The organism is Nostoc sp. UIC 10630, from assembly GCF_010747425.1.
Taxonomy (GTDB): domain Bacteria; phylum Cyanobacteriota; class Cyanobacteriia; order Cyanobacteriales; family Nostocaceae; genus Nostoc.
In genome coordinates, this window is the sequence record NZ_JAAGOG010000050.1 from 1 (window position 1) to 43,719 (window position 43,719).

Here is a 43,719-nt window from a genome sequence, read left to right on the forward strand (position 1 = left end):
CCCCCTGCTCTTCACACTTCCCCACACCCCACCTGTGTCACAATAGAGAACTGTAATAAGAAAAATATTGTTAAGGTAATTTAGTGAGTCCAACTGCTCAATCCACGGCAAGTGCGCGTCGCGTGGTATTTCCTTTTACGGCAATTGTGGGCCAGGAAGAAATGAAACTGGCGCTCCTATTGAACGTGATTGACCCCAAAATTGGTGGTGTAATGATCATGGGCGATCGCGGTACCGGTAAATCCACAACTATCCGGGCGCTGGCGGATCTGCTGCCAGAAATTTCTGTGGTTGCCAATGACCCCTTCAGTAGCGATCCTAGCGACCCCGACTTGATGAGCGATGAAGTTCGCCAACTCTTAGAACAAGGGGCGGAAATTCCTGTAGCTCATAAAAAAGTCCAAATGGTAGACCTGCCGCTAGGAGCTACAGAAGACCGAGTTTGTGGCACAATCGACATTGAGAAAGCTTTATCTGAAGGTGTCAAAGCCTTTGAACCAGGACTACTGGCAAAGGCTAATCGGGGTATTCTCTATGTAGATGAAGTCAACTTACTAGATGACCACCTCGTAGACGTGCTGCTCGACTCGGCGGCGAGTGGATGGAACACTGTAGAACGCGAAGGTATTTCTATCCGTCACCCAGCGCGTTTTGTTCTTGTGGGTTCTGGAAACCCTGAAGAAGGCGAACTACGCCCGCAACTGCTCGATCGCTTTGGGATGCACGCAGAAATTCACACCGTAAAAGAACCAGCCTTGCGGGTGCAAATCGTAGAACAACGGGCAGATTTTGACCAAAATCCTCTAGTATTTCTCGAAAGCTACAAACCCCAGCAAGAAGCATTGCAAGAGCAAATTGTCAATGCTCAACAGCTTTTGCCAGAAGTGAAACTTGACTATGAACTGCGGGTAAAAATTTCTGAAGTCTGTTCTGAATTGGATGTAGATGGTTTGCGGGGTGACATTGTTAGTAACCGCGCCGCGAAAGCCTTAACAGCTTATGAAGGACGCACTGAAGTTACAGTTGATGATATCTGCCGTGTGATTACCCTATGTTTGCGTCACAGACTGCGGAAAGACCCCTTAGAATCGATTGATTCTGGCTACAAAGTCGCCAAAGTTTTTAGCCGCGTCTTTGGCGTAGAATTACCAGAAAGTGATGCTGCACAAAAAAACGGCACAGGTCAAAAGTTAGGGGCTAGAAGTTAAAAATTAGAAGTGAGGAGTTAGGAGTTAAAAGTTTTGAATGGAAAGCTGCTTCATAACTAACAACTCTTAACTCAGCACGGGCTAAAGTCCCCGCTACCGCTAACAATATTCAACACTGACTATGAGATTTTGGTCTTTTTGGTTCAACAGCTTTGTTTTATCTAGCCAATACAACCCACCCAGGTTTGTAGAATTATTGATGCTTTTATTAGCGATCGCTATGCTGGCAATAGCCACAATTTTACCGGACATACCCTATTTAATCTTAGGCTTGAGCCTAGTAGTTGGGGCATCTATTTCTATTTTAGTACGGGAAGCGATCGCGCCCTCACCCCAGGCGCGAATTACCCAACTAACAGCATCGTTATTGCTGATCATCAGCCTCTATGGGTTTGCTGATTTAATGTACAGTATTTAATGGTGAATAGGGAATAGGGAATGGGGAAGAAACTAATTAACAATGCCTCATGCCCCATACCCAATCCCCAATGCGCCCAATCACCAATTCTGCATTTCTACCAATTCCATACACAACTTATTAATTTCCTCTAAATCAGGTTTGTGAGGGAGGGTAGATTGTTCGTAAACAACCTCCATTTCAGCGACTAAATCTTCTGCTATTTTCATCACTTGCTCATAAGAATACTCACCCTTCAAAATAGCTCTTAAATCTTCAACATCACCAGCTATTCTTCTATCTACAATCACTTCACCTTGACGCAATATTTCTACTCCACTGCGTAATAATCTAATGCAGTGCATACCATGTTTGAGGTCAAAACCTGACTTTCTTTCCATTTCTGCTCTAGCCGGATTTCTATTTTCTTGCCAAGATAAGTAAGCTTTCCATTCTCTTAAAGCTATTTGATAATTTTGGCTTTTTTGAAGCAGGCGGATAAAATCTTTACGGCTATTGGTTAAATTTTGAGTATATTCTAAAGTTTCATCGGGTAAAGTATATTGTTTTAACACTCCTTTAAAATCAATATCTGCCGTCAGCAATTTGTATAACTGTTCCGCTTCTTCCAAAAACTCAATCCGTCCTCTGATTAAATTATAAAGATACTCCAGAAAAGCATTTAGCTCATCTTTGCTGAGGGGGGCTTCGTTTTCTATGGCGAAGTCAGATGGTATTGGCTTTTTTTGTGGTGGCTTTAACAACCATTTACGATGAGTTTCCATCTTTTTGATTTGAGCAAAGGCATAACCAGTGTAAGTATGTTTTACCTTCTTGCTCAAAAATAGCTGCTTATGATTAATTAAATGCTGTCCAACTGCGTTTACAAAAGGATAGTTATTTAACCAGAGCAATTCTAAAACATTGGGATTCGCGCCCGCTAATAACAGGAGGATTTTTCTTAATTCATATATAACTGTGTCTTTGTTGCCATCCAGGAATGAAAATATTCCTGGTTCATCCCAACCAGTATCTTTTTGTTCTATACGATCAAATCCCAAGTAGTACCTTTTGGGCGCTATAAATACTCCCCGATAATCAAAGTCTGAATCAGGACGATTTAAACCATAGCCGTGGCTACCTGCCAAACCAATTAAAATAGTTCTTTGCTCAACTTCTATTCTTTCCATATCACCTGATTAAAATATAGCCATCCTAACTCACGAGTTAGGCAGGTGGGCAATACTTGTCGGTTAAGGGGAAAAGGGGAAGGGGAAAGCGGAAAGAAAAAACCTTTAACCTTTACCCTTTAACCTTTTCCCAAAACCCAATTCCGAGTTAAAAATGCAAAACCCGAGCAGTATTGGGCAGGTGGGGAGATGGGAAGCAGAGTTGCTTAGTTTAACAGAAATGCCCCTAAAGGAGATGATGCAACTGTATCCCCTTTAGGAACAAAACTTGTCAATTCAGTTTTTCCTATACTTTCAGTTTTCTAGAATAGGAATTATCTAGGGAGAATGTGCCGTCTAGTTCCCCATCCTGGATTGACAATGGCGGCTAAATCTTCTTCTGATAACTTGTTGATTTCATTTTCCAGTTCATCAGTTGTGAAGTCATAACCACGCTCTTTAGCAATCTTGATGAAAGCTTCTGGATCAGCTGTTGCTTTAAGCTTTTGCTGCAATGCTTGATCTTTTTTTACGGCTTGAAAAAGTCGGGTAGCGTTTTGCTGTGTCATGACAAATCCATCTCCTGTTTTAAATATCAGGTTTGAATGTAGTAATTTGATTTTTTTGGTTCACTAAATTCTGTAAAGAACTATTAGATTAAGCGTGTAATTTTGATTTTAAAACAAATAAGATAAATGTGTGGATTTTGACAAGAAACTATATGTTTGGGTCTAAAATATTTCCACTAGTTTATAAAAATCATTCCTCAGATAGAAGCAGTTTTTAAATAAAAAGCACCAATTCTGATTTTTGAGTAAGCGATCGCCATCACGAATTTTGGCAAATGAAAGCTTGACTTAGCACCTGTAGATAAAATAGTATGTTAGATTGTCTGTCTAATTCCTGCTCGGATCAGGTAGACATATTACAAAAGCTGGCAAAAACCTCTCTACAGGAGATAAAAACCAGCTACCTGTACGGCAACCTCAAGGACAATTCCATGACCTACGCGATTATTGAAACTGGCGGCAAACAAATACGAGTAGAGCCAGGGCGGTTTTATGACATTGAACTGCTTCCTACCGAACCAGATGAAAAAGTTACAATAGACTCTGTATTACTCGTGCAGCACGATGGCGCAGTCAGCATTGGACAGCCACTAGTGACAGGTGCAACTGTAGAAGGGACTGTAATGCGACATTACAGAGGTCGTAAAGTCTTGGTATACAAGATGAAGCCGAAAAAGAAAACCCGCAAAAAACGGGGGCATCGTCAGGAAATTACCAGACTTATGATTGACTCCATCACCCTTAACGGTGAAGTATTTGTTGCCCAAGGAGAAGCGGAGAAGGAAACCCCCATTTTAGATGAGACTTCTGCTGAAGAAGTTGAAACCGCTGCTGAATAATAAAAAGAAGTAGATACAGATACATTAAGAGGAAATCATGGCTCATAAGAAAGGAACGGGTAGTACACGCAACGGTCGTGATTCTAACGCCCAACGTCTGGGTGTCAAGCGTTATGGCGGTCAAGTTGTGCGTGCAGGAAACATTCTCGTGCGTCAGCGCGGTACCAAATTTCATCCTGGTAACAACGTCGGTATTGGTAGCGATGACACTCTGTTCGCCTTAATCGACGGTGTTGTAATGTTTGAGAGAAAGGGCAAAACCCGTAAAAAAGTCAGTGTTTATTTACCTATAACTGCTGTTGAGACAGCCCCTGCTGAAGCAGTAGCAAGTTAAAGTCTTAGGGTGGGCAGTATTACCCACCCTAATCGCTAGTTAGCGCTGGTATGATAGTCAGATTTGCAATAAATATTTTAAAAGTCGCTTTTTTCCTCTGTTGTCCATAGATTAGTATCAGGATCATCAAAGCGCAGATATTCTTCAATAACAAAATATTACTCTAGAAAATTGGGTTGCGTAGCTTGCTGCTGTAGGCATCGCATATCAAGGCTTAAGCATCAATTATCTTTGTATGTTCCAAAGTTCAGGATAGCCAGCCAGAGATAGGTTTGTTCTGAAACTCTTAGGTAGGACTTACGCAATAACTCTCTCAAACTCTTATCTAGTTTATACTGCTATCATTCCAGTGCTACTGTTGGCAATCTTGAGTGGTCTGGCGATGTACAAACCTGCCCAACTGCATTGGATTTCGGGGCTGTTTGGTAGTTGGCAAACTCTAAGCACTGTTCACTTTATAACTGTTCCCACAGTCATACTGTTTACAATTGCTCATTCCTTACTTGCCCTGAAGGTAGGAAGCATCCGTCTAGTTAAGTCTATGTTCCTGTAGAGGTAATATGAGTCTGATTCTTCCCAAACGCACCTTATCCCGTCGCCAATTACTGCAACTATCTGGACTTTCAGGGGTAGGCTTTCTTTTAGGTGGCTGTGGGACAAATTTGTTCTCAGATAATCTGCGGCAAATATCTGAGCCACTAAACCAACGTCTAGAAGCACTCCTTTTAAGTCAGAAACCAGTTCCAGAATTTCCTGTTAGTGCCATAGAAGCAGACAAATTGCTAATCAATTCCTTTGACTTCACACCGCAAATTGATCCGGCGCAGTTTCGCCTGAAGATTGATGGCGAGGTTAGTAACCCGATGCAATTGAGTATGGGGGATATTGAAAAACTTCCCTTAACTTCAATGGTAATTCGTCATGTCTGTGTTGAAGGCTGGGCTGCGATCGTTCAATGGGGAGGCGTGCGATTGCGAGACTTAGTAGCGCTGGTACAGCCGAAGTCAAATGTCCGTTATGTCTATTTTAAATCTGCTGATGGCTACTATGAAAGCTGGGATCTTGCCTCTGCTATACATCCCCAAACCCTGATGGCTTATCAAAAGAATGGACAACCATTATCAGTTGATAATGGTGCGCCTATGCGCCTAGCATCTCCAATTAAACTGGGCTATAAGCAAAGCAAGTGGGTGACTCAAATTACATTCGTCAGCAATTTGTTGCCTCTTAAAGGCTATTGGGAAGATCAGGGCTATGAGTGGTTTGCAGGACTATAGTCAGCAAAACAGTACCGAGTAAAGAAGTGGGAATTTGAGATTGCCACGGTGCGATAACCGCTTTCATACCCACTTTCCGAATTTGATAGTGAGTTTTTCCCGTAGGAACTAGCATCATTGATTATGTGCTTTCAAAATAGCACCAAGACAAATCGGCTCAATCCCAATAAGAAACCCCCTCTGCTTGCGTCATAGTAAAGTGATTACAAGCAAGAGGGGTTTCATTTTTTATTTTTGTATAGGCAGATTTTAAAGATAATGCTGGCCAAAAACCAGTTTCTCTGATGTTGTGTTTATTTTCACCTGCCTAATCAGTTCAGCCTATTTCCAATCGGGAATTTCGGCATCTTCTCCACCAATCCCGATTCCAGTGTTAAATATTTCGGCATCAGTTAGATTTAGATCGTTCATTGATGCTTTATACACATTAGAATCGTGAATCGTAGCGCGGGTAAAATTTACTCCGTTAAGATTGGTTTGCTTCAAATTAACATTGCTTACATAAGCTGATGTTAGGTTAGCACCTGCCAAATTAGCACCTGTTAAGTCAGCACCTTCGAGGTTAGCTCCTACAAGGTTTGCTCCTTCGAGCTTCGAGCCTCTCAAGTCAGCACCAATTAAATGAGCGCCACTGAGGTTAGCTCCCGACAAATTACACTGGATACATTCCCCAGTTGAAAGCAGCTTTTGTAAATCCTGCGGATTTTCGGCTCTAACCGAGCTAGCGAAAAATAGGGGAGTTGCTAAGGCCATGGCCGCTAATAGCTGGAGTTTCATATATTTTCCCCCTTAATAATCAAGTTGCGTCCGTTCTGTCCCTCACAACTCTATTATCTCACTAAACTTTGTGAGGTCAATGTATACTATGCGTTAATAAGTTGATTAAGATATGAACTTGCTATAATAGCGAGATAAAAAATTCTATATATCCTGTTTTCTGGTCGATTTTTACCCGATAAACCCTAAAAAGCTGCCAGTATTAAATCTCTGTTAAATATTTTAAAGGCTTGCACTGCTTGGCATAATTTGGCAGTTTTATAGGTATTTATACTTTATCAATTGATTTGATCGTAAATTTGCAAATTAGGTTAAGTCTATTAGAAATTCTCGCATATACTGATTGACCAATTCAGGCTGTTCTTGCTGCACCCAATGGCCACAATTAGGAATATACTTAATTTGAAAGTTTTGGACATAAGCTGCGGTGTCATAGGTTAGTTCCTTGCCGAGTGCAGTGTCATTTTCTCCCCAAATCATCAGTGTTGGCACTTCCAAAACGCCCCAACTTGGATTTAGCATTCTCTGCTGAAAAATATTGCGGTAATAGTTCAACATTGCTGTCAGGGCACCGCGTTTTGCAGCAGCATTTTTATATGCCTCAATATCCGCTTTGGTGAAAGCACTCTTGTTAACTGCTGTACCTTTAAAAGCTGTTTCAATAGCTTGGTAGTCGGAAGATTGTAAAAGTAATTCTGGTATCCACGGTAGTTGAAAGAGGAATATGTAGTTGCTACGTAGCAACTGTTGGGGAGTGCGTAACCCTTGGGCAAATTTGGCAGGATGAGGCAGGTTAAGAATAATTAATTGTTCTAACATTTCGGGGTGAGTGTATGCAAAATTCCAAGCGATCGCACCTCCCCAATCATGTCCAACTAAAACACACTTTTGGTATCCTAATCCTTTGATTACTCCCTCAACATCTTTGATAAACTCATCCATGACATAAGCTGATTGCTCATTTGGTTTATCACTATCGTTGTAACCACGCAAGTCAAGGGCGACTACTTTGAAATTTTGGGCAAATTCTGGTATTTGATGCCGCCAAGAGTACCAAAACTCTGGAAACCCGTGCAACATCAACATTAATGGCCCTTCACCTTGGGTAACATAGTGTAGTTTTACTCCATTGGTAGTTATATATTCGTGTTTCCAAGAACTTTCTATTAGAGACATAATTAATCAAAATTCAGGATTAAAAAGTACTAAATAATAATACTGCACTTAATAACTGTAATAGTATTTTGAGGAGTCTTACATCTATTAAAAGACAGTATTACGATAGTGATTTTTTGCAAAAACATTAGATAATTTGCCCTGGGGTAGATGTGAATTGTGGGTAAATTTTGGTAAAGGATAGATATAATAATTCTTCCCAAATACTATGACACAACAGTTGACAAACCATGCTTCATTGTGGGTTGAGCGACTGGGACGATTTGGCTATGTTTCCAAGGGAGTAGTTTACGGTATAGTTGGACTACTGGCAGCACAGGCGGCTTTTGGCAACGGTGGTAAAACAACTGATACCCAAGGCGCTCTCCAAACAATCGTTAACCAGCCATTTGGTAAATTTTTGCTGGCTTTAGTTGCAATTGGCTTGATTGGATACGTAATCTGGCGTTTTGTACAGGCAATTAAAGACCCAGAAAATAAAGGTAATGATGCCAAAGGTTTGGCAGTACGAATTGGTTACGCAGTTAATGGCTTGATTTATGCAAGTTTAGCCTTAAGTGCTGTGAAAATTGTTATGGGTACAGGCGGCGGTAAAAATAGTAGTGATTCTACTGAAGATTGGACAGCACGTTTGCTTTCTCAACCTTTTGGTCAATGGTTAGTTGGAACTGCGGGGGTGTTTGTAATTGCTCTAGGTTTCTATCAGTTTTATCAAGCTTTTAGTGGGAAATTTCGTAAAGAACTCAATTTAACTCAGTTAAGCAACAAAGAAGCTCAATGGGTAATGAGGATTTCCAGATTTGGTTTGGCGGCACGGGGTATAGTATTTTGTATTATCGGTTGGTTTTTAATTGAAGCAGCAAGGCAATCTAACGCCGCTACCGCCGAAGGTTTGGATGAAGTATTACAGACGCTAGCGCAACAGCCTAACGGGGTATGGCTTTTGGGTATTGTGGCGTTAGGTTTGGTTGCCTATGGAATTTACACAATAATACAGGCTCGGTATCGTCGGCTAGTCAATGTTTAGATGGTGCGGTGCTGAGAATTTCAATCAAACAGAATTCAGGAGTCAGGAGTCAGAATTCAGTATGGGTATTGTGTATGATTGGCGGACGAATAATCGGGTTTAAAACCCCCACAAAACAAGAAAGTTTGGTCCACTAATTGCTTCTGACTCCTGAATTCTTCTTCAAAGAAATGGCAATAATAGAAACCCGTGGTATTTGGCTGACCACCACTGATAGTAAAGTTCTCAGGTCAAAGCAACGCATTGCTGAGGCGATGGATTTTCTAGCAGAGACGGGATTTAATGTGGTGTTTCCCGTTGTTTGGAATAAGGCGGTAACTTTGTATCCCAGTCAAACAATGCAGGAGACATTTGGAGTCGAAATTGACCATCTGTCTGTAGGCCGTGACCCTTTAGAAGAGGTGGTAGTTGAGGCGCGGCGAGTTGGATTGAAAGTCATTCCTTGGTTTGAATACGGTTTTGCCAGTTCCTACAATTTGAATGGTGGTGTACTTTTACAGAAAAAACCGGAATGGGCTGCGCGTGATTTTAACGGCAACTTACTAAATAAAAATGGCTTTGAGTGGTTGAATGCCCTCGACTCACAGGTGCAGGAATTCTTCTTGAACTTGGTGCTGGAAGTTGTAAAGAATTATGATGTGGATGGTGTTCAAGGAGACGATCGCTTGCCAGCATTCCCCTGTGAAGGTGGCTATGATGAGGGAACTGTCAGCCGCTATCGCCAGGAATTCGATCGCAATCCACCAGAGAATCCCAAGGATAGGCAATGGTTACAGTGGCGTGCAGATATTCTGACTGAGTTTTTGGCGCGTCTCTACGGGGAGGTGAAAGCGGTGAATCCTAATTTATTAGTAGCGATCGCACCTAATATCCATGATTGGGCATTCCAGGAATATCTGCAAGACTCACCCGCATGGCTAAAACGGGGAATAGTTGATATGATTCAGCCGCAGATTTACCGCCGTGACTTTGGGAGTTACGCTGCGATCGCTGATAAACTAGTAAACCAGCAGTTCACAGATGCGACGTTGCCCAAGTTAGCACCGGGAATACTGATGAAGCTTGACAGTTATTGTATTAGTCCAGAATATCTGGTGCAGGCAATTGAATACAATCGTCAACTTGGGATTCAAGGAGAAGTATTATTTTTTTACGAAGGTTTGCGCGAAAATAACAATACCCTAGCTAAAGTTTTACGAAATGGCCCTTATGCTAAATCTGCATCATTTCCCACTCTGTCAGATTTGAGTGTGGGTGGTGCGATCAACAAGAGGACATCTTCTATTTGGCAACGCTTGTTAAAAAAGATTTTTTAAGGAAAAATGCGTGTGAAATCTCAATTATCGGTGGAACAGGTAATTAAAACTTTAAAAGAGGATTTACCAACACTTTTTGAAAAAGATATTTCTTATGACATTTATACAGACGATATCTACTTTAAAGACCCAGTAAATACATTCAAATACAAATTTAACTATCGGATTATATTTTGGACTTTGCGATTTCATGCTCGGCTATTTTTTACCCAAATTTACTTTGATGTACATGAAGTATCTCAGTCAGCCGAAGATACGATTTTAGCAAAGTGGACGGTGCGGGGAGTGTTGCGCGTTTCTTGGAAAGCAGGGTTGCTTTTTAATGGCTATTCAACTTATAAACTCAACCAAGATAATTTGATAGACGAGCATATTGACACTTGGGATCGCAAACCAGGGGAAATTTTAAAGCAGTTTTGGCAAAGGGGAGATATGGCTAATTAGCTGTTTTTACCAAAAAAACCTCGATTGACATTTTCCCAAAATATCTGCCGGTATAGAAGTAGTTAACGAATTGGAAATCGAAGACGATCCTACAGGAGAAAAAACTGTAGATTTCTTAAGAAATTGTAGAAAAGTAGCCCAAAGGATAAACAGTAATCATCCTTCATCTCTTGGTCTACATCCGCTCGTATATTTTTATACTCATGATGGTAGATATAAAGTTGGTTCATTTTATGGTGTGATTACCTTAATCTTGAACTTAGAAAAAACTAAATCATTTCCTAAATTTATAGATGTTAGAAAAGATTTTGAATGGGTAATTTGGCACGACGACATGGTGCCGCAGATAGTAAGTAAGAGCAGTGCAGTCAAGGCAAGAGACAAAGTTAAAGATTTTTATCTAAAAAGCATTGAAAAATTATCACAAGAAATAGATAAGAAAAACATCATAAAAGAGATAGTAGCCGAAAAATATTTTGGATCATTAAAGATGAAAACTAGAGCTAATACCAGTGAAATCCAAGGTAAAAATTTTTCACGGGAGACAAAAGCGGCAGCTTTCATCAGAGATGCTTTACCTAAAGTTCAACGATGTAAAATTTGTGGTGGCTATCTCCACAATCATTCTATATCTATTGACCACAAAACAAGAAAAGCAGATGGTGGCTTAGGTTCTTTAGATAATGCACAGTTAACTCATCCATACTGCAATACAACAGTCAAAAATTAAATATTTTTAAACCAGACATAAAGTCTAGATTGATGGTGCTTTACGGTAAAGCCTAAACTTGGCATTCTCAACAAGCTTTGTCAGATGCTTTATCTTTCACTAAAGCACCGTGCTACTTCTTCATCGCCGGATACTGTTTCAACACCTGCTTTAAATATTGCCCAGTATAAGACCTGGGATTTTTTGCAACTTCCTCTGGTGTCCCTACAGCAATCAATTCTCCGCCTTTGTCGCCACCTTCTGGCCCCAAATCTATCACCCAATCAGAACAACGAATTACATCTAAGTTGTGTTCAATTACTAATATTGAATTACCTTTATCTACCAATCTTTGCAACACATCTAATAATTTGTGAACATCGTAGAAAGATAACCCTGTTGTCGGTTCATCAATTAAATAAAGTGTCTTACCTGTGGCGCGTCGAGATAGTTCTGTTGCCAATTTTACCCGTTGCGCTTCACCACCAGATAAAGTAGTCGCAGGTTGTCCTAGTTGGACATAACCCAACCCGACATCAAATAAAGTTTGCAAACGCGCGATCGCTTTGGGTATATTCTGGAAAAAGTCCAAACTTTCCTCAACTGTCATTCTCAGAACATCAGAAATTGACTTATCTTTGTACTTCACTTGCAAAGTTTCGCGGTTGTATCTTGCACCCTTACAAATTTCGCATTGCACGTAAACATCCGGGAGAAAGTTCATTTCAATCACATTCACACCCTGTCCGCTACAAGCTTCGCAACGTCCACCTTTAACGTTGAAAGAAAATTGTCCAGGTTTGTAACCCCTAGCTTTGGCTTCTACTGTTTGGGAAAATACATCTCGAATCGCATCGAAAATTCCTGTGTAAGTTGCAGGGTTGGAACGTGGTGTGCGTCCAATTGGGGATTGATCGATAACGATCGCTTTGTCAATCGCGTTTAATCCCTGGATTTTATCCAAATGTCTGGGTAAGGGAACTTTCTTAGTTAAATGGTGTTGCAGAGATGGGTAGAGTAATTCGTTAATCAGCGTAGATTTGCCAGAACCAGACACACCAGTGATGGAGACGAGTTTACCTAATGGAATGTCTACATCTATATTTTGTAAATTGTTGCGATGGGCATTTTTAATTCCCAAACTGCGCCCATTTCCTTCTCGGCGTTCTGCTGGTGTGGTAATTACTCGCCTTCCTGATAAATATGCACCCGTCAAAGAATCTTCTGCTGCTAATAACGTCTCAAAATCACCTTGAGCGATAATATTTCCGCCGTGAATTCCTGCACCAGGACCGATATCAACTATATGGTTAGCTGCACGAATTGTTTCTTCATCGTGTTCAACGACAATTAATGTATTGCCCAAATCGCGCAATTTCGTTAAGGTTTTGAGCAATCTGCCATTATCTCGTTGATGCAAACCAATACTCGGTTCATCTAAAACGTAGAGAACTCCTGTTAATCCAGAACCAATTTGCGTTGCTAGACGAATTCGTTGGGCTTCGCCACCGGAAAGAGTCATGGCGGGACGGTCAAGGGTGAGATAATCTAAACCTACATCTAACAAAAATTGCAATCTGGCTTTGATTTCTCGCAGGACTAAATCAGCAATTTGTAACTGGCGATCGCTCAACTTAAATTGCTCAATTCTTTCTCGACAATCTCGAATTGATACGGTAGTCAATTCTAAAATTCCATATTGTCCCAACTTCACCGCCAAGGCTTCCGGTTTTAACCGTTTTCCTTTACAAACTTCGCACGGTTGATCGATTAAATACTGCTCTAATTTTTGCTTAACTAATTCAGAACCACCCTCATACTGCCGTTGCAAAATTGGAATAGCACCTTTAAAACTCTGCTTCCTTTGCGCTTCTGCGGCTCGTTCATCTTTCTCGCCATAGAGAAGAATTTGCTGCTGTTCTTCTGTCAGCTTGCCCCAATTTGTCTGTAACTCAAACCCATAAATCTGTCCGACGCTATAGAGTAATTCCAAGTAATAAGAATTATCTTTTTCTGACCAAGGCGCGATCGCAGCGTAAACTGGCGCTTCCCAGTCGGGTACTATCAAGTCTGGCGCAAATCTCCTTAAAGTCCCAATTCCATGACAGTGCGGACAAGCACCATAAGGTGAGTTAAAGGAGAACAATCGCGGCGATAGTTCCTCCATTACCGCGCCATGTTCTGGACAAGCAAAGTTTTCCGAAAATACTAATTCTTCTTCCTTTTCTTGTCCATCATCACCAAGTAGACTTACCAGAATGGCTGCAATCCCACCCGATTGCTTGAGACACGTAGAGAGGGAATCAACTAAACGCTCTTGAATATCAGCTTTTTTCACCAAGCGGTCAATTACCACTTCGATGGTATGGGTAAAGTTTTTATCCAATTCAATGGAATCTGACAGTTCCCGGATCTCGCCATTGATCCGCACGCGGACAAAACCTTGAGAAGCAAGACTTGACAAAAGCTTACGATGTGTGCCTTTCTTCCCCCGGACAACGGGTGCAAGAATTTGGAAGCGGGTGCGATCTGGTAATTCCATGATGCGATCGCACATCTCATCGATTGTCTGGGGTGCAATACAGCGATCGCATATCGGACAATGGGGTTCGCCAGCCCGACCAAACAACAGCCGCAAATAGTCGTAAATCTCTGTCACCGTACCCACAGTGGAACGCGGGTTATGAGACGTTGACTTTTGGTCAATAGAAATTGCTGGACTTAAGCCTTCAATGGCTTCGACATCCGGCTTATCCAGTTGTCCTAAAAATTGCCGTGCGTAGGCGCTGAGGGATTCCACATAGCGACGTTGCCCTTCAGCGAAAATGGTATCAAAGGCTAGGGAAGACTTACCAGAACCAGAAACGCCAGTGAAAACGATTAGGCGATCGCGTGGCAATTCCAAGTCAATATTTTTCAGATTATGCTGCCTAGCACCCCGAATCCGAATGGTATTCTGGCTGTTGTGGCTGGGGTACGGAAGATGTCCATTCAAGGATGCTGCTAGCTGTTTGTCTGACATATTGGGCGGCGAAGAAGGAGTTTCTTATGAAACAGTCCTTAATAATACTATCTTTAATTAGTTTATAGTAGAACAATCGTACTGTTTTAGTTAGTTATCCTTCCAGATTCATGGCGCAGACATCCTTAAGAGTCTGCTAATTTGGAAGCATCCCGATTAAATATCCTTCTGAGGGCGAAGCTATGGTATCGCAAATCCAACCGCCGACCCAGCCAGAGGTCATCTACCCAGATAGTGACGGACAACCAGTGGCAAATAATACCATACAGTTTGGCTGGATTGTAGAAATTAAGCAGAATCTAGATTGGCTATTTGCTGACGATCCAAATGTATTTGTCGCCGGGGATTTGTTTTGGTATCCAGTAGAGGGACGCAACAAAATTGTTAACGCCCCGGATGTGATGGTGGTATTGGGTAGACCAAAAGGCGATCGCCTGTGCTACCAACAATGGAAAGAGGAGGGAGTTGCACCGCAAGTGGTGTTTGAAGTTCTTTCTCCCAGCAACACCCAAACTGAAATGGACAAGAAATTACTTTTCTACGATCGCTATGGCGTAGAAGAGTACTACATTTACGATCCTGAAAAAAATAATTTGTGTGGATGGTTGCGTAGCGAAGACGGTTTAGATGTCATCCCCCAAATGGAAGATTGGGTGAGTCCCCGTTTAAAAATTCGGTTTGCTTTATCAACAGAGGGCTTACAGTTATATCGCCCTGATGGAGAACGATTTTTAACTTATACAGAAATTTCTCGCAACGCCGAGCAAGAAAGGCAACGAGCCGAGCAAGAACGACAACGGGCTGAACTTGCAGAACAAGCTAGAAGAGATGCCATACCCCGATTATTGCAAATGAATTTGAGCATCGAACAGATTGCCCAAGCTTTGGGATTGTCAGTGGAAGAAGTGCGAACCCTTGCTCAGGAGTAACGCCGTGTACAATTTTTTAATCGGGCTATTAGAAATTGAATTTGTACTTGAGATATTCTGATCATGCTAGCCAATGCAGCCACTCATAATGTCACCTGGGAAAAGTTACCTGATGATTTTGTTTTAGAGAACGAGCCAGTGGATAACATTAATCAGCCACTCTTGGCTGCTGCTTTAACAGAAAGCTTAGAACTTGCTGGCAGATTACCCGCCGATGCTTTAACCATCACTAACTACGGTATCTGCGCCACTTTGAATAATCGATTTGTGGTCAAAGCACCAGATTGGGGATATGTATCATCTATTCGAGTCTCAAGAGAAGAAGTGAAGCGCAGTTATACGCCACGACTTCAAGGTGATATTCCGGTAATTGTGATGGAATTTCTCTCAGATACCGAAGGTGGAGAGTATTCGAGTAAACCGACCTATCCCCCTGGTAAATGGTTTTATTATGAGCAGATTTTACAAGTGCCAAACTATGCCATTTTTGAACCAGATGGCGGAGTCTTAGAAGTTTATCGGCGAGATGATTTAGGAAATTATGAACTGCAAACACCGGATGAAAATAATCGTCACTGGATTGCCGAAATGAACTTGTTTTTAGGCGTATGGCAAGGAAGCCGAGAAAATCGCACAGGTTATTGGTTACGTTGGTGGGATGACAACGGCGAACTATTACTGTGGGGTTTGGAGTTAGCAGCAAAAGAACGCCAACGTGCAGAGAGATTAGCCGCTCAGTTAAAAGCGCTGGGAGTAGAACCGGAAGTTTAACTCGGAACTTCGACCTTTTTACTCGGTCATTCGTGTTCGGAACTCGAAACTTCGACCTTTTTGCTCGGTCATTCGTGTTCGGAACTCGGAACTTCGACCTTTTTGCTCGGACATTGGTGTTCGGAACTTGAAACACCGAGTTCAGAACCTCAGTTTATCTGGTTTTTGGCTTAACTGAACCGTATTGCAACAACTCCGAATTAAAACTCGAAATATAATTTTTTTTTGTGAAGGAAAGCCTCGTGTAACCGCAAGCCGTTAAGTTCGTTTAGCCAAATCGGCAACTATTGCACCCAATTGAACCAGATCACAGGGTTTAGCCATGTGCATTTGAAACCCCGCCTCGATCGCCCGTTGTTGTTCTGCTTTACTGGCATAGCCCGTCAGCGCGATCGCCGGAATTTGTCCTCCGGCTGCCGCACTGAGCGATCGCACCTGTTGAATCAGGAAGTAGCCATCTTCATCAGGCAAGCCGAGATCAGAAATCAGCACATCATAGCGGTTAGGGCTTTCGTTGAGCGCAGAGAGCGCTGCTCTGGCAGTCGTTACGGCCACCACCTCTGCCCCGTAAGTCTCTAGCATAAACTGCAAGGGTAAAAGCACATCGACCTGATCATCAACCACCAGGATCTGCAAGCCTTCTAGAGAGGGGAGATTTTGCGAAGCGTCCAAAGATGTTTCTACCGTCGGTTCGACAATCGGCGGTGAGGTTGGGGGCGGGACGTATAAAGGCAACCGCATGGTCAGTGTGGCACCTTGTCCTTCGCCCAGACTTTCTGCCTGCACAGTGCCACCATGCAGCTCGATGAGATGCCGCACGATCGCCAAGCCTAATCCTAGCCCTTGATTGGTTTTGGTTGTACTGGAATCGGCCTGATAGAACCGCTCAAAAATATGTGGCAATAACTCTGCTGGAATACCAATTCCTGTGTCACTGACTTGAATTTGCGCCTGCTGGTCAACCTGTGACAGCGTGATGTCTACTCGTCCACCCGCAGGCGTAAACTTGATCGCATTCGAGAGCAGGTTCCCCAGCACTTGCTGCAATCGTTCGGCATCCCCCAGCACGGAGATCGAACTCAACGATGACACTAACTGAATATTTTTTGCCACCGCCGAGAAGTTAACGCTATCGAGAGCAGCTTGAACCAATAAGCTCAAGTCGATCGGGTGGCTATTCAATTGCAACTTGCCACTCGCAATCCGAGAGGCATCCAGAATATCTTCAATTAGGTAATTGAGTAGCTTACCGTTCTGCTCAAAGGCTTCTAAGGCGTGATCGACTGTTGCCTTGTCGCAGTCGCGGTTGCGGAGCAGTTGTACCCATGCCAGCAGCGAGTTGAGCGGATTTCGCAGTTCATGGGACAGATTTGAGAGAAATTCATCTTTGGCACGATTGGCCGCTTCAGCCTTCTGGCGCGCCGTGCGCTCGGTAACATCTAAGCTCACTAGCAAAATCATGTTTGTGTTGTCTTCTCGGTACAGTTTGCACCCATTGAACAGCATGTTTTTTTGCCCAATCTGCTCGAAATCATGATTGACTTCAAAATCCTGCACCGCAAGCTCATCCGCCAGAATACCGTTCAACATCGATCGCAGTTCGGGAATATCCCACTGCCCATTGCCTAATTCAAACAGCAACGTGTTGATGGTTTCAGCTTCAGAAACCTGAAATGTCTCGTAAAACGCTCGATTCGCGGTATTCACCCGTAAATCAGCGTCCAGCACAACCAGTGGGATTTGCACCGTCTCAACGATGGCTTCTGTATAGTTGCGAGCGCTCTCTAGGCTGGCAGTGTAGCGTTTGAGGGCATTAATATCCTGTAGCAACAGTGTCACACCGTCAATTTGGTTTTCAGTGGTGCGATAGGGGCGAATGCGGATGCTATACCAGTATCCGGCTTCTGTTTGGATTTCCTGTTCTTTCGTATTGAGGGTCTCCAATACCTCCAAAATCATCGGTTCTAGCTGGGAAACGTCAAAATTGCCATGCAGGTCAGTGAAGGGTCGTCCGATATCGGTGGGGATGAAATTGAACAGTCGCTGGGCAGTTGGTGTAAAGCGGCGAATCCTTAAGTCATTCGTCAGCATCACAATCGGGATATTAATGCTGGCGATAAAGTTGTTGAGATCACTATTGTCTCGATTTTGTTGCAGATTCCGACTCCGCAGTTCTTCATTGGTCGTCGAGAGTTCTTCATTGGTGGCTTGAATTTCTTCCTTCGCCGTTTGCAGTTCTTCATTCGTGCTTTGCAGTTCCTCATTGCTCGATAGGATCTCTTCATTCGCTATACGCAAATTTTGGTTGAGTTGGTTTTGCTCCTGCATCATCGCTTGCAGATGCGCTTGGGCCGAGAGTTCGCGTTGGGTGGCGGCAGACAGCGCCTGACGAAGCGTTACAAGCTCACGCGCTAAGTCCGCTGGCTCCAAGTTTTCTACCGTTGCGGAACTGGTGAACGTGTTAGAGGCAGGGGCAGATGAAGAGATGGGATTAAAAAGCACCAAAAAATAGAGGGCGTTCATCAGGGCTGGGCGAAATAGCAGCACCTCCAGATTCAGCCGCGATCCACCCAGTTCCATTTGAATGTCTTCCTGCCGCACCAGCACGTTCTCTGTCTGAGCCTGATACAGGGCGGTGCGAAGGGGTGTTACCAGCCCTTCGCGTGCCATAGACAGCAGGTTTAGCTCCGTGGTGCTAGGGGTCAACTTCAGGTAAAGATCGAGGTCTCCGCGCATCTGTAATATCTGCATGTGTTCATCGACCATGACCGATAGCGGCATATAGCGATTGGCGATCAGTTGGTCAACTTCTCGGGCTAAATCAAAGGGAATGGAACGCTTTTCTGGGATGCGCTGCGGATTATGGAGACTGGGGACGAACCCAGAAGTGGCTGTAAACGCAAATAAGGGATTAGATAAGCTCAATTGTCGGGCATAGATTTTGCAGGCTTCATCAACGGGCGCAAACAAATTTGAGGCAGCTTTGATGCTTTCTGCCGTACCCAACACCAGGTAGCCCGTTAAGTTGAGGCTGTAATGAAACAACGCCATGATGCGCTCTTGCAGGCGATCGGATAAATAAATCAGCAGGTTGCGACAGCTAATCAGATCGAGATTCGAGAACGGGGGGTCGTCGCCTAAGTTATGATGGGCAAACACACAAAATTCGCGAACGGTACTGCTGATTTGATACCCTCCCCCTGCCTGGGTGACAAAGAACCGACTTTTACGCTCCGGCGAAACGCCTGCCATCTCGCTTTCTAGGTAGAAGCCCGATCGGGCTTTGCTAATGGCTGTTTCGCTAATGTCGGTAGCAAAAATCTGAATCGGCGGGACGGTGGCGCGATCGCTGAAAAACTCTAACAAGCAGATGCCGAGTGAGTAGACTTCTTCCCCGGTTGAACAGCCAGCCACCCAAATCCGAAGCGGCACATCGCTGGCTTTATTTTGGCTGATCATGGGGAAAATCTGGATCTTCAATTTTTCAAAGACGTGCGGATCGCGAAAGAAACTGGTCACATGGATGAGAATTTCTTCGTACAGAGCTTGAATTTCGTCCCCGTGCGTTTGCAAATATTGCGCGTATGCTGCCAGATTGTCCAGCTTATACAGCAGCATCCGCCTCTGGATGCGGCGCTCCAGCGATGCCGGTTTGTATTGGGTAAAGTCAACGCCAGTTGTCGTGCGGAGGAGGGAAAAAATTCGGTTCAGCGGATCACCCAGTTTCGGGGGTAACTCCTGGATGATCTGCAACGGCTCTGATTGCCCCAGAAAGGGGTTGCGACTGAGATTGCTCAGTTCTGTAGCAATGCCTTGCGGCGGCAACACAAAATCCACCTTACCAGTTGCAATCGCCGTATTGGGCATACTGTTAAATTGCGCCGTGGCATCACATTCGGCAAAGGTGACACCCCCAGCGATCTTGACGGCTTTCACCCCCTCAGCACCGTCTCCATCCATCCCCGACAGCACAACGGCGATCGCTTTGTTGCCGCGATCGGTCGCTAACGACTCAAAAAAGATGTCGGCGGGTAAATATTTGCCGTCACTTTTCTGCCGGAGCGCGAGCCGCAGAATGCCATCGACCAGGGTCATTTGGGCATTGGGCGGAATCACATAGACCGCGTTTGGCTCAACTCGCATCTGGTCTTGCACCTGACGTACAGGCATGGTAGTCACTCTGCCTAAAATTTCCGGCAGCAGGCTTTCATGGTCAGGAGACAAATGCTGAATTAGCACAAACGCCATGCCCGTATCCGTTGGCAAATGGCGCATCAGTTCCGTAAATGCCTCTAGCCCGCCAGCAGAAGCGGCAATTCCCACCACTGGAAAAGGGGCATCGGTTTGGGATGGCTGATTTGGCTCCGAGTCTGGGTTGATGGGGAGTGAGTTGGATGGATCGTTGGGGACGGGTGACTCAGCATACATAAATTGTATGGGTGTATGGGGACTCAATGCTCCTTTGAACAACACTAGAACTAAGCAGGAGTTGAGTGAGTGTTTGAGCAGGCTCAACAGCAGACTGCCTCAGTTCAACCAAGAAACTTCGCAGTTGCCAGATTCCAGGAGGAAAAGCACCAGGTCACTTCAATGATACGGCGTAATTACACTTAGGTGACAACCCTCAGTCTACCTGTTTTTGAGCTTAACCGAACCGTATTGGGTCATAAATAATTAAAAATTAAAAATTAAAAATTAAAAATTATGAAATCGAGTTTTGAGGGTTTGTAGTAAGCACTTTAGTGCTTGGAAGATAAGGACTAAAGTCCTTACTACGAACTTGCTTACCCATCAATTTAAACTTGACATGCTACTACGAAACTAAATAAGCTAGACGTTTTAACACTTTTACCACAGTATCTAGGTCATCTCCACGATTGAGCGACAGTGTGTAAGATAATTCATATTTTGGTGTACCCTGTTTCGTTAACTTAATAAATTGAAATTCTCGACCATTGGTTACAAAACCAAATGTAGGTTTATCATTACCAGGATTAGCCAACATATAAGCCAATGCTTGAGAAATTGCTACCTCCAAAGAATATTCTGCTCGTTTCGCCTCAATAACGAGAACCCAAAATGGAGGATGAAACACCAAGATATCAATACGTCCTCTAATAATTGTGCCTTCGTCTTCAGAAGAAATTCTTACCTCTTCTTCCGACGCAATGTAAAAAGGCGGTTGATAAAAACCTGCTAGACGCAATAGTGGAGATAGCACCACCATTTTGACTACAGGTTCTAAAATTTGGTAGCGTGATAAATGCAAATATTCTGCCTTGACTTCGTTGAGAGATTGCTTTTCTAAATCACTCAACTCAGGTAAATCTTGCTGCCACTCTGAAAAAAAGTGTTCGTTGTCTGCACGTTGTAGCCCAAATTGATCAATGAGTTGGGCTAAGGTTATATCTCTTCCTTGAATAAATTGAACCATTGTTAATCCTTTTTGTTAAATGGTAATTGCAGATAAAAGTTTTATTGCACTCCTAATGTACTTTTTTGATTTTTAATTCCCAAGCAATGCCTGCGGCCGGCTACGCCTACGCAAAAACATTGACGATACAATTTACACAGTGGCACTACTTTATTGCCTTGAAACTGAACTAACCCCATACTGCGGAGTTTAAACGCTTCAGTTGTGCCTACATCCACAGCGCGATTTGCCATCATCTGACGAGTATTTGAACTGGATTCATCCACCTTTGAACTCCGTTGACGAGTCTTTAATACTTGTGAAAATGACAGCAATTTTCACAAGGGTGGAATACATATAATTTTAGGGGCACAATATATTGTGCCCCTACTCATGTAGTCTATTCAATTGGAAACGACTGTAATCCTTAGCCAGATGCAACCTAATTAATCTTAATTTCCGCTTTTTTGTTGACAACTTGCTTTGAAATTCAAGCTTTGACATTCTCTTACTTCCAGCAATTGCCTAACCGCACTACCAGGCTGACAACTCATCAAGGTTGCCCCCATCGCAGCTAGTGTAATAACAGTGGCTAATCCCAGAACTGTAGCTCGTTTTCTAAGTTGGATTGTACTGATTAAATTATCTATTCCAGTGGCAGTACCAACAACCTCAATTGGCTCAAGTGCTTTTAAAGCAATAGCCGCATTAGCATAGCGACGGTTTCGGTTAGGTTCTACAATTGTCATTAACCACCATCGAAAACGCGGACTGATTTGAGGAACTAATTGCTGGAAATTAAAGCGGTAGTTATCATCAATTAATTTTCCAATATCAACAGAACGGGTATTAGTAAGTAAGCAAATTAGTGTTGCTCCCAAACTATATAAATCTGATGCCTCAGTCAGGGAATGACCAAACTGTTCTTCTGGTGGCATAAAACCTGGGGTTCCTGCGACAAAGCTGCTAAGAGCTATTTTTGCACCCTGTATCCTAGCTAATCCAAAATCAACTAAATAAGCATTTAGTTGCTCATCAACCAAAATATTCTCTGGTTTGATATCCCGATGAATAATTGGCGGAACTTGCTTTTGTAGATAAACCAAAAGCTCTAAAATTGACAGAGCAATTTGCTTAATTTCTTCTGGATGAAAGCTGTTTTTTAAGCCTAAAGACGGGGCATTTTTATGTTCCTGTACCAGATAAAAAGCCCCTGGTATTTCAAAAGAATCTATATAGCGAGGGATGCGAGAATGATTGAGTTGCTGCAAAATTTCGATTTCGCGCTGATATGCTTTCACACCTGACAAATCAGCATCGGCCCGAGCAAAACAAAACTCTTTAATCACTACCTGTTGCTTAGAGTTGAGGACATTAGCTAAATAAGTAATTCGTCCCCCTTCTCGGTTGCGTCCTAGTTCGCTGATAACTTGATAGCCTTGTTGAGAAAAATCTGGATGGTGATTTGAGGGAATTACCTCTTTATGTCCATTACGCACATCAAGCTCCATTACACACCATACGAGTTTGATTCTGTCAAGATGCAATTAGAAAGATTAAGAGCCACTCACCCAGATTGTTAGCTCCATTTCTACTCTGCATAGGCCAAGACGCATGGACAGAAAATATCTTTGCATTTGCGTCTTGGCATAAAATTACTAATTTTGCGTTAGCCAATCGATAATCTGAGCATTGACAACATCTGGAACCTCATCGTGCGGACAATGACCGGCATTAGGAATGGGGACTATTTTGATTTCTTTGCCATTCTCACGCGCCTGTTCGTAAATCTTTGCCCCAGTAATTGGTGTCCAAGGATCATCAGCACCCCAAATTACTAATAAAGGACGTTCTACTTTGGGCAAAAGTTCCTCTGGGCTTGGGCCAGGAGGGGCTGTGAGAATGGAAGCAAAGACTTGTTGCGCTCCTGGGTCGCAAGAGGGTGTATAAAGTAAATCGACTAATTCATCGGTGACGGCTTGGCGATCGCGGTAAACTTGGTAGAGGGTACGGCGAATTTGGGCTTTTTGGCGGATGCGATTATAGACAAATTTACCTGTAATTGGCGATCGCACAAACCGATTAAAAGCTGCCATCACCATCCGTAGCGGCGGGTTCAATTCGTGGGGACGATGACTTAAACCACCCGCAGAGTTAATCAAAATACCACCAGCAGCAATTTCTGGATGTTCTACCAGTACTATTAAGCTCAAAAGTGCGCCGATGGAGTTGCCAATAAATACAGCAGGTTCGTGTATATGTGCTGTGCAGAAATCTTTCAGCAGTTCCACCCAAACTTCCACACTGTAATCAATGGGCGCTTTATCGGAACCGCCAAAACCTAAAAGGTCTATGGCAAACACCTGGTAGCCAGCATCAGCTAAAACTGGGATATTTTTACGCCAATGTCCAATGGAAGCACCGAAGCCGTGAACCAGTACCAGAGGTCGTCCAGTACCCATGACAGTGTACTGAATTTTGTAGCCCTGCCAAGTCCAAAAGAATTTTTCAAAAGCGTCTTGAGTTGCAAGCTGCTGTGTAGTTACAGTCATTAATAAGATTCATAAAGTGTATCTTCAAATATATTAATGTTCTCTGACCTCATAACTCGCCACTGATTAGATGTTAGTTTCATCCACGCCAAGGGATTAATGAGTCAAGGGATACCAAATACCCCTGTGACTTTTTAGACGAATGGTAGTATGAGATGAAATACATGAATCAAAGTTACTTTGCTCAAATGAGCAAATTTGTTCTGGCTGCAACCTCTGTGGCAATATTATCGCCAATAGCTTCTGCATCTGCAACTTCAGGGTTTGCTACCACCGTCGCCCAAATATCTGATAATTCCACAGGTCAACAACTTTTAGCCGATAAAAAAGTAGAAACCAGGAGTCGTACTACTATTGAGCGGCAAACTATCACCACAGAAAGCCGCAGTAGTAGTGTTTCTGCAAAAGGCAAAAAAACAGGTTTTAGCCTTGCCATTTGGGAACCATCCGGGAACTTGTCAGAGGTGATTGCTCGCATTTCTGTCAAGAGTAAAGGTGGCAAGGGCTATCTAAAAGAGCGCTTTTTGGGTGATTACAAGTACAAGATTAAGCAAAAAGCAAAATTTGCTAAGGGATTAAAAGCTAGCGATCGCATCGTCGTGCGATTGTATGATGTTCAAAACCGCTTTATTGGCTATAGCGAATTTGAATGTTTGTCGGCAAATACCACAGTTAACCTGGTTTTGTCAGCCAAACCTACAGAATACCAAGTTGTTCGTACTGTTTATGGTGTTGATGCTGACCAAAACGGCACTATTGACGCAGGTACCACCACCTACGACTACTTCACCCAAGTCAGCGACCAGCGTGTTAGTTTCCTCAGCAGTTCCCAAACCTTCCAAGGTAGTCAGTTCCAAGTAGAAGGTTTGTCAACAATTCCAGGTACTAGCGTTTATCCCGTCTCTTTCACTCAGGGTGAGTATGCTTTAGTGCGTCAGTCGTTCGTGAGCGTCTTTAGTTCCGACTTAGCAGAGGCTTTGCAAGCTACTCCTGGCAGCTTAGTGCAGGTGATTGAAGTCAGCGATAACTCTAGCTACGACATCAGCCAAATGCTGATGAATTATCGCCAAGTCGGGATATCTCGCGCTCTCCAGGTTGGGTTTTCTGATGTTTCCACAGACTACTGGGCTAAAGATTTTATTGCCGAATTGGCCTCAATGGAAATTCTCGAAGGTTTTCCTGATGGGACTTTCCGCCCGGATGCACCAGTAACTCGCGCTCAATTTGCGGCAATGTTGCGGAAAGCGTTTACCAAGGGGAAAATTCGTCGAGCGATCGCTTTTAAGGATGTTTCAACTCAATATTGGGCTTACAATGCCATCAGCGAAGTTTATCAAATGGGCTTTTTAAACGCTGTTATTGGCAAAGGTTTTAACCCTAGCCAAAGCCTTTCTCGCCTTGACATTTTGGTAGCATTCGCCCAGGGATTAAATTATAAAACCAGTGGTTCAACAGATACAATCTTATCTGTTTACAGCGATGCAACTAGTATTCGTAGTGAATATCGCAGTCTGATTGCAGCTTTGACACAACGCGGTATAGTCGTCAACTATCCCAATGTGAACTTGCTAAATGTTGAACGGGTAGCAACTAGGTCTGAAGTATCTGCTTTGCTATACCAAGCCCTATCTAGCACCGGAGAGGTAGCAAGCATTTCCTCGCAGTATGTCGTTGGAGGACAACAACAACAAGTTGCAGTAGAGGAGCAGACTGAAACTTCGACAGAGGGCGTAAAACCACGTCGCCACTGTAACCAAGGAATTGGTAATGGTTCTGAGGGATGTGACCCTGGCAATTCCCGCCCTCACGGTGGTAGTAACGATGAAGGTGGACGTACTCCTGGTAAGAAGTAACACTATTTTTTTAAGAGACGCGATTAATCGCGTCTCTAGCTTGCTCAACTGTAAAACTAATTTCCTGACCATAGGAAATTTCCAGTGTATGACCATCAGGGTCTCGAATATAAGCCCAGTAACCAACCGGAAAACCCCAGTCATTTGGCCCATCTAGCAGTATTTCCTCAGCGCGTGCCTCATTGCACAGGCGATCAATTTCCCCACGATTCTGATAAGCTACCCCAAGATGGGATTGTGGTAATAGTGAGCCTTCTACTTTAGCTGCTTTAATTAGGACAATTACAAAAGGTCTGGTCAGGTCACTAATCCAAGCAACATCTGATTTAGTTGCTTGATCAATGCGATGATGCACGACTGTCATCTGGGCATACTTTGCATAAAATGAGATACTTGCATCAACATCACTGACTGCAAGTGCAATGTGAGTAAAACCAAGATCAGACATAAAAAAACCCCGTGTGTAGACTTAACTGGACGAATTTAGGTATTGGTCTGAGTGCTTACTAAGAAAGCTGACACGATTGATAATGAAGGTAGGCGTTATCTTCACAAAATTTATGTTTTTAACTTGGTTCGACAGCAACTCTTGGTTACTGGAAATTGGTGGGAAAAGAATACTGATTGACCCTTGGCTGGTTGGTTCGTTAATTTTCAGCAATTTGGATTGGTTATTTAAAGGTTCGCGATCGCAAAATCGCCCAATCCCAGATAATATTGATCTGATTCTGCTCTCTCAAGGTTTAGAAGACCACGCTCACCCACCAACGCTTCAGGTACTCGACCACAGCATCAAAGTTGTAGCCTCTCCCAATGCAGCTAAGGTAGTACAGCAGTTAGGTTATACCCAAGTAACTACTCTCGCTCATGGTGAAACTTTCACTTTAAATAATCAACTTGAAATCAAAGCTTTCCCCGGTTCGCCAATTGGCCCCACTTTGGTAGAAAATAGTTATCTTCTCAAAGAATTGGAGAGTAGGCTAACTGTATACTACGAGCCTCACGGTTATCATTCTCCACAACTTCAGCAATCTGCAGCCATCGATGTCGTGATTACACCGTTTATTGATATGACCTTGCCTTTGCTTGGGTCGATTATTAAAGGTAAAAATAGCGCTTTGGAAGTAGTGAAATCGTTACAACCTCAAGTAATAATACCTACGGCGGCTGGTGGTGATGTGGCGTTTGAAGGGTTGCTGATGAAACTTATTCAGACTAAAGGAACTGCTGAAGAATTTCGTTCGTTACTAGAGAAGAACAATATTTCAACACGGGTACTTGAGCCGAAACCAGGCGATCGCTTTGAACTACCATTAGAAAAACGAGCATTAGCAATTTAAGTTGCACCTAGCCTTATACCAATTTAATGTGAAGCTGCACTAAATGAGTAACTCTCTATTCTTGGCGCTCTTCTCTAACGAGACGCTACGCGTTGGCGGAAGCCTCTCGTAGAGAAGGCGTAGTTGGTGAACTGGTGAACCAGCGCTGTAGGCGGGTTTCCCACCGTAAGCGACTGGTGTTAGCGCAGCGTTAGCGACGAAGGAGCGTCACCCGAAGGGCGGTTCGTTTAATATTCTATGCATCTTCATACAGAATTGGTATTAGCGATTAAAAATCGTGGCTGTACAAACAAAGTCCGCCTGGATTAACGGAAAATCAAAGGTTTGCTAACCCGCGCAGGCGGGTTTCGTCTGTATAGCCGCGACTTCTAGTCGCCTGGGCTAATTTCGGTCTATATCTAAATTATCTTGCATATACACTTCTCTAACCGGAAAAGGAATTTGAATTCCTGCTTGCTGATAGCGTTTGTGTAATTTCTTCACAAATAAATGTTTTCCAATCCGTTGATCGAAGTATTCACTTACCCGCATATAAAGCGTAAAATCTATACTAAAATCATTAAAAGTATGAAATCTGATATATGGTTCACTTTCTTTTAATTCCGGTGCAATTTCTTGCATGACTTCTTTGGCAACTTCTACAGTCACTTTTTCAACTTGTTCCAAATCGCTATCATAACTTACGCCCACATCCATTGTTAAAGTAATTTCTTTTGCGGGTAAATGATAGTTAGTGAAAATTGCCGAAGACAATTTAGAATTAGGAACAATAACGACATTATTGGAAATTTCTTTAATTGTCGTATTCCGCCAAGAAATATCTATGACATATCCCTCATGTCCAGCATCTAACTTTACATAGTCTCCGGTTCTAACTTGCTTAGAAATAATTAAGTAAAACCCAGAAAATAAATTTGCAAGTGTGTCTTGAAGTGCCAAACCAACTGCTAGACCACCAATACCTAAAGTTGTGATTATCGGGGTAATTTGAACACCCACCGTTTGCAGTATGATTAATGTTCCCAACACTAAAACAGTAATTTTAGCAAGGTTAGAAATTAGTGATGTGGGAACCCCTTCTGTTCTGCGAATAAATAAATTAACAAAACCAGCACTCAATCTTGCTAAAACTAGGGTTACTGAATACAGCAGTGCGATCGTCATAACTTTTTGCAGTACGATCGCAATATCCGGTTTCAGGGGTGCGCTCAGAATTGCCCAAAAAAAACCGCCAATGACAAACCAAATAAATGTCATGCGGTGCAGAGAGTGAAATATAATGTTTCCCCCGGCAATTCGTTTATTATTAACGAATATTTCCAGTTTTTTGAAGATAACTTTTTCACCAATTATTCCAGCTAGTAAGCCACCTAGAATAAATGCTATGGGCGGAATCCATTCCATCATATTAATTTAAATTTGGAATTTTAGATTTACAAGAACAGCATTTTTACTGTGATTATGGCTAAATTTTACCTTGTTGTCGGATTAGCTGCTTGAGATTGTCTTTCCTTATGGACTTGCCAATTATTTACCACCCAGATTACATTGCTCCGCTACCTGAAGGACATCGTTTCCCGATGTCTAAGTTCCGACAACTCTACGAATTGCTGTTAGCTGATGGTGTAGCGAATCAAGAACAATTTCACACCCCCGAACGTCCGCCACCAGAATTGATAGAGTTAGTCCACACCCCAAGCTACGTTCAAGCTTATTGCGAAGGAACCCTAGACCCCAAAGCACAGCGTCGCATTGGTTTGCCTTGGAGTCCAGCATTAGCGAATCGTACCTGTGTGGCGGTAGGTGGTACGATACTCACTGCAAAACTGGCATTAAGTCATGGTTTAGCTTGTAATACGGCTGGTGGAACTCATCACGCCTTTCCCAGTTATGGGTCTGGTTTTTGTATTTTCAACGATTTAGCGATCGCTTGTCGCGTTTTACAAAAATTCGGACTCGTCCAAAAAATCCTGATTGTCGATTTGGATGTCCATCAGGGAGACGGTACCGCTTTTATCTTCCAAGACGACGATAGCGTTTTTACTTTCTCCATGCACTGCGAAGTCAATTTCCCCGGTACTAAACAAAACAGCGATTTGGATGTTCCTTTGCCGGTGGGAATGGAAGATGACGCTTATTTACAAACTTTAGCGAATTATTTATCAGATTTATTATCTAAAGTCAAGCCAGACTTAGTATTTTATGATGCTGGTGTTGACCCTCATATAGGCGATCGCTTGGGCAAATTAGCCTTAACCGATGCGGGCATTTTTCGCCGCGAAATGCAGGTTTTAACTACCTGTATGAGTAGCGGTTATCCCGTCGCCTGCGTCATTGGCGGGGGTTATGCTGATGATATGAAATCTTTAGTATGGCGGCATTCCTTGTTGCATCGGGCCGCTAACGAAGTTTACCATCAGTACAAACTATAGTCATTTAACGGGTAATAGAGTTTTTAAACGCAGAGGAACACAAAGGTACGCAGAGTATTACCAAATTTAATTTGTAGCAAATGGGACTAAAATCAACTTTGCGCTCCTTTGCGCCCCTTTGCGTTTAAATTTAAACACTATTTTGTTGGCAAAGGCAGTACTGGATGAACAACGGCAAACTCAGAGTCTACGAACTAGCAAAAGAATTAAATTTAGATAGCAAGAAGCTATTATTAATTTGTGAAAAACTCAAAATTGTAGTCAAAAGCCATACCAGTACAATCTCAGAATCCGATGTAGAACGCATTCGTTTAGCGGTAAATAAACTAACAGCAAAATCCTCGAAAACTACTAAAACAACCTCTGAAGATTGGGGCTATACGTTTATAGCTTCAGCAATTGATAGTTTTATCCGCCATCTTGAAGGTGAGGCTGCCTCGAAATCATATTCCGATTTTAGGGAGCGGCGCGATCGCGCCAATGAGTTAATGTTGGAATGTGTAGGAAAAAAGCCTTCTTTATTTTATGTGCGTCGCAAAGGCTCAGGGAAAGAGGCAAGAGAGGAAATTTGGGATTTAACAATAGCGACAGACTCCGATGATTTTCCATTGCCTGCAAGACTTGACAAGCTCAGAAAAACATTAGGATTTAGAGCAGCTGTACAAAAAGATGGACGCGACGGTATAAAAATACTTTCGGCTCAGTTGTTACAACCTTCACGCGGACACGCCGACAGCTACGCTATACCTTGTCGCTTGCGTTTACTGGCTAATCATCAGCATCATCTCGACATTCCGCCGGCGACATTGAAGCGCATCGCCACCGCGCCAGTTTGTGGCGAAAATGTGCCTACAGAAGATCAGTTGAAAGCTTGGAAAGCGTTTTTGCAAATTGAGGAAAAAATTGCTAAAGCACGTCAATTTTGTGTGCGTTACGTAAGTCATAACTATAACTTCAAAAGGCGGATTAGTTTTGAAATTGATGTAAACTCAGCCACCCTTGACGGCTTTTATCAAAATTCCCTCGAAGTAGATAATTTTTGGGAACGAGCAAGACGCACAAAAAACGAAGATTTAAAACTTTTTGAAACTGCTCCAGTCGGAAAAAATTGGATTAGCGGTCGTCAATTAGGAACTGTTGAAGAAGTTGATACCAACCGTTGTATTATCAGCCTCCGGCTAGAACGCGACTTAGCTGAATTCATGGCAACAGAGCGCTATAAATTACCAACTACCGGATTCTTATGTTTCGAGGCAGTTGGAGATATTCAGCAGATTCAGCGTAAGAAGAAAGCGCTAGATGATTTGAATAATGGTTACACCCAAAATCCATATTTAGGCAACTTTCTATTCGATGCTTCTCAAGCTAGACAAATCAAAAGTACTGTTGAACTTCAACCACAAGATTTATTATTATCTTCCGCTAATCCCGGGCAAAAAGCAGCAGTAGAAAAGGTACTTGCCGCCAAGGATCTTGTTCTCATCCAAGGGCCACCAGGTACTGGTAAAACTACTGTAATTGCCGAGATTTGCTATCAAATTGCGCTTCGAGGTGGGCGAACTCTAATTGCTTCGCAAGCGAATTTAGCAGTAGATAACGCCCTGAGTCGATTAGTTCACAACCCAGTGATTCGGGCAGTACGCAAGGGTAGAGCCGAAAAAGTTGGCGAAGAAGGACAGCCATTTTTAGAAGACCAAGTTATTGGCAGATGGCTAGAAAATACAGCTGATGACTGCGAAAATAATATTACCCAACGGCTCGAAAATATCAAAATTTTCAGTCAATTACTGGCATCATCACAAAGATTTACACCCTACTTCCAAGCAGAGGAAGAATTTAGCCAGCAGCAAGCAAAATTCAATAAAAATAAATTAAAGGTAGAGACAAACTTTAAAAATCAAGAAAAATCTTACAACGAAACTGTAGAAAAACAGAACAACGTTGAATCTCTAATTGCAGGTCTAGAAAATATACTAAACACTGCACCAAAGATAAATTGGGAAACTCCAGAAGTTACAGCTTTTTTGCCTCTTCTGAAACCATACACAGAAGGTAATAGTTTAGTAGAAGAATTTTTAGCAAATGTTCGTCAAACCATCAAATATACTGATGAACTTGGCTTGGTGCGTCCGGCGCTTGGTGCTTTTGGTTTAGCCGTTTGGTTGCGTGAAACTGTAGCAACAGAAAAGTCAGGATTTAAATCTGCTTTTACTCATGCTCAAGAGGCTAGTCAAGCCATCTTAGAAGTTGCAGCATCAGTGGAGGTTGTAAAACAGAATTTTGCATTGTTAAATCAAGTACAACCAGATTATCAAAAATATCTTGCCAAACTACAGAATCTACAGCAAACAATCCAGATTTGGGAAAATCGCCAACGAGAAATTGATTATATTATCTCAGCAGTAAAAGAGTGGAAATCTACAGCACCTTCTCATCTATATCAAACTTTAAAAGATTGTCAGCAATCAGGTTTACCACTAACAGAAAATTTGGTGGACTTACCACTTGGTTTATTGATGTTTGCTAATACATTAAAATTACAAATAGTACCAAAAATTTACAAAATTAATCTGCCAGAATGGGAGCTATTGACAAAAGCGATCGCTTATGAAATAGACGGAGGTTTTACTGATAGACGGGGTAAACAGCATAATTTTAGCTATTTTTTACAAGAAAATTTTAGTCAGATTCCAATGGTGCTATCAAAGAGCGATCGCACCCAATGGCAAGAAACCTATCAACAGTTTAGCAATTATCAGCTACTCAATCCCAAACAGCGAAAATTACTGGTCGAAAATACCCAAGTTTTCTTAATTAGAATGCAGCGGACTTATGGCGCATCATGGGAATGGAATAATATCGATTCTACTCTCACCAAAATTACCCAAGAATTGTTAGATACTATTCTTGTAAATGCACGCCAATGCGTTTTAAAAGTCAAAACCGAAACTGAACAACAGCTTCAGTATTTACAAAGACAATTAAATGAACTTCAGAAAACTGAAATTAGCCAACAGCAAATATCCATTACTCAAGCTGAGGTAGAAAAAGCGCAACAAGACGCTAATCTGCAACTTGGTAGAGTTATTAATATCTTGCAAGAACTTAATCAACAAAATATACCTACTCAATTACGCACTTTAACGGAGAAATATCTTGCGACACAATCAAATATTTGGGAGCATCCACAAGAATTCTCAAATCAAGTGAATTATTGGGTAACTTCCATTAGTCAGCTTGAAAATTTAATTTCATCCTTAGAACCTTTTGCGGTATTAGAGATGATTAAAAATTCTCTACACGAGCATTTATCAAAACTACAAGAAGAAACTAAAACTGCTCTACAGCAACTTCAAAAATTACAAATTAGCTTAGGTGAAATAGAAGAAAAATTACAACCACAGCCATCAGATAGTTTAATACAAGAAAGAAATTGGTGGTTGACAGAATGGCAAAGAATTCCGGATAAGTTTAAGCCAGAACATTCTGCTCCTGACTTGTTTAATATAGAGTTATTGCGCGGTGTCAATATTCAGTTTGAATCTTGGCAAAAGGAACTCGAAAAAGAAGAAAATTATCTCAAAAAATATCAGAATTTTGTCCAAGATTGGATTGGAAAATTAAGACAGCCAAATGAGCGCGATCGCGACGATTTAAGGCGCATATATTTAGATAATGCTAACGTCGTTGGTATCACCTGCGTTCAAGCTGCAAATAGAGGTTTTTCGGAAGAATTTAAATCCTTTGATGTTGTCATTATTGATGAGGTTAGTAAGTGTACTCCACCAGAGTTACTAATCCCTGCCTTAAAAGGTAAGAAGTTAGTCATGGTAGGCGATCATCGGCAATTACCACCCATGCTTGACACTAGCACTTTAGAAGAAGTTGCTCAGACAATTGGCAATACACGAGACGAACTACAATTTTTAGAAGAATCACTATTTAAAAGTCAGTTTGAATCTGCTGATGAAAGCATTAAACAAATGCTAACTACACAATATCGAATGCACCCATTTATTATGGGAGCAATCAATCAGTTTTATGATGGTAAACTAGAATCTGGTATTTTGGAACCGGACACAAAACGCGCACATCATTTAGCAGGCGAAATTATCCAAGAATCTCAGCATCTTATTTGGGTAAAAACGCCTATAGAAAATCAGTTTTTGGAGCAAAGAAGCGGAACTTCTTACTTTAATACACCAGAAATTGATGCGATTGAACGTCTGTGTCAGCAGTTCGAGACTACTTGGGTTGCTAAAGTTGCTAATGGTGAACCAAAAAAAGAAATTGCCGTAATTACGTTTTATGGCGCTCAATTAAGAAAAATTGATGAACGCCTACAATCTGAACTTTTTCCTTCATTAGAGATTCGTACTGGGACAGTAGACAGATTTCAAGGTATGGAAAGACCTGTTGTAATTGTGAGTATGGTTCGCAACAACAGTAAAGGAGATGTCGGATTTGCTAAGAAACCAGAACGGGTAAATGTTGCATTTTCTCGCGCCCAAGAACTGCTGATAATTGTGGGTTGTCATAATTTGTTTACGCATCAATCAGGTAAAGTCGGAAGTATGTATTCTGAAGTGTCAAATATCGTCAGTAAACATGAAGGTTTTGTTGATGTTTCTCGCCTTTTCAGTTAAACCTATTGATGACAATCTTAAGAAGGCTATCTACTGGGCAAATTAGCCTTTGTAGGTAGAGCTTATCCAATAAACTGTATCATCTTTAGCAGTTATGCTGATAAAATGAAGTCCTTCGTTTGGCTTACTTCTTTCCAAGATTAAAGCGATAAATAATATTTTCTTTCCTGTTTCCTTTACCTACAATCCCTTTCTCCCTGTTCCCTTCAACTAAGAATTATTAAGATACCAGACATTTCTGGAAAAGAGATTGTGGCATGTGTAGTAACAAAGCACATATCACTTGATGCTTAATTTAGCTCAAGGGGGTCTAATGATTGATCGCTTTGTAAATCTAATTTTTATCGATTCTTTTGCCCTAGCAATTAACCTCACGTTTGGTAAATTGCTTCACACTAAAATCTGTAACTATTCATGGGATGGAATGGTAAGTGATGAGCTTTCAACACCAGAAACTGGCGCTAGTTCTTCTAAATTGCCAGCATCCTTGGAGGAAGATATAACCACTCCTATTTCATAAAGCCTGCTTAAATCTTAAGTAAGGTAGGTTACAGCTTTGCTATTACGCACCGTGTTACATAGCGGTGCGTTAGCACTTTGATGAAATTTTTTGTGACAAATCATCTAGGAATATGCACCTAACACACCGTAAAATAATCTTATTTTTACTTTATAAGGGACTTCCAAGAAATAAATTATCCAAATAAACGTAGACGCGGAGAGGCTTGCCGCAGGCTACCACAGAGACACAGAGAACACAGAGAGAGAAGAGATAGAGAGAATTATTTGCGTTAGTTTTGGGATATTGTTTGATTTGGAAGTCCCTAAATAACCTCTAAGGTTTTGCGATCGCAACTTTAACCCGATTAGGAGAAAAACGCGTTACGGCAATTACAGTAGAAGTAGGAATTAAAAATGGAACACTGGCGATCGCGATCGCTTCTACACCTACGCTGCTGAATACTCCCACGATGGCCATTCCTAGGAAAATTTATAATGTGCTAATATTTGTCACTGGTGCTGGATTTGCTTGGTGGTCTATGTCGTCACCAAAGCTTATTGAAACCATAAAGATACTTTGCCTCATGGGTTACAAGTATTTGTACAAATTCAATTATCCAATCTTATTCTCTTAATGTTTCTCGCCTCTTCTGCTAAACCTATTGATGACAATCTCAAAAATTTTGTAGACGAGATAGAAGCGCAAAGTCCTAGTTTATCGGTTTTGGCAGCGCGTCAATTTCGTTACAGTTTGCGTCAAACTACTATAGAAGTAAATATCAAAGAACCCCGCCAGTTTAACGTACTCGAAGAATTTATTATCCGCGCTGCGATTGAATTTCAACCTTCACCAACAGAGGATGAATTAGCCTCTGTACTTGGACTGGATTCTGTATTTATCAAAACTACTACTGCAACTCTTCGCTCATTACAAACTCTATCACCAACATCACCAATTACAGTTACTTCTGAAGGTCGCTCATTTTATGAAAAAGGGTCTGTACCACAGCCGCCATATCCTGTACAGCTTAATGCTATTACAGACCCTTTAAGTGACAAAATAACCTTTCAAGCTGAATCACTAAGTGAGGCAGTGATAAAGTTGCCAGACTTGGCAGATTTTATCACTATTGATCATACAATTACTGATATCTCTTCTTTACAACTTGAGGAAATCCAAAAAAGTATTCAGGCTTCAGATTTAGCACTTCATGTCCCAGAAGAGGGAAAAATCGTTACTTCTTATAAGGCATTAAATCCAACTCAAAAATTTTGGAGAAAGATATCGCTTTTCGTTATCTTCGATGCCCTTGAAGATAAATTAACCATTCAAATAAGAAATGGAAAACAAATTTTAGAGTCAGCATCAAATTGGTTAGAATCTCTACACGCTCAAGGTAAGATATCCTTGCAAGCATTATGTAAGTTATCAACCGAAACAATCAATTTTGAACGTGAAGCCATTTTCAAACATAAAAATACTGAAATAGAAGCTAGACTTGAAAATATTCGCCAAAAAGCGCTAAAACCTGCGATAAAGGCTGGTAAAAAAGTAGATAAATCTCCAGTGGTAGGTGAAGTTGTACAGTTACGCGACGGACAAATTAGCCAAGTTTTCTCAGAAGTTTTGAATTCTGCTAAAAGTCAGGTTATTATTTATTCTCCTTGGGTGAATCAGGCAGTTGTCGATGAAAAATTTCTAACTTTGTTACAAAAATTAGCTAATCGTGGACTTTGGATTTTAATTGGACATGGAATTGCGCGGCGACAAGAAGATGAAGAGAAACCAATTTCGCCAGAAGTAGAGAAAAAACTGCGAGCAATAAAAACACCTGATGGTTTATCATCTGTACAGGTTTTATGGCTGGGAGAATCCCATATAAAAGAAATAATAGTTGATCAAGAAATCCATCTGTGTGGATCTCATAATTGGCTATCTTATCGTGGTGATTACCTACCACGGGGTGAATCAGTTTATAAAGTCACAATTTTGCATCAAGTCCAAGAAGCTTATAAATTTCTTGCTAATCGCTTCCAAAATCAAGCTCAAAATTTATGGCAAAATGCTCTAAACAACCGCGATTCTAAACTTGCTGTGGAGTCTTTATATGTATGGGGTGCGCTAGGTATGGAAGACATTGCACTCAAAAACATACAGCAAAGCAATTGGCTGGAACTTCTGCCTGTGTGGTTAAATGTGACACTTCAAGGGTTAAGATCGAAGAAGATACAAGCTGATTCAGAAAGTTTTAAAACCGCCCTTTCGTTGTTGAGTCAAGTTTCTATTGAAGAGGCTTTTCTTGAGTCATTGCAGGAAGTATGGCGTAAAGTTATCGGTGCGATCGCAATTAACAATCCTAAAACTGCTTTAAAGTTACTTAGTGATGAAGTCTGGGCGCAGTTTCTACGTCTCAATATTGCCCAAAAGAGTGATTCACCTGAGAATTTTATCTCGCAACATAGTTTATCAAAGAAAATAAATAGATAACTATAACAGCCACCTTTTATTTTATTCGCGCAGCATGGCGTAGCCATATTTCCTCACGTGGTGCGCGTAGCACAAGCGCGACAATAGGCAACAAGGCTTTTCAAGTTAGTTGTACTAAGTTTTTTCAAAAAATTAAATATGATTTCTATATCGATATAAAATGCAAAAGCGATAGTCAAATTCCATGCAAGGCAAACGTAGCCAAAACTTCCTATATTGTTCACCTATCTAAATAAATACAAATGTTCTAGTCTTTTGCTTATTCCCTGTACTATCGATAACCAACAGCATTCTATAAAATTCCTCCCTAAGAATCACATGATCCCCCTTACCTGTGGTGGCAGACAGTCCTAAACTGAAGATGAGAGTTGAAAGGCAGTCGGGAGAAATTTTGTGAAAAAAGTATTATCAATCATCCTTGGCGGTGGCGCGGGTACTCGGCTTTACCCATTAACCAAACTCCGCGCTAAACCAGCAGTACCAGTAGCGGGGAAGTACCGCTTAATCGATATCCCTGTTAGTAACTGCATAAATTCCGAAATATTCAAAATCTACGTCCTGACACAATTCAACTCAGCTTCTCTGAATCGTCACATCGCCCGTACCTATAACTTTACTGGTTTCAACGAAGGTTTTGTGGAAGTGCTAGCGGCACAACAAACCCCAGAAAACCCGAACTGGTTCCAAGGTACAGCCGATGCTGTGCGTCAGTATCTATGGTTGATGGAAGAATGGGATGTAGAAGAATATCTAATCCTTTCAGGCGATCACCTCTACCGAATGGATTATCGCCAGTTTATTCAACGCCATAGGGACACGGACGCTGATATTACTCTCTCTGTCATCCCCATTGATGAACGCCGCGCCTCAGATTTTGGCTTGATGAAAATTGACGATTCTGGTAGGGTAATTGACTTTAGCGAAAAACCTAAAGGCGAAGCGTTAACCCAAATGCAAGTTGATACAAGTGTACTGGGATTAACAAAAGAACAAGCCCAGAAACAGCCTTACATCGCCTCAATGGGGATTTATGTCTTTAAAAAAGAGGTTTTGTTCAAGTTGTTGAGAGAAGGTATAGAAAGGACTGATTTCGGTAAAGAAATTATTCCTGATGCCTCTAAAGATTACAACGTTCAAGCCTACCTTTTTGATGATTACTGGGAAGATATTGGAACAATTGAGGCCTTTTATCAGGCAAATTTAGCCCTGACTCAGCAGCCCCAGCCACCTTTTAGTTTCTACGATGAAAAAGCACCAATTTATACCCGTCCTCGTTACTTACCTCCGACTAAACTTTTAGATTGCCAGATCACAGAATCAATTATTGGCGAAGGTTGTATTTTGAAGAATTGCCGCATTCAACATTCAGTTTTAGGAGTGCGATCGCGGATTGAATCTGGCTGTGTCATCGAAGAATCTTTGCTCATGGGTGCAGATTTTTACCAAGCTTCTGTAGAACGGCAATGTAGCTTGATAGAAAATGACATTCCCGTAGGCATCGGTACAGACACGATTATTCGCGGTGCCATCATCGATAAAAATGCCCGCATCGGTCATGATGTCAAAATTATCAATAAAGATAATGTGCAAGAAGCTGAACGCGAAAATCAAGGTTTTTACATCCGCAGTGGTATTGTCGTCGTGCTGAAAAATGCTGTAATTGCTGATGGAACAATCATTTAGTCATTGGTCATTAGTCATTAGTCATTAGTCATTGGTTAATAGTTACAAGTAACAAAGGACAAATGACAAAGGACAACGGACAAATGACTAAACTGTTTTTGCTGATTGGTCTTCCAGGTAGCGGTAAGTCAACTTTTGCAAAACAATTACTGGCAGAATGCCCCCAGATGCCACTGATTTCTACAGATGGCATCCGGGGGCAATTGTTCGGTTCTCAAGCCCTTCAGGGACCGTGGGTGGTGATTTGGCGGGAAGTAGAACGGCAATTTCAACAAGCTATTTCTACAGCAAATACAGCCATTTTCGACGCTACCAATGCCCAGCGCCGTCATCGCCGTGAAGTAATTGCTTTAGCCCGTGAATTGGGCTTTACCCAAATTATGGGAATTTGGGTGGATACACCAGTCTGGCTATGTTTGGCACGTAATAAGAAGCGATCGCGCCAGGTTCCTGAAGAAATTATTTTGCGAATGCACCGTCAACTCCGGGATGCCCCCCCAAGCCTGGAAGAGGGACTAGACGGGCTGATCCGCTTATCAGAAAAATCGGAGTACGGAAATTGCGATCGCAGGTTGAGCAAGAACCACACTTGATTTTCTATATTCTTTGTTAATTTAAAATCAGATTCTTTTGCTTGGCACTCTACCTAGCAATTAAATATCTGTGTTCTTAAAAAAAAACATAACAGTAATTTCTATAGGAGGCTAGTAGATGGCTGCAACCGACTTCAAGGACTATTATGCAATTTTGGGAGTTAATAAGACTGCCACTCAAGATGAGATTAAACAAGCCTTTCGTAAACTAGCCCGCAAATATCACCCCGATGTCAACCCAAATAACAAACAGGCAGAGGCACGCTTTAAAGAAGTTAGCGAAGCCTACGAGGTTGTTTCAGATGTAGATAAACGCAAAAAATATGACCAATTCGGTCAATATTGGAAGCAAGCTGGCGAAGGTTTCCCTGGTGGTGGCGTTGGTGCCGATATGGGTGGCTTTGACTTCAGTCAATACGGCAATTTTGATGAGTTCATTAATGAGTTGCTAGGACGGTTTGGCGGTGCTGCCCCTCGTGGTGGAGGTGGGCGACAAAGTTACTCTTACCGCCCTCCTACAGGAGCTACAAGTGGTTTTGGTGGCTTTAACGATTATGGGTTTCAAGATCCAGGTGCGGGTACTTCCCAGGATAGTGAAGCTATAATCACTCTAACTTTTGCTGAAGCATTTAACGGTGTGCAAAAGCGCTTCAGTTTAGGTAACGAAACCATTGATGTTCGTATCCCATCTGGGGCTAAACCTGGTACTCGTCTGCGCGTGCGGGGCAAAGGTCAAATCAACCCGATGACTCAGCAACGAGGCGATTTATACTTAAAAGTTGAACTTCAGCCGCACTCGTTCTTCCAAATGGAAGGCGATAACTTGGTGTGCGAAGTGGCAATTACACCAGATGAAGCTACTCTGGGAGCGTCTATTGATGTACCCACTCCCGACGGTTCAGTTAATGTCAAGCTACCAGCCGGAGTACGTTCTGGACAATCGCTGCGTTTACGTGGCAAAGGTTGGCCCCTCGCCAAGGGTGGACGTGGCGATCAGTTGGTGAAGGTGGCGATCGCACCACCAAAAGACCTCAGCCAACAAGAGCGAGAATATTATGAAAAAATCCGGGCTATACGTACTTATAATCCCCGCAGTCATTTGCAGCAAGTCAAGCTGTGAAAACTTCGGATTGTAGAAACGGTAAATTTGGCCGTTTCTACATTGTTAGGTCTGAGTTTGCCGCGTATTTCTCGCTACAATGACAGACTTAAACGCTTCCATTGCCTCTGGTGTAGACTCGGTAGCTTGCCACGATGGACGTACAATTAAGCGATCGTGCCAAGCATTCAGTTTTGGATAATCTTTTAAAGAAATGCCTACTTCCGGCAGCCATATTACTACAGTTCCAGCCACAACCTCAGCCAGAGTTAGGTTTTGACTACCAAAGTAAGGGCGATCGTCAAGTAAATTCTCGAATAATTTGAGTACTGTTGAAATTTTCTGCTTCGCCTGCTCGATTTTTTCGGGATTTTCTCCAGGTAAGCCTAATATCTGAGGTAAAAATGTGGTGGTTGCTGGCAAAAGCTCATTCACCGTTACCAGTTGTACCATCCGTGCGATCGCTAAATCCTTGGCATCTTTAGGCAACATCGCAGGTGTGGGATATTTTGCCTCTAAATAGTCCAGAATTGCTAAAGATTCCACGACATTAAAGCCGTCATCCACCAAAGCTGGAATGTGGTGAAAGGGACTAATTGCCAAAAACTCTGGTTTAAACTGTTCCCCATCTAGCTTTATCTCTACTAATTCAAACTCAAGTCCTTTTTCCAGCAGAGTAATCCAGACGCGACGGGAGTTAGGAGAAATAGATGAATGATAAAGGGTCAGCACCATAAAACCTCACAGTTTTATCAGTAGAGTGGGTATTGCCAATTAATTTTACACCTTATACTCAATTAAATTGTTCTAACAGAGTCTCAACACTAGCATTGTGATCCAGAAAAGAAAATAAATGCCAGTAGCTGAGTTTTCCTTCTTTATCTAATACAAACTGGGCTGGTAAAGGCGCTCCTAGTGCTTGTCCTACTTGATAGGTACGAAAAACTCGACAACTAGGATCGCTCAATAACGGCATTTTTAAACCTAAATCTTTCACAACAATTTGACTCTGCCGCTCATCGGTACTAGTAATCATTAAAACTTCTATACCACGATTTTTAAATTGCTCATAGTTCTCATTCAAAGCTTTGATATGAGGAAAACAAAAGGGGCAATATTGTTTTTCAGTAAAGATGCGAGTAAAGGCGAGTAAGACTGGTTGCTTGCCTTTATAATCAGACAATTTTACTAAAGTTCCGTTAGTAATATCTGGCAGTTGAAAATCAGGCGTTCCTACTCCTAACCTGAGTTGATTTCTAGCTGGAACTGGTAAAAAATTGCGGAAGAATCTCTCATTTAATAACCCACTAAAATCATTTGAAGTCAACATATTTTTAACCCTAATTATTTAAATACTATTTAATGAAAAAACCACAGATAGATACAGAGGTTGACACTGTTTCATGTGTATCTCTGTTTATCTGTGGTTTTCATTGATTTTGCTCTCAACTCCAACAACTTGGATTAGAGTTTGCTAACGAAATTTAGACAGCAGAGAAGTAAACTTTAGACTTCACTGGGTCAGGATTCATTGTCTTGTCACCAGGTTGCCAACCAGCGGGGCAAACTTCATCGGGGTGAGATTGAACATACTGAATTGCTTGTAATGTCCGCAGGGTTTCATCAACGCTGCGACCAAAAGCTAGGTTGTTGATGGTAGCGTGCTGTATGATACCATCTTTATCGATGATGAACAGACCACGCAAGGCAATGCCGGCTGCTGGGTCAAGAACATTGTAAGCGGCGCTAATCTCTTTCTTGATGTCTGAGACTAGAGGATAATTCAGGTCGCCGACACCACCAGACTTACGATCTGTTTGAATCCAAGCGAGGTGGGAGAATTCACTGTCAACGGAAGCCCCAAGGACTTCAGTATTGATTTTCTTGAATTCTTCGTAGCGATCGCTAAATGCTGTGATTTCAGTAGGACAAACAAAGGTAAAGTCTAGTGGGTAGAAAAACAGGACGACATACTTACCGCGATAATCGGAAAGTTTAATTGTCTTAAATTCCTGATCTACCACAGCCGTTGCTGTGAAATCGGGAGCTTGTTGGCCAACGCGGAGGCTTCCTTCGGTTCCGTAAGTAAGGGACATTAACCTAATTCTCCTTTATCGGTTTATTAGCGTTGAAATACGGGTCAAGTAAAACCCGCCCATTCACGCTCTCACAGTTTAATTACGATCTGTTACGACTATATCATACTCATAACGATTTTGAGTAGCCAATGCCAGATTTAGATACAAGAGAATGGTTACTTACCAATGGCTTAGGAAGTTTTGCCAGTGGTACGATTTCTGATGTCCGCACGCGCACCTATCACGGTTGGCTGTTTACCGCTACAAACCCACCTTCTGGGCGGACTCTGCTGTTTTCACACTTAGACGCTAGCTTAGAAGTATCGGGGAACGTTGTAGCACTGGGGACAAATGTTTGGGGTAACGGTCAGATTGAACTGACAGGCTACGAACTGTTGCGTTGTTTTGATATTAACCCAGTTCCAAAATGGATTTGGGGTCGAGATAACTGGCAATTAAGCAGACAATTGGTGATGCCTTATGGGTTAGTGGAGGCTGAAAACTTTGGAACAGACAGGAAAGAGGTAATTTCTCATTCTCCTCCTTGCCTCCAGCAAAGTTCCCCTCTGCCTCTTCCCAATGCCCAATTTTGCGATCGAATCTTGATCCAATATCGCTATGACGGAAGTGATACAGCAATTTTACGGCTGCGGCTGCTGATCGCAGAACGTGATTTTCACCACCCACAAATTGCTAGTTCAGGATTACAGTTCTCAGAATTGCTTGGGCAACAGCAAATCTGTCTGCAAGCAAAAAAATTGGGTAATTTCGGTATACCTTGGCACTTGCGTTGGACAAAAGGAAAATATCAACCAGATGCAGTTTGGTATTGGAATTATGGATTGTCTGAGGAGACAAAACGGGGATTAAGCGACAAAGAAGACCTCTACAGTCCTGGTTACTTGATAGTCACACTGCAACCAGGAGATGTGGTAACACTAGAAGCACGAGTAGGTTTTCCAAACTTGATGGCAGGTGTTCTCACTTCCGAAACCTTTACAGAAGCCGTGGAGCAAGAGCAAGACCGGCTCTCCCAGATTTTTGGATGGAGTGAGGGGGGTAGGGGAGTAGGGGAGC

Annotated in this window: 38 protein-coding genes; 22 read left to right on the forward strand and 16 right to left on the reverse strand. The window is 42.1% G+C overall.

The features are described from left to right. The first annotated feature begins 83 nt into the window (after positions 1–83). Positions 84–1,208: a magnesium chelatase ATPase subunit I gene (gene bchI, locus G1O98_RS14370; protein ID WP_163929426.1), complete on the forward strand. Its 1,125-nt coding sequence runs from the start codon at positions 84–86 to the stop codon at positions 1,206–1,208. Between the two features lie 121 nt (positions 1,209–1,329). Further along, positions 1,330–1,626, forward strand: a complete 297-nt coding sequence (locus G1O98_RS14375; protein ID WP_163929427.1) for a hypothetical protein — start codon at positions 1,330–1,332, stop codon at positions 1,624–1,626. Between the two features lie 80 nt (positions 1,627–1,706). Here the strand turns inward: G1O98_RS14375 and G1O98_RS14380 are convergent, their stop codons facing one another. Both G1O98_RS14380 and G1O98_RS14385 read right to left on the reverse strand, forming a co-directional pair. After that, entirely contained in the window at positions 1,707–2,795 is a 1,089-nt protein-coding gene (locus tag G1O98_RS14380; protein ID WP_163929428.1) for a nucleotidyltransferase domain-containing protein, read from the reverse strand. 314 nt (positions 2,796–3,109) lie between these two features. Beyond that, positions 3,110–3,343 carry a Nif11-like leader peptide family natural product precursor gene (locus G1O98_RS14385; RefSeq protein ID WP_012412345.1) on the reverse strand — a complete coding sequence of 78 codons (234 nt, stop codon included), beginning with the start codon at positions 3,341–3,343 and terminating at the stop codon, positions 3,110–3,112. Positions 3,344–3,774: 431 nt separating this feature from the next. On the opposite strand from G1O98_RS14385, the gene rplU reads away from it, so the two are divergent. The 4 genes from rplU (at position 3,775) to G1O98_RS14400 (ending at position 5,793) form a co-directional block, all read left to right on the forward strand. Then, positions 3,775–4,182 carry a 50S ribosomal protein L21 gene (gene rplU / locus G1O98_RS14390; RefSeq protein WP_163929454.1) on the forward strand — a complete coding sequence of 136 codons (408 nt, stop codon included), beginning with the start codon at positions 3,775–3,777 and terminating at the stop codon, positions 4,180–4,182. A gap of 37 nt (positions 4,183–4,219) precedes the next feature. Further along, positions 4,220–4,516, forward strand: coding sequence for a 50S ribosomal protein L27 (gene rpmA, locus G1O98_RS14395; RefSeq protein ID WP_114084255.1), 297 nt, complete (start codon positions 4,220–4,222; stop codon positions 4,514–4,516). A gap of 382 nt (positions 4,517–4,898) precedes the next feature. Then, positions 4,899–5,069 (forward strand): hypothetical protein, encoded by a 171-nt coding sequence (locus tag G1O98_RS39450; RefSeq protein ID WP_243458442.1) that lies wholly within the window; start codon positions 4,899–4,901, stop codon positions 5,067–5,069. Between the two features lie 7 nt (positions 5,070–5,076). Further along, complete coding sequence (locus tag G1O98_RS14400; RefSeq protein WP_163929429.1) at positions 5,077–5,793, forward strand: molybdopterin-dependent oxidoreductase; 717 nt, start codon at positions 5,077–5,079, stop codon at positions 5,791–5,793. A gap of 321 nt (positions 5,794–6,114) precedes the next feature. Here G1O98_RS14400 and G1O98_RS14405 read toward each other — a convergent pair whose 3' ends face one another. Together G1O98_RS14405 and G1O98_RS14410 are read right to left on the reverse strand one after the other, a co-directional pair. After that, complete coding sequence (locus G1O98_RS14405; RefSeq protein ID WP_163929430.1) at positions 6,115–6,570, reverse strand: pentapeptide repeat-containing protein; 456 nt, start codon at positions 6,568–6,570, stop codon at positions 6,115–6,117. 306 nt (positions 6,571–6,876) lie between these two features. Beyond that, positions 6,877–7,746, reverse strand: coding sequence for an alpha/beta hydrolase (locus G1O98_RS14410; protein WP_163929431.1), 870 nt, complete (start codon positions 7,744–7,746; stop codon positions 6,877–6,879). A 208-nt stretch (positions 7,747–7,954) separates the two neighbouring features. On the opposite strand from G1O98_RS14410, the gene G1O98_RS14415 reads away from it, so the two are divergent. The 4 genes from G1O98_RS14415 (at position 7,955) to G1O98_RS14430 (ending at position 11,263) form a co-directional block, all read left to right on the forward strand. Continuing rightward, positions 7,955–8,773, forward strand: a complete 819-nt coding sequence (locus G1O98_RS14415; RefSeq protein ID WP_163929432.1) for a DUF1206 domain-containing protein — start codon at positions 7,955–7,957, stop codon at positions 8,771–8,773. Positions 8,774–8,943: 170 nt separating this feature from the next. Then, complete coding sequence (locus tag G1O98_RS14420; protein WP_163929433.1) at positions 8,944–10,089, forward strand: family 10 glycosylhydrolase; 1,146 nt, start codon at positions 8,944–8,946, stop codon at positions 10,087–10,089. A gap of 12 nt (positions 10,090–10,101) precedes the next feature. After that, on the forward strand, positions 10,102–10,533 hold the full coding sequence (locus G1O98_RS14425) for a DUF2358 domain-containing protein (protein WP_163929434.1): 432 nt from the start codon (positions 10,102–10,104) through the stop codon (positions 10,531–10,533). Between the two features lie 70 nt (positions 10,534–10,603). Then, on the forward strand, positions 10,604–11,263 hold the full coding sequence (locus G1O98_RS14430) for an HNH endonuclease signature motif containing protein (protein ID WP_175586675.1): 660 nt from the start codon (positions 10,604–10,606) through the stop codon (positions 11,261–11,263). A gap of 112 nt (positions 11,264–11,375) precedes the next feature. Here G1O98_RS14430 and uvrA read toward each other — a convergent pair whose 3' ends face one another. Next, positions 11,376–14,264: an excinuclease ABC subunit UvrA gene (uvrA, locus tag G1O98_RS14435; protein WP_163929435.1), complete on the reverse strand. Its 2,889-nt coding sequence runs from the start codon at positions 14,262–14,264 to the stop codon at positions 11,376–11,378. A gap of 182 nt (positions 14,265–14,446) precedes the next feature. Here uvrA and G1O98_RS14440 point away from each other — a divergent pair, with 182 nt between their 5' ends. Beyond that, positions 14,447–15,193, forward strand: a complete 747-nt coding sequence (locus G1O98_RS14440) for a Uma2 family endonuclease (RefSeq protein WP_163929436.1) — start codon at positions 14,447–14,449, stop codon at positions 15,191–15,193. A 63-nt stretch (positions 15,194–15,256) separates the two neighbouring features. Continuing rightward, positions 15,257–15,964, forward strand: coding sequence for a Uma2 family endonuclease (locus G1O98_RS14445; RefSeq protein ID WP_163929437.1), 708 nt, complete (start codon positions 15,257–15,259; stop codon positions 15,962–15,964). Between the two features lie 258 nt (positions 15,965–16,222). On the opposite strand, the gene G1O98_RS14450 is transcribed toward G1O98_RS14445, so the two are convergent. The 5 genes from G1O98_RS14450 to G1O98_RS14470 all read right to left on the reverse strand — a co-directional run bounded on the left by G1O98_RS14450 (position 16,223) and on the right by G1O98_RS14470 (position 23,929). Beyond that, a complete protein-coding gene (locus G1O98_RS14450; protein WP_163929438.1) occupies positions 16,223–20,392 on the reverse strand; it encodes a chemotaxis protein CheB in 4,170 nt (1,389 codons plus the stop codon). Between the two features lie 385 nt (positions 20,393–20,777). Then, the gene (locus tag G1O98_RS14455) at positions 20,778–21,398 is read right to left on the reverse strand and encodes a type I restriction endonuclease (RefSeq protein WP_163929439.1); all 621 of its coding nucleotides are present in this window, start codon (positions 21,396–21,398) and stop codon (positions 20,778–20,780) included. Positions 21,399–21,439: 41 nt separating this feature from the next. After that, positions 21,440–21,664, reverse strand: a complete 225-nt coding sequence (locus tag G1O98_RS14460) for an AAA-like domain-containing protein (RefSeq protein WP_345940553.1) — start codon at positions 21,662–21,664, stop codon at positions 21,440–21,442. 165 nt (positions 21,665–21,829) lie between these two features. Further along, complete coding sequence (locus tag G1O98_RS14465; RefSeq protein WP_163929440.1) at positions 21,830–22,888, reverse strand: serine/threonine-protein kinase; 1,059 nt, start codon at positions 22,886–22,888, stop codon at positions 21,830–21,832. Between the two features lie 147 nt (positions 22,889–23,035). Then, a complete protein-coding gene (locus tag G1O98_RS14470) occupies positions 23,036–23,929 on the reverse strand; it encodes an alpha/beta fold hydrolase (RefSeq protein ID WP_163929441.1) in 894 nt (297 codons plus the stop codon). A gap of 164 nt (positions 23,930–24,093) precedes the next feature. Between G1O98_RS14470 and G1O98_RS14475 the strand changes: the two genes are divergently transcribed. Next, complete coding sequence (locus G1O98_RS14475) at positions 24,094–25,782, forward strand: S-layer homology domain-containing protein (protein ID WP_163929442.1); 1,689 nt, start codon at positions 24,094–24,096, stop codon at positions 25,780–25,782. 10 nt (positions 25,783–25,792) lie between these two features. On the opposite strand, the gene G1O98_RS14480 is transcribed toward G1O98_RS14475, so the two are convergent. Beyond that, a complete protein-coding gene (locus G1O98_RS14480) occupies positions 25,793–26,230 on the reverse strand; it encodes a VOC family protein (RefSeq protein WP_163929443.1) in 438 nt (145 codons plus the stop codon). Between the two features lie 112 nt (positions 26,231–26,342). Here G1O98_RS14480 and G1O98_RS14485 point away from each other — a divergent pair, with 112 nt between their 5' ends. After that, a complete protein-coding gene (locus G1O98_RS14485; RefSeq protein WP_163929444.1) occupies positions 26,343–27,122 on the forward strand; it encodes an MBL fold metallo-hydrolase in 780 nt (259 codons plus the stop codon). 381 nt (positions 27,123–27,503) lie between these two features. Here the strand turns inward: G1O98_RS14485 and G1O98_RS14490 are convergent, their stop codons facing one another. Beyond that, on the reverse strand, positions 27,504–28,529 hold the full coding sequence (locus G1O98_RS14490) for a mechanosensitive ion channel family protein (protein WP_163929445.1): 1,026 nt from the start codon (positions 28,527–28,529) through the stop codon (positions 27,504–27,506). A 107-nt stretch (positions 28,530–28,636) separates the two neighbouring features. On the opposite strand from G1O98_RS14490, the gene G1O98_RS14495 reads away from it, so the two are divergent. The 3 genes from G1O98_RS14495 to G1O98_RS14505 all read left to right on the forward strand — a co-directional run bounded on the left by G1O98_RS14495 (position 28,637) and on the right by G1O98_RS14505 (position 34,720). Beyond that, on the forward strand, positions 28,637–29,554 hold the full coding sequence (locus G1O98_RS14495) for a histone deacetylase (protein WP_163929446.1): 918 nt from the start codon (positions 28,637–28,639) through the stop codon (positions 29,552–29,554). Positions 29,555–29,718: 164 nt separating this feature from the next. Next, complete coding sequence (locus G1O98_RS14500; RefSeq protein ID WP_163929447.1) at positions 29,719–34,200, forward strand: translation initiation factor IF-2 N-terminal domain-containing protein; 4,482 nt, start codon at positions 29,719–29,721, stop codon at positions 34,198–34,200. Between the two features lie 313 nt (positions 34,201–34,513). Continuing rightward, positions 34,514–34,720: a hypothetical protein gene (locus tag G1O98_RS14505; RefSeq protein ID WP_163929448.1), complete on the forward strand. Its 207-nt coding sequence runs from the start codon at positions 34,514–34,516 to the stop codon at positions 34,718–34,720. Positions 34,721–35,035: 315 nt separating this feature from the next. Here the strand turns inward: G1O98_RS14505 and G1O98_RS40710 are convergent, their stop codons facing one another. Next, entirely contained in the window at positions 35,036–35,170 is a 135-nt protein-coding gene (locus G1O98_RS40710) for a hypothetical protein (protein WP_265578513.1), read from the reverse strand. 165 nt (positions 35,171–35,335) lie between these two features. Between G1O98_RS40710 and G1O98_RS14515 the strand changes: the two genes are divergently transcribed. The 4 genes from G1O98_RS14515 to G1O98_RS14530 all read left to right on the forward strand — a co-directional run bounded on the left by G1O98_RS14515 (position 35,336) and on the right by G1O98_RS14530 (position 40,585). Continuing rightward, complete coding sequence (locus G1O98_RS14515; RefSeq protein WP_163929449.1) at positions 35,336–37,189, forward strand: hypothetical protein; 1,854 nt, start codon at positions 35,336–35,338, stop codon at positions 37,187–37,189. A 393-nt stretch (positions 37,190–37,582) separates the two neighbouring features. Further along, complete coding sequence (locus tag G1O98_RS14520; RefSeq protein ID WP_163929450.1) at positions 37,583–38,872, forward strand: glucose-1-phosphate adenylyltransferase; 1,290 nt, start codon at positions 37,583–37,585, stop codon at positions 38,870–38,872. 83 nt (positions 38,873–38,955) lie between these two features. Beyond that, on the forward strand, positions 38,956–39,465 hold the full coding sequence (locus G1O98_RS14525) for an AAA family ATPase (protein WP_163929451.1): 510 nt from the start codon (positions 38,956–38,958) through the stop codon (positions 39,463–39,465). Between the two features lie 118 nt (positions 39,466–39,583). Then, positions 39,584–40,585: a DnaJ C-terminal domain-containing protein gene (locus G1O98_RS14530; protein WP_163929452.1), complete on the forward strand. Its 1,002-nt coding sequence runs from the start codon at positions 39,584–39,586 to the stop codon at positions 40,583–40,585. A gap of 45 nt (positions 40,586–40,630) precedes the next feature. Here the strand turns inward: G1O98_RS14530 and G1O98_RS14535 are convergent, their stop codons facing one another. The 3 genes from G1O98_RS14535 to G1O98_RS14545 all read right to left on the reverse strand — a co-directional run bounded on the left by G1O98_RS14535 (position 40,631) and on the right by G1O98_RS14545 (position 42,660). After that, on the reverse strand, positions 40,631–41,296 hold the full coding sequence (locus G1O98_RS14535; protein ID WP_163929457.1) for a glutathione S-transferase family protein: 666 nt from the start codon (positions 41,294–41,296) through the stop codon (positions 40,631–40,633). A gap of 61 nt (positions 41,297–41,357) precedes the next feature. Beyond that, a complete protein-coding gene (locus G1O98_RS14540; RefSeq protein ID WP_163929453.1) occupies positions 41,358–41,894 on the reverse strand; it encodes a peroxiredoxin in 537 nt (178 codons plus the stop codon). A 154-nt stretch (positions 41,895–42,048) separates the two neighbouring features. Then, positions 42,049–42,660 carry a peroxiredoxin gene (locus G1O98_RS14545; protein WP_069068387.1) on the reverse strand — a complete coding sequence of 204 codons (612 nt, stop codon included), beginning with the start codon at positions 42,658–42,660 and terminating at the stop codon, positions 42,049–42,051. A gap of 131 nt (positions 42,661–42,791) precedes the next feature. Here G1O98_RS14545 and G1O98_RS14550 point away from each other — a divergent pair. Continuing rightward, a partial coding sequence (locus G1O98_RS14550) for a glycogen debranching enzyme N-terminal domain-containing protein (protein ID WP_175586677.1) occupies positions 42,792–43,719 on the forward strand: 928 nt, incomplete at its 3' end.

Coding starts and splice junctions, on each gene's coding strand:
- rpmA (WP_114084255.1), top strand. CDS start 4,220: ATGGCTCATAAGAAAGGAACGGGTAGTACACGCAACGGTCGTGATTCT.
- G1O98_RS14410 (WP_163929431.1), bottom strand. CDS start 7,746: ATGTCTCTAATAGAAAGTTCTTGGAAACACGAATATATAACTACCAAT.
- G1O98_RS14385 (WP_012412345.1), bottom strand. CDS start 3,343: ATGACACAGCAAAACGCTACCCGACTTTTTCAAGCCGTAAAAAAAGAT.
- G1O98_RS14505 (WP_163929448.1), top strand. CDS start 34,514: ATGATTGATCGCTTTGTAAATCTAATTTTTATCGATTCTTTTGCCCTA.
- G1O98_RS14480 (WP_163929443.1), bottom strand. CDS start 26,230: ATGTCTGATCTTGGTTTTACTCACATTGCACTTGCAGTCAGTGATGTT.
- G1O98_RS14450 (WP_163929438.1), bottom strand. CDS start 20,392: ATGTATGCTGAGTCACCCGTCCCCAACGATCCATCCAACTCACTCCCC.
- G1O98_RS14490 (WP_163929445.1), bottom strand. CDS start 28,529: ATGATGGAATGGATTCCGCCCATAGCATTTATTCTAGGTGGCTTACTA.
- G1O98_RS14515 (WP_163929449.1), top strand. CDS start 35,336: ATGTTTCTCGCCTCTTCTGCTAAACCTATTGATGACAATCTCAAAAAT.
- G1O98_RS14530 (WP_163929452.1), top strand. CDS start 39,584: ATGGCTGCAACCGACTTCAAGGACTATTATGCAATTTTGGGAGTTAAT.
- G1O98_RS14540 (WP_163929453.1), bottom strand. CDS start 41,894: ATGTTGACTTCAAATGATTTTAGTGGGTTATTAAATGAGAGATTCTTC.
- G1O98_RS14495 (WP_163929446.1), top strand. CDS start 28,637: ATGGACTTGCCAATTATTTACCACCCAGATTACATTGCTCCGCTACCT.
- G1O98_RS14440 (WP_163929436.1), top strand. CDS start 14,447: ATGGTATCGCAAATCCAACCGCCGACCCAGCCAGAGGTCATCTACCCA.
- G1O98_RS14475 (WP_163929442.1), top strand. CDS start 24,094: ATGAATCAAAGTTACTTTGCTCAAATGAGCAAATTTGTTCTGGCTGCA.
- G1O98_RS14525 (WP_163929451.1), top strand. CDS start 38,956: ATGACTAAACTGTTTTTGCTGATTGGTCTTCCAGGTAGCGGTAAGTCA.
- G1O98_RS14400 (WP_163929429.1), top strand. CDS start 5,077: ATGAGTCTGATTCTTCCCAAACGCACCTTATCCCGTCGCCAATTACTG.
- G1O98_RS14420 (WP_163929433.1), top strand. CDS start 8,944: ATGGCAATAATAGAAACCCGTGGTATTTGGCTGACCACCACTGATAGT.
- G1O98_RS14380 (WP_163929428.1), bottom strand. CDS start 2,795: ATGGAAAGAATAGAAGTTGAGCAAAGAACTATTTTAATTGGTTTGGCA.
- G1O98_RS14465 (WP_163929440.1), bottom strand. CDS start 22,888: ATGGAGCTTGATGTGCGTAATGGACATAAAGAGGTAATTCCCTCAAAT.
- G1O98_RS14415 (WP_163929432.1), top strand. CDS start 7,955: ATGACACAACAGTTGACAAACCATGCTTCATTGTGGGTTGAGCGACTG.
- G1O98_RS14375 (WP_163929427.1), top strand. CDS start 1,330: ATGAGATTTTGGTCTTTTTGGTTCAACAGCTTTGTTTTATCTAGCCAA.
- G1O98_RS14470 (WP_163929441.1), bottom strand. CDS start 23,929: ATGACTGTAACTACACAGCAGCTTGCAACTCAAGACGCTTTTGAAAAA.
- G1O98_RS14545 (WP_069068387.1), bottom strand. CDS start 42,660: ATGTCCCTTACTTACGGAACCGAAGGAAGCCTCCGCGTTGGCCAACAA.
- uvrA (WP_163929435.1), bottom strand. CDS start 14,264: ATGTCAGACAAACAGCTAGCAGCATCCTTGAATGGACATCTTCCGTAC.
- G1O98_RS14405 (WP_163929430.1), bottom strand. CDS start 6,570: ATGAAACTCCAGCTATTAGCGGCCATGGCCTTAGCAACTCCCCTATTT.
- G1O98_RS14455 (WP_163929439.1), bottom strand. CDS start 21,398: ATGGTTCAATTTATTCAAGGAAGAGATATAACCTTAGCCCAACTCATT.
- G1O98_RS14500 (WP_163929447.1), top strand. CDS start 29,719: ATGAACAACGGCAAACTCAGAGTCTACGAACTAGCAAAAGAATTAAAT.
- G1O98_RS39450 (WP_243458442.1), top strand. CDS start 4,899: ATGTACAAACCTGCCCAACTGCATTGGATTTCGGGGCTGTTTGGTAGT.
- G1O98_RS14485 (WP_163929444.1), top strand. CDS start 26,343: ATGTTTTTAACTTGGTTCGACAGCAACTCTTGGTTACTGGAAATTGGT.
- rplU (WP_163929454.1), top strand. CDS start 3,775: ATGACCTACGCGATTATTGAAACTGGCGGCAAACAAATACGAGTAGAG.
- G1O98_RS14445 (WP_163929437.1), top strand. CDS start 15,257: ATGCTAGCCAATGCAGCCACTCATAATGTCACCTGGGAAAAGTTACCT.